Source organism: Wolbachia endosymbiont (group A) of Sturmia bella, assembly GCF_964030905.1.
In the GTDB taxonomy this organism is placed as follows: domain Bacteria; phylum Pseudomonadota; class Alphaproteobacteria; order Rickettsiales; family Anaplasmataceae; genus Wolbachia; species Wolbachia pipientis.
This window is the reverse complement of record NZ_OZ034988.1, coordinates 1,095,178-1,152,848: the sequence shown is the minus strand read 5'-3', so window position 1 is coordinate 1,152,848 and position 57,671 is coordinate 1,095,178. Positions and strand designations below refer to the sequence as shown.

At 34.4% G+C, this 57,671-nt stretch carries 49 protein-coding genes and 4 pseudogenes (2 of these 53 only partly in view); 43 read left to right on the top strand and 10 right to left on the bottom strand.

Annotated features, from left to right (window positions below):
- From ACQH3L_RS05425 to ACQH3L_RS05295, 27 genes and pseudogenes are all read left to right on the top strand, one after another.
- Positions 1 to 868 carry the 3' portion of a PDDEXK nuclease domain-containing protein gene (locus ACQH3L_RS05425; RefSeq protein ID WP_039963965.1) on the top strand. Its footprint begins 164 nt before the window's first position, so only the last 868 of its 1,032 coding nucleotides appear in the window; its start codon lies off the left edge, out of view; the stop codon is at positions 866 to 868.
- Entirely contained in the window at positions 868 to 2,289 is a 1,422-nt protein-coding gene (locus ACQH3L_RS05420; protein WP_007549005.1) for a phage portal protein, read from the top strand. The genes ACQH3L_RS05425 and ACQH3L_RS05420 overlap by 1 nt, the downstream gene beginning before the upstream one ends.
- On the top strand, positions 2,286 to 3,323 hold the full coding sequence (locus ACQH3L_RS05415; protein ID WP_141457038.1) for a S49 family peptidase: 1,038 nt from the start codon (positions 2,286 to 2,288) through the stop codon (positions 3,321 to 3,323). The genes ACQH3L_RS05420 and ACQH3L_RS05415 overlap by 4 nt, the downstream gene beginning before the upstream one ends.
- 67 nt (positions 3,324 to 3,390) lie before the next feature.
- Positions 3,391 to 3,762: a head decoration protein gene (locus ACQH3L_RS05410; RefSeq protein WP_007549003.1), complete on the top strand. Its 372-nt coding sequence runs from the start codon at positions 3,391 to 3,393 to the stop codon at positions 3,760 to 3,762.
- A gap of 25 nt (positions 3,763 to 3,787) precedes the next feature.
- Positions 3,788 to 4,792: a major capsid protein gene (locus tag ACQH3L_RS05405; protein WP_425384734.1), complete on the top strand. Its 1,005-nt coding sequence runs from the start codon at positions 3,788 to 3,790 to the stop codon at positions 4,790 to 4,792.
- Positions 4,793 to 4,875: 83 nt separating this feature from the next.
- Entirely contained in the window at positions 4,876 to 5,196 is a 321-nt protein-coding gene (locus ACQH3L_RS05400; protein ID WP_012673243.1) for a head-tail joining protein, read from the top strand.
- The gene (locus tag ACQH3L_RS05395) at positions 5,189 to 5,677 is read left to right on the top strand and encodes a phage tail protein (protein WP_341815464.1); all 489 of its coding nucleotides are present in this window, start codon (positions 5,189 to 5,191) and stop codon (positions 5,675 to 5,677) included. The genes ACQH3L_RS05400 and ACQH3L_RS05395 overlap by 8 nt, the downstream gene beginning before the upstream one ends.
- Positions 5,658 to 6,131: a hypothetical protein gene (locus ACQH3L_RS05390; RefSeq protein WP_006280893.1), complete on the top strand. Its 474-nt coding sequence runs from the start codon at positions 5,658 to 5,660 to the stop codon at positions 6,129 to 6,131. The genes ACQH3L_RS05395 and ACQH3L_RS05390 overlap by 20 nt, the downstream gene beginning before the upstream one ends.
- The gene (locus ACQH3L_RS05385; RefSeq protein WP_007548997.1) at positions 6,118 to 6,573 is read left to right on the top strand and encodes a phage baseplate assembly protein V; all 456 of its coding nucleotides are present in this window, start codon (positions 6,118 to 6,120) and stop codon (positions 6,571 to 6,573) included. The genes ACQH3L_RS05390 and ACQH3L_RS05385 overlap by 14 nt, the downstream gene beginning before the upstream one ends.
- Positions 6,574 to 6,581: 8 nt before the next feature.
- Entirely contained in the window at positions 6,582 to 6,836 is a 255-nt protein-coding gene (locus ACQH3L_RS05380; RefSeq protein ID WP_007548996.1) for a PAAR domain-containing protein, read from the top strand.
- Positions 6,837 to 6,841: 5 nt separating this feature from the next.
- On the top strand, positions 6,842 to 7,177 hold the full coding sequence (locus tag ACQH3L_RS05375) for a GPW/gp25 family protein (protein WP_015588498.1): 336 nt from the start codon (positions 6,842 to 6,844) through the stop codon (positions 7,175 to 7,177).
- Between the two features lie 9 nt (positions 7,178 to 7,186).
- A complete protein-coding gene (locus ACQH3L_RS05370; protein ID WP_425384733.1) occupies positions 7,187 to 7,984 on the top strand; it encodes a baseplate assembly protein in 798 nt (265 codons plus the stop codon).
- 6 nt (positions 7,985 to 7,990) lie between these two features.
- Positions 7,991 to 9,209: pseudogene (locus ACQH3L_RS05365) on the top strand (phage tail protein).
- A 20-nt stretch (positions 9,210 to 9,229) separates the two neighbouring features.
- Positions 9,230 to 9,916 carry a hypothetical protein gene (locus ACQH3L_RS05360; protein WP_007549309.1) on the top strand — a complete coding sequence of 229 codons (687 nt, stop codon included), beginning with the start codon at positions 9,230 to 9,232 and terminating at the stop codon, positions 9,914 to 9,916.
- A 6-nt stretch (positions 9,917 to 9,922) separates the two neighbouring features.
- Positions 9,923 to 11,850, top strand: a pseudogene (locus ACQH3L_RS05355) (DUF4815 domain-containing protein).
- 11 nt (positions 11,851 to 11,861) lie between these two features.
- Positions 11,862 to 13,043: a hypothetical protein gene (locus ACQH3L_RS05350; RefSeq protein WP_425384732.1), complete on the top strand. Its 1,182-nt coding sequence runs from the start codon at positions 11,862 to 11,864 to the stop codon at positions 13,041 to 13,043.
- 4 nt (positions 13,044 to 13,047) lie between these two features.
- A complete protein-coding gene (locus ACQH3L_RS05345; RefSeq protein WP_264376309.1) occupies positions 13,048 to 13,242 on the top strand; it encodes a hypothetical protein in 195 nt (64 codons plus the stop codon).
- Positions 13,239 to 13,859 carry a hypothetical protein gene (locus ACQH3L_RS05340; RefSeq protein WP_425384731.1) on the top strand — a complete coding sequence of 207 codons (621 nt, stop codon included), beginning with the start codon at positions 13,239 to 13,241 and terminating at the stop codon, positions 13,857 to 13,859. The genes ACQH3L_RS05345 and ACQH3L_RS05340 overlap by 4 nt, the downstream gene beginning before the upstream one ends.
- A gap of 61 nt (positions 13,860 to 13,920) precedes the next feature.
- Complete coding sequence (locus tag ACQH3L_RS05335; protein WP_425384730.1) at positions 13,921 to 14,688, top strand: hypothetical protein; 768 nt, start codon at positions 13,921 to 13,923, stop codon at positions 14,686 to 14,688.
- A gap of 14 nt (positions 14,689 to 14,702) precedes the next feature.
- On the top strand, positions 14,703 to 15,263 hold the full coding sequence (locus ACQH3L_RS05330; protein WP_012673237.1) for a hypothetical protein: 561 nt from the start codon (positions 14,703 to 14,705) through the stop codon (positions 15,261 to 15,263).
- On the top strand, positions 15,256 to 16,407 hold the full coding sequence (locus ACQH3L_RS05325) for a phage tail sheath subtilisin-like domain-containing protein (RefSeq protein ID WP_341815460.1): 1,152 nt from the start codon (positions 15,256 to 15,258) through the stop codon (positions 16,405 to 16,407). The genes ACQH3L_RS05330 and ACQH3L_RS05325 overlap by 8 nt, the downstream gene beginning before the upstream one ends.
- 21 nt (positions 16,408 to 16,428) lie before the next feature.
- A complete protein-coding gene (locus ACQH3L_RS05320) occupies positions 16,429 to 16,929 on the top strand; it encodes a phage major tail tube protein (protein ID WP_007549243.1) in 501 nt (166 codons plus the stop codon).
- A 16-nt stretch (positions 16,930 to 16,945) separates the two neighbouring features.
- Complete coding sequence (locus tag ACQH3L_RS05315) at positions 16,946 to 17,197, top strand: phage tail assembly protein (protein ID WP_425384729.1); 252 nt, start codon at positions 16,946 to 16,948, stop codon at positions 17,195 to 17,197.
- Positions 17,198 to 17,309: 112 nt separating this feature from the next.
- Positions 17,310 to 19,481 carry a phage tail tape measure protein gene (locus tag ACQH3L_RS05310; protein WP_425384728.1) on the top strand — a complete coding sequence of 724 codons (2,172 nt, stop codon included), beginning with the start codon at positions 17,310 to 17,312 and terminating at the stop codon, positions 19,479 to 19,481.
- Positions 19,482 to 19,484: 3 nt separating this feature from the next.
- The gene (locus ACQH3L_RS05305; RefSeq protein WP_425384727.1) at positions 19,485 to 19,901 is read left to right on the top strand and encodes a phage tail protein; all 417 of its coding nucleotides are present in this window, start codon (positions 19,485 to 19,487) and stop codon (positions 19,899 to 19,901) included.
- Positions 19,879 to 20,085 (top strand): tail protein X, encoded by a 207-nt coding sequence (locus ACQH3L_RS05300; protein ID WP_012673234.1) that lies wholly within the window; start codon positions 19,879 to 19,881, stop codon positions 20,083 to 20,085. The genes ACQH3L_RS05305 and ACQH3L_RS05300 overlap by 23 nt, the downstream gene beginning before the upstream one ends.
- Before the next feature lies 1 nt (position 20,086).
- Positions 20,087 to 21,067, top strand: coding sequence for a phage late control D family protein (locus ACQH3L_RS05295; protein ID WP_425384726.1), 981 nt, complete (start codon positions 20,087 to 20,089; stop codon positions 21,065 to 21,067).
- Here the strand turns inward: ACQH3L_RS05295 and ACQH3L_RS05290 are convergent.
- Positions 21,033 to 21,569, bottom strand: a complete 537-nt coding sequence (locus ACQH3L_RS05290; protein WP_007549904.1) for an ankyrin repeat domain-containing protein — start codon at positions 21,567 to 21,569, stop codon at positions 21,033 to 21,035. The genes ACQH3L_RS05295 and ACQH3L_RS05290 overlap by 35 nt on opposite strands.
- A gap of 124 nt (positions 21,570 to 21,693) precedes the next feature.
- Between ACQH3L_RS05290 and ACQH3L_RS05285 the strand changes: the two genes are divergently transcribed.
- From ACQH3L_RS05285 to ACQH3L_RS05220, 14 genes are all read left to right on the top strand, one after another.
- A complete protein-coding gene (locus ACQH3L_RS05285) occupies positions 21,694 to 21,912 on the top strand; it encodes a hypothetical protein (protein WP_012673232.1) in 219 nt (72 codons plus the stop codon).
- A gap of 9 nt (positions 21,913 to 21,921) precedes the next feature.
- Positions 21,922 to 22,842 carry a patatin-like phospholipase family protein gene (locus ACQH3L_RS05280; RefSeq protein WP_007549910.1) on the top strand — a complete coding sequence of 307 codons (921 nt, stop codon included), beginning with the start codon at positions 21,922 to 21,924 and terminating at the stop codon, positions 22,840 to 22,842.
- A gap of 874 nt (positions 22,843 to 23,716) precedes the next feature.
- The gene (locus ACQH3L_RS05275; RefSeq protein ID WP_425384725.1) at positions 23,717 to 26,317 is read left to right on the top strand and encodes an ankyrin repeat domain-containing protein; all 2,601 of its coding nucleotides are present in this window, start codon (positions 23,717 to 23,719) and stop codon (positions 26,315 to 26,317) included.
- Between the two features lie 95 nt (positions 26,318 to 26,412).
- On the top strand, positions 26,413 to 27,492 hold the full coding sequence (locus ACQH3L_RS05270; protein WP_425384724.1) for an ankyrin repeat domain-containing protein: 1,080 nt from the start codon (positions 26,413 to 26,415) through the stop codon (positions 27,490 to 27,492).
- 372 nt (positions 27,493 to 27,864) lie between these two features.
- Positions 27,865 to 35,289 (top strand): ankyrin repeat domain-containing protein, encoded by a 7,425-nt coding sequence (locus ACQH3L_RS05265; protein ID WP_425384723.1) that lies wholly within the window; start codon positions 27,865 to 27,867, stop codon positions 35,287 to 35,289.
- Positions 35,290 to 35,409: 120 nt separating this feature from the next.
- A complete protein-coding gene (locus ACQH3L_RS05260) occupies positions 35,410 to 36,159 on the top strand; it encodes an NTP transferase domain-containing protein (RefSeq protein WP_425384722.1) in 750 nt (249 codons plus the stop codon).
- 124 nt (positions 36,160 to 36,283) lie between these two features.
- The gene (locus ACQH3L_RS05255) at positions 36,284 to 37,237 is read left to right on the top strand and encodes an NAD-dependent epimerase/dehydratase family protein (RefSeq protein WP_425384721.1); all 954 of its coding nucleotides are present in this window, start codon (positions 36,284 to 36,286) and stop codon (positions 37,235 to 37,237) included.
- Positions 37,194 to 39,521: a glycosyltransferase gene (locus ACQH3L_RS05250; RefSeq protein ID WP_425384720.1), complete on the top strand. Its 2,328-nt coding sequence runs from the start codon at positions 37,194 to 37,196 to the stop codon at positions 39,519 to 39,521. The genes ACQH3L_RS05255 and ACQH3L_RS05250 overlap by 44 nt, the downstream gene beginning before the upstream one ends.
- Positions 39,482 to 41,158 carry a WG repeat-containing protein gene (locus ACQH3L_RS05245; RefSeq protein WP_425384719.1) on the top strand — a complete coding sequence of 559 codons (1,677 nt, stop codon included), beginning with the start codon at positions 39,482 to 39,484 and terminating at the stop codon, positions 41,156 to 41,158. Before ACQH3L_RS05250 ends, ACQH3L_RS05245 begins: the two co-directional genes overlap by 40 nt.
- A 4-nt stretch (positions 41,159 to 41,162) precedes the next feature.
- On the top strand, positions 41,163 to 42,152 hold the full coding sequence (locus ACQH3L_RS05240; protein WP_395461744.1) for a phytanoyl-CoA dioxygenase family protein: 990 nt from the start codon (positions 41,163 to 41,165) through the stop codon (positions 42,150 to 42,152).
- Positions 42,153 to 43,928 carry an ABC transporter ATP-binding protein gene (locus ACQH3L_RS05235; RefSeq protein WP_425384718.1) on the top strand — a complete coding sequence of 592 codons (1,776 nt, stop codon included), beginning with the start codon at positions 42,153 to 42,155 and terminating at the stop codon, positions 43,926 to 43,928.
- A 1-nt stretch (position 43,929) separates the two neighbouring features.
- Positions 43,930 to 44,979 carry a threonine aldolase family protein gene (locus ACQH3L_RS05230; protein WP_425385009.1) on the top strand — a complete coding sequence of 350 codons (1,050 nt, stop codon included), beginning with the start codon at positions 43,930 to 43,932 and terminating at the stop codon, positions 44,977 to 44,979.
- Positions 44,976 to 46,028 (top strand): threonine aldolase family protein, encoded by a 1,053-nt coding sequence (locus ACQH3L_RS05225; protein ID WP_425384717.1) that lies wholly within the window; start codon positions 44,976 to 44,978, stop codon positions 46,026 to 46,028. The genes ACQH3L_RS05230 and ACQH3L_RS05225 overlap by 4 nt, the downstream gene beginning before the upstream one ends.
- Positions 46,029 to 46,155: 127 nt before the next feature.
- Entirely contained in the window at positions 46,156 to 47,301 is a 1,146-nt protein-coding gene (locus ACQH3L_RS05220) for an MFS transporter (RefSeq protein WP_425384716.1), read from the top strand.
- Between the two features lie 17 nt (positions 47,302 to 47,318).
- Here ACQH3L_RS05220 and ACQH3L_RS05215 read toward each other — a convergent pair whose 3' ends face one another.
- Together ACQH3L_RS05215 and ACQH3L_RS05210 are read right to left on the bottom strand one after the other, a co-directional pair.
- The gene (locus ACQH3L_RS05215; protein ID WP_425384715.1) at positions 47,319 to 48,626 is read right to left on the bottom strand and encodes a UDP-glucose dehydrogenase family protein; all 1,308 of its coding nucleotides are present in this window, start codon (positions 48,624 to 48,626) and stop codon (positions 47,319 to 47,321) included.
- Between the two features lie 47 nt (positions 48,627 to 48,673).
- Positions 48,674 to 49,573 carry a DMT family transporter gene (locus tag ACQH3L_RS05210; protein ID WP_425384714.1) on the bottom strand — a complete coding sequence of 300 codons (900 nt, stop codon included), beginning with the start codon at positions 49,571 to 49,573 and terminating at the stop codon, positions 48,674 to 48,676.
- Between the two features lie 409 nt (positions 49,574 to 49,982).
- Between ACQH3L_RS05210 and ACQH3L_RS05205 the strand changes: the two genes are divergently transcribed.
- Together ACQH3L_RS05205 and ACQH3L_RS05200 are read left to right on the top strand one after the other, a co-directional pair.
- Complete coding sequence (locus ACQH3L_RS05205; protein WP_425384713.1) at positions 49,983 to 51,455, top strand: hypothetical protein; 1,473 nt, start codon at positions 49,983 to 49,985, stop codon at positions 51,453 to 51,455.
- 8 nt (positions 51,456 to 51,463) lie between these two features.
- Positions 51,464 to 53,554 carry a hypothetical protein gene (locus tag ACQH3L_RS05200; protein ID WP_141457077.1) on the top strand — a complete coding sequence of 697 codons (2,091 nt, stop codon included), beginning with the start codon at positions 51,464 to 51,466 and terminating at the stop codon, positions 53,552 to 53,554.
- A 659-nt stretch (positions 53,555 to 54,213) separates the two neighbouring features.
- On the opposite strand, the pseudogene ACQH3L_RS05195 reads toward ACQH3L_RS05200, so the two are convergent.
- The 7 genes and pseudogenes from ACQH3L_RS05195 to ACQH3L_RS05165 form a co-directional block, all read right to left on the bottom strand.
- A pseudogene (locus ACQH3L_RS05195) lies at positions 54,214 to 54,850 on the bottom strand (IS3-like element ISWpi17 family transposase); the annotation flags it as partial.
- 118 nt (positions 54,851 to 54,968) lie between these two features.
- Positions 54,969 to 55,440, bottom strand: a pseudogene (locus tag ACQH3L_RS05190) (transposase); the annotation flags it as partial.
- A 116-nt stretch (positions 55,441 to 55,556) separates the two neighbouring features.
- Positions 55,557 to 55,676 carry an ankyrin repeat domain-containing protein gene (locus tag ACQH3L_RS05185; RefSeq protein ID WP_353285524.1) on the bottom strand — a complete coding sequence of 40 codons (120 nt, stop codon included), beginning with the start codon at positions 55,674 to 55,676 and terminating at the stop codon, positions 55,557 to 55,559.
- Positions 55,677 to 55,685: 9 nt separating this feature from the next.
- Positions 55,686 to 55,817, bottom strand: coding sequence for an ankyrin repeat domain-containing protein (locus ACQH3L_RS05180; protein ID WP_007551899.1), 132 nt, complete (start codon positions 55,815 to 55,817; stop codon positions 55,686 to 55,688).
- Positions 55,818 to 56,114: 297 nt separating this feature from the next.
- Complete coding sequence (locus ACQH3L_RS05175; RefSeq protein WP_007549999.1) at positions 56,115 to 56,489, bottom strand: helix-turn-helix domain-containing protein; 375 nt, start codon at positions 56,487 to 56,489, stop codon at positions 56,115 to 56,117.
- Between the two features lie 22 nt (positions 56,490 to 56,511).
- Positions 56,512 to 56,841, bottom strand: coding sequence for a helix-turn-helix domain-containing protein (locus ACQH3L_RS05170; RefSeq protein ID WP_007549995.1), 330 nt, complete (start codon positions 56,839 to 56,841; stop codon positions 56,512 to 56,514).
- Positions 56,842 to 56,892: 51 nt separating this feature from the next.
- A protein-coding gene (locus tag ACQH3L_RS05165) for a hypothetical protein (RefSeq protein WP_012673225.1) crosses the window boundary here: on the bottom strand, positions 56,893 to 57,671 show its 3' portion. 145 nt of this gene lie beyond the right edge of the window; only the last 779 of its 924 coding nucleotides appear in the window; the start codon falls outside the window, past its right edge; its stop codon occupies positions 56,893 to 56,895.

The following is a 57,671-nucleotide window of genomic DNA, read 5'->3' as shown; positions in this document are numbered from 1 at the left end:
GGGTGCTAAAATTATTGATCAACTCAGTCGTGATTTAAGAGATGCTTTTCCTGATATGAAGGGGTTTAGCATTCAGAATCTAAAATATATGAGAAGGTTTGCGGAAGAATATAGCGAAAATGAAATTGGTCAACAAGCTGTTGACCAATTACCTTGGGGACACAATATTGTAATAATGTACGAAGTTAAAAATAAAGAAGAAAGATTTTGGTATATTAAAAAATCATGTGAACACGGCTGGTCTCGCAATATCTTGTCTATGCAAATAGAGACAAATTTGTATAAACGTGAAGGTAAAGCAATAACAAACTTTAGGAATAATCTTATATCACCTCAATCAGATTTAGCACAGCAAACGCTCAAAAATCCTTATGTATTTGATTTTTTAAGCCTTGGTAAAAAAGCGCATGAAAGGGAGATAGAAAAAGCTCTTGTAGCTCACATAGAACGTTTTCTTTTAGAGCTTGGTGAAGGGTTTGCATTTTTAGGAAGGCAGTACCATTTACGGGTTGGAGACAGAGATTTCTATTTAGATTTGGTTTTTTACCATATTAAGCTCCGTTGCTATGTTGTAATTGAGTTAAAGGCCGGTAAATTTAGGCCAGAATATACTGGGAAGATGAATTTTTACCTTTCAGCAGTTGATGATTTATTAAGACAGCCAGGTGATAATCAATCAATTGGTCTTATCCTATACCGCTCTAAAGTTGGTGTTATAGCCGAGTACGCATTACGTGACATAAATAAGCCGATAGGCCTTGCGGAATATAGGATAACCGAGAATCTACCAGAGAATATAAAGACAGCTTTACCAACGATAGAGGAATTAGAAGCTGAGTTATCTAAAGTTTCAGATCAGGAAAAGTGATGCTACTTAAGTCATTCAAACAACTATTTAACAAGCCAAAAATCAAAAGCTCAGCATGGGATGCAGCAGGCTCAGGAAGAAGATTTTTACACTTTCAACCAGAGTTAGGAAGTATAAACAATTTGCTGTCTCAAAGCCTTGAAACTTTACGTAGCCGCTCTCGTGATATGGTAAGAAAAAATCCATATGCAGCAAATATCATTGATACAATAGTAAGTAACTCTATTGGAACAGGAATAAAACCGCAATCAAAAGCAAGAGATGGAGAATTTCGAAAGAAAGTACAAGAATTATGGCTGAAATGGACAGATGAAGCAGACAGTAATGGGATAAGTGATTTTTACGGATTACAAGCTCTAGTATGCAGAAGTATGATAGAGGGAGGAGAATGTTTTGTACGTTTAAGAACGAGAAAGCTGGAGGGATATGTACCATTACAACTGCAAGTACTGGAATCAGAGCATTTAGATAGTAAAAGTAATCAAAAACTAGCCAATGGTAATGTAATAAGAAACGGCATTGAGTTCAATAGACTTGGGCAAAGAGAGGCATATTACTTATTTAGAGAACATCCAGGCGAAGGCTCATTTGGAGAATCAGTGAGAGTACCAGCAAACGATGTTTTACATATTTATAGACCACTAAGACCTGGGCAAATTAGAGGGGAGCCTTGGCTTTCTAATATACTGCTGAAGCTTTATGAGCTTGATCAATATGATGATGCAGAGCTGGTGAGAAAGAAAACTGCAGCAATGTTTGCTGGATTTATTACGAGACTCGATCCAGAAGCAAATATCATGGGAGAAAGTGAAAGTAATGAGCAAGGAGTGGCACTATCAGGTTTAGAGCCAGGAACAATGCAGCTTTTAGACCCAGGAGAAGACATAAAATTTTCAGAACCGTCAGATGTTGGAGGAAGTTATGAAGCGTTTATAAGACAGCAACTCAGGGCAATAGCGATTGGTACAGGGATAACATATGAACAGCTAACAGGAGATTTAACAGGCGTTAATTATTCATCCATTCGAGCAGGATTGATAGAGTTTCGCAGGAGGTGCACGATGTTACAGCATAACATTATGGTATTTCAGTTTTGCCGTCCTGTATGGGATAGGTGGTTAGAGTTAGCACTACTTTCTGGAGAGCTAGACATAGGTGAAGAATGGACAAAGGGAAAAGAAGGAGCAAAAAAAGAAGTAAAATGGATACCACAGGGATTTGATTGGGTCGATCCGCTAAAAGATCAGCAAGCACAGCAAATGGCAGTAAGAAATGGATTTAAGAGTCGATCGGAAGTAGTATCAGAAATGGGTTACGATGTAGAAGAAATTGACCAAGAAATAGCAGAAGATCAAAGACGTGCAAGTGAACTGGGCTTAAGTTTTGATTCTGACGTTACGGCCAATCAAGAGGTACTATGAAACAACAATGGCTAAACAGATGTGTAATGGTAGAACCAAGGAGTTTTGAATTACTGTCACTACAAGCAGGAAAGCAGCCTATCTTTAAAAATATAAAACATGCAGTAAGAAATAGTGAAAGAGGAATAATACCGATACATGGAATCTTGACAAAAAAGTCAGAAACTTTTGATGGTTTACTGGGTATGACATCATATGAAAAAATTCATGAAGAGATAGAGAGCGCTTTAGAAGATAAAAGCATAGAGACGATTCTACTTGATATAGATAGCCCAGGAGGAGAAGTAAATGGAGTGTTTGACCTTGCTGATTTTATTTATGAATCAAGAGCAAAAAAGAGAATTATTGCAATAGCAAATGACGATGCGTATTCTGCTGCGTATGCAATTGCTTCTAGTGCTGAAAAGATTTTTCTCACCCGCACTTCAGGAGTTGGGAGTATAGGGGTAATCGCAAGTCATATAGATCAAAGTGGGTTTGATGAAAAACAGGGGATAAAATATACTACAGTATTTGCTGGAAGTAGAAAAAATGATTTAAATCCACATGAGCCAATAACTTCTGAGAGTTTAGAAAATCTAAAAAGCGAAGTGAATCGTTTATATGGAATGCTGGTTGAGCTAATAGCGCGGAATAGAAGCCTCTCTGTAGAGGCAATAAAAAATACTGAAGCAGGGCTATATTTTGGCGAGAAAGCAATAGAGATGGGTCTTGCAGATGGAATGACAATTCTTTCATCTATTAATAAAAACAGGAGTATTACTATGAATGAACAAACTACAAATGACCTAGAAACTGATAATTTAACCAAGTATCGTACTGAAGTTCTTGAATTAATACGATTATGTAATATATCGAAGATGCCAGAAAAGATAGGAGAATTTATTGAGCAAAGCGTAAGTGTTGAGCAAGCAAGGGAGGTTTTAATGGAATTACTTGCAGAAAGAACGAAGAAGACAGAGATACTGAGTGCAGTACCACAGAATTCAGGAGAAGAATTGATGATGCAGGTAGCGAAAAGTCGTAGGAGTTAAAGTATTTTTATAACCGCCGTATATAGCATTGATAAAAGCGGCGGTAATCAGTTAAGGAGAGAAATTTATGAGTTGTATAAGCGAACAAAATAATCTGGGTGACTTATTAAAGTATGAGGTGTCAAGTCTATATTCAAGAGATCAGATAACAGTAGCCAAGGGACAAAATATTAAGCTTGGTGCAGTAGTTGCCAAAAAGACGGAAGATGGTCTTATTAGAGTACTTAATCCCGCTGGAACAGATGGCACACAAACAGCGATAGGTGTAATAGTAAGTGATGTAAATGCAATAGAAAATACTAAAGCGGTAATTGTTACTCGTGTTGCAATACTAGCAGATCATGCAGTGGTGTGGCCAGCAAATATCACTGAAGAGCAAAAAGCTGAAGTAATAAAGCAACTTGAAGGACGAGGGATCATTATCCGCAAGGGAGTTTAACTAAAATTAATAAGGGGAAAAAAGAATGCAAAATCCATTTACAAATACAGCATTTAGCATGACGGCACTAACAAATGCGATGAATATATTGCCGATAAATTATGGACGTGTTGAAAATTTAAACTTGTTTCCAAATAGGTCAGTAAGATTTAGACATATTACCATAGAAGAACATAACGGAGTTTTAAGTTTACTACCAACGCAAGTACCAGGGGCACCAGCAACAGTAGGAAAAAGAGGAAAAAGAAAGGTAAGAACATTTACGATTCCGCACATTCCGCATGATGATGTAGTGCTGCCAGAAGAAGTACAAGGAATAAGGGCATTTGGATCAGAGAGTGAACTTAAAGCGCTTGCAGATGTAATAACTGATCATTTGCAGCTAATGAGAAACAAACATGCAATAACATTAGAGCATTTGCGAATGGGAGCGCTAAAAGGAATAATTTTAGATGCTGATGGGTCAGAATTATTAAATCTGTACAACGAATTTGAAATAACACCAAAAGTAGTAAATTTTGCCCTGGGAACAGCAACAACTGATGTAAAACGTAAGTGTCTGGAAGTATTGCGGCATATTGAAGACAACTTAAGTGGTGAATATATGACCGGGATTCATGCACTGGTAAGCCCTGAGTTTTTTGATGCACTCACTTCTCATGCTAAAGTAAAAGAAGCATATGAAAGATGGCAAGAAGGAGCAGCGCTAAGGAATGATATGAGGTCAGGATTTACGTTCTGTGGAATCACATTTGAGGAATATAGAGGGCAAGCAACTGATCCTGAAGGAACCGTGAGAAGATTTATAGAAAGAGATACAGGTCACTGTTTTCCACTAGGAACAGCAAGTACATTTACAACATATTTTGCACCAGCAGATTTTAATGAGACAGTAAATACTCTTGGGCAGCCACTATATGCAAAACAAGGGCCAAGAAGATTTGATAGAGGGACCGATTTACATACGCAGTCAAATCCTCTGCCAATGTGCCACCGTCCAGCAACACTAATCAAGATTGTTGCAACATAGGTAGAGCAAATATAAAGCGGTGTGAGGCAGAAGAATGCTTTACCTCTTCTTAGCATATAAATGTTAGTATATAGCGGAGAAATGTGCAAGAGAATATTAAGAGATTATTTAAAGATTGTTTTGCCCATTTAGGAGAAGTGGCTTGTTATAAATCAAAGGATAAGTCATATATGGTACAGGTATTAAAGCAACAGCCAGATAAATTATACGAGATTGGTGAAGGACAATTTGTGGGAGAGATGCTTTTTCTTGAGGTAAGCATTTTTGATGTACTGAGGCCAATGGTAGGAGATATTTTTGTTATTGACGATCGTAAATATAAAGTATATTCGCCACCGCTTCGAGATAACTCAGGAGTAGTGTGGAATATAAAATGCACGGTATTTGGAGAGAAGGATGTTTAACATTGAGGTTAATGAAAATATTGAGAGAATTATTCACAACATTGATGCTAACAAAGCAAAAATAGAATTGGCAGCGGTAAGAGCGCTAAACAAAACGGCATTATGGTTAAAATCTCAGGCTGTCCGAGAAATCAGTGAAGAAAAGCAAATTAGGCTAAAAGTAATTAGAAAAAGACTAAGAATTATCAAGGCAAGGAAAAGCACTTTGAAGGTTTTAATTAGAGCATATCTGTATGATATAAATATAAAACAAGCAAAAATAAGAACAGCATTTAATGATGCATTTATGGCAACGATGCCAAGAGGCTATCGTGGTATTTTTAAACGTGAAGGAAAAACAGCACTGCCAATACAGGAAGTTAAACTACCACTTGAACCTGAGGCTTCAAGGATAATAGAAAATCTTGTTAATTATGAAGTTGAAAGGATATTTGAAAAATATTTTACACATGAGTTATTTTATGACGGCATTTTGGACTAATTTACATGAGGTAATCTGTAATACGCTAAAGGCAGAGATACCAGCAATTCAAACTTGTGAGGTTTATCCAGCAATAAGGAAAGAGTTAGCAGCTCCAGCGGTATTTATAGAATTGTCAAGTCTAGAGCAAGGAAAAGATCCAGGAACAGAGGAGCTAGCGCTGAGAGCAAAATTTGAGGCACGAATAGTGATCGATAGCACAATAGAAAATGCCCCTATTATTGTCAGATCATTAGCTGCTGAGGTTGCCAGAGTAGTAAATAAAAATACTTGGAACGTGAAAAATGTTTCACCAGGAGAATTTATATCAGGAGGAGGAGATGATTTTAGGCCAGAGCTCGATGCATATTTAGTGTGGATGGTAGACTGGGCGCACGAATTGCATGTAGGGCGATCGATTTGGGAAGTGAGTAAAATAAAACCTCATTTAATCGATGTGAATGTTGGAAAGTAATTTTGCAATTTCAGAATTGCGGAGAAAATTGGCCAACATTGTCCGTATAGGCATTGTCGAAAAAATAGATTATGAAAAAGCTAAAGTAAAAGTTAAAATAGGTGAACTTGTAACAGATTTTCTTCCATGGATAACAAATAGAGCTGAAAATTGGTTACCACCAAATATTGATGAACAGGTAATAGTATTATCACCATTGGGAGAATTGTCTTTGGGGGTAGTGTTACCGGCAATATATCAGGAAAAATACCCTCCTCCAGAGAATAAAAAGGAAGTAAATAGTATAAAATTTCAAGACGGAACAAAGTTTACATATGATAAAGGGAAACATCATTTAGAGATTGAAGTAGTAGACAAAATAACACTGAAGGTTGGGGAATCAAGCATAGAGATAGCAAAGAACGAAATAAAACTAAAAGCAAAAAGAATAAATCTAAATTAGGGAAAGGAATGAATAAATCAGTTGTACGCCTAGGAGATCACTGTGAAGAAGCGTTGCCGCATTTTTGTATAAGTGGAAGCAGAGATGTATTTATAAACGGAAGACCTGTCTGTAGGCAAGGAGATAGTTTGAGTGAAGGAAAAGTAATGACTCAAGGGTCGAAAGCAGTGTTTGCAAATAGCAAAGCGATTGCTCGTACTGGTGACCTAATTTCCTGTGGAGCAGTGGCAGAACAAGGAAGCAATGATGTCTTTGCAGGGTAAGTGATATGCGTGGTATGAATTCTGAAACTGGTAAAACAATAAGTGGTATAGAGCATTTAAAACAATCAATAGTTGATATTTTAACTACACCAATTGGTGCTCGTGTTATGCGCCGAGATTATGGATCAAGGTTATTTGAGCTGATTGATCATCCAATTGTACCTGGTTTTGCACAAGAGCTTTATGCAGCAGTTGCAGAAGCATTAGAAAAGTGGGAGCGTCGATTTAAGCTTAAACGTGTACAAATAACAGAAATAAAAGAAGGTAAAGTAACTCTCATTTTAGAAGGAATCTATCTGCCAAATGGAAAGCCGATCCGCCTTGATGGTATTATAGTATAAGGTAGTAGGATGAAAACACCAAATATTGTCGAAACATTAAAATTTGAGGAAATCTTTTCGCGAATGAAAGAAGAGTTAGTGCGTCGGAATGCAAGTTTTTCTGCACTAACTGAAAGTGATCCAGCAATAAAGATACTGGAAGTAGCAGCCTGGCGTGAACTTTTGCTCAGGCAAAGGATTAATGATGCAGCACAGGCAAATTTACTTGCTTTTGCAAGAGGTAATGACCTTGATCACTTGGCTGAATTTTATGGTGTGCTGAGAAAGGAGTCAGAGAATGATGAATTCTTAAGGAAGCGGGTAAAAGCCAAAATTGTTGGTTGGTCAACAGCAGGGAGTAAAGAGCATTATCGCTATCATGCATTATCTGCTGACACAAGAGTAAAAGATGCGCAAGTGGTATCACCTATACCAGGAAGTGTACAGATTTCAATACTTTCCACAGAAAATGATGGAGTACCTTCAGAAGAATTGCTAGAGATCGTCAGAAATCACGTTATTCGCGATGATATTCGTGTATTAACAGATACGCTTACAGTTATTGGCTGTGGTATTATTCCCATTACTATTCATGCTAAAGTGCATATTTACCCTACTGCATCAAAAGATGTTATCGAAGTTGCAAAGGAACAATTTATCAAAGGTCTTGAGTCTGCTAAAGGTTTAGGGTGGAATGTAACCAGGTCCTGGATTATTGCTCATCTTTTTACAGAAGGTATACAAAATATAGAGCTTACAGAGCCAATAGAAGACATAATTGTACAAAATAATGAATGCGTTGCTTTAAGTGATTTAAGTGTTAGGTAAAAATTGGTGATACTTCCTCCAAATGCTTCAAAGCAAGAGCAAATACTTACAGACATAATTAATTATTCTCTTGATGCAAATTCTCTACGGGGATTTAAATTTAACCCACAGACTGAAATGTTGCCGTGGCTAGTAGCGGAATACGGCTTGGGAGAAATTTTATCCTGGGGTAAGAAAGCTACTAAGAGTGCATTAAAAGAATGGGTCTTAGCTAAGCAAAACGGAATAAGATTTCAACGTTTGCGCGGTACACCACAGTCACTGAAGATGGCGCTGAAATGGGCAAACATTGATAATATTACCATTCAAGAAGAACCACCAGGAGAGCATTTTGCTGAATTTCAAATTGGCATCTCTGATGTTCCTAATGATTTTTTTGTCGATAGTGTAATTGCTCTGGCAAAACTTTCTGCACCGGCAAGATCTCGATTAATGCGAATATTCAATGACTATTACAATGCTCAGCGGTTTATGTTAGATGAAAGTATTTTTGGAGATCTTCTTTCAGACTACTCGGGTGTAAGAATAGCAAAAGAAGGGCCAGTATTATCGTTTGGAAGAAAAAACTCATTTGAGCTAAAAATAGGAAATCCAAGATTTAAATTTAGCACTTTTAGATCACATTATGATAGAAGTTACAGTAATGATTTATATAGGTTGGATGTTGCAGTATTAGGAGAGACAGAGCCTCACACCAAGAATTACAACGGTATATATGAAAGAAGTCACGAGTGGTATAACTTAAAAGCACTATATCCTCTACCACAAGGGTTTATTGCCAGAAATTAAGTTTGCTAAAGCGTTGATAGTATTATCAGATAGTTGGAATTTGGGAGATATCAATGCTTGTTTTGCACCAACTGCTTATAAAGAAATAGAGCATACATTTTACTTAAGTGAAGATAAACTCTCTGAGCAGATTTGGAATTTTCGACGTACACCAATTTTAGAGCGGTTTAGTATAACTTATTACTACGAAGCAAAGAGTTTTACTGATCAAAGAATAATAGAGTCTAATTTAAGGGAATATCATATTGATTGTCAAAATGACTCAGATTTAAAACAGAAAGATCCTATTCATGAGCTAGAAAATTACGTAGCAGTATTTTACCCAGGTATGGTCACTTGGCATGAACATCGCCACTTAAATCGCCCTTGGAAAAATTTTGAGCCCATTATTACAAAAAAATTGGACGTTTTTTCTACGAATCTTGTATATATATAATATCAATCACGCAATCAGACATGTCAATACTGACACAATCAGGCAGAGCAGCTATTGCTGCGAGCATAAAAGAGCAACCAATACATCTTGCTTGGGGATCTGGAGATTCTACCTGGGAAAGCAGCTACAAAGTTGAAAAAACTTTTACAGCAGGCGGCAAGATAAGTTTAGATCACCACACTATTAAAGATGTAAAAGTTTATACAGGGCAAACAATTTATCAGTCAAGCATAGATTATATAGTTGATGGTAGCTCAGGCGCTATTGAGCGTGTAGAAAATGGTGCAATTATAGCAGATAGCGTAATCACTATAGAGTATACTCAAGACACACCACCGGAACTAATTACTTCTGCAACATTAATTAAGGAAGTTGGACGTCGTGTTGTTGATGAGGTGCTCTTTTGCAGTGGTGATGAGAATGGAGAACTTGTGACTCCATCTGGAAGGTTTAAACCATCGAATGTACCAATCAATAATCTGTATCTTAAATTTACTTTCGATTTCACGGACGCAGCAAATCAAGTTATACGGGAATTAGGGGTTATGGTTGGTACTAAAATAAAAGAAGGATTACCTGAAGGACAGAGATATTTCGAGCCAAAAGACGTGGAAAATCCTGGAATTTTGTTAGTTTTAGAACACACCGTACCACTTATCAGAACATCTGCAACTCGGGAAACTTTTTCATTTGTTGTAACTTTTTGAAACAAAATGACCTTAAATAGTTATTATAACCGCTTTAATCCTGACAAAGAATACGAAAAAAGCTTGTTTCTAGCAGGAAGAGGTCTACAGTCAGCAGAATTAAACGAGACGCAAGAATATGCTCTCTCTAAGCTTAAAGGCATAGGCGATGCAATATTTCGTGATGGTGATGTTATAATAGGAAGCAATTGTATTATAGATAGAGAAACTGGTAAAGTTACGCTTGAATCAGGAAAAATCTATCTTCGTGGAGCGGTTAGAAAAGTCGAAAAAGAAGAGTTTGTTATTCCACTGAGTACCACAGTGCGTATAGGTGTTTATTACGTAGAATCTACCATTACAGAACTTGAGGATGAAAATCTTCGTGATCCTGCTGTTGGTACAAGAAATTATCAGGAAGTAGGAGCTGCAAGGCTTAAAGTTTCCACCATTTGGGGATACCAAGTAGAAAGTGTTACTGTTAACTCTACAAATGGCGAATTTTACCCAATTTACAATATTGAAAATGGAGTATTGATAGAACATTCACCGCCACCACAAGCAAATATAGTAACTACTGCTCTTGCTCGTTATGACAAAGAGGCAAATGGTTCCTACGTTGTAAATGGCCTTGAAGTAATGTTCCTGCAAAAGGAAGAGGGGGAAGGAGGAAAAAAATATTTGTAATTAATGAGGGAAAAGCTCATGTTGATGGCTATGAGATTGAGTTACCTCACAGTATTCGCATTTCTTTTGATGAAGATCCAGATATAAAATCAGTTGAATCAGAACCACATACTTTTCAGCCAAATAGCCAAAGAGTAATGGAACTGAAGGTGAATGATTTTCCAATAAGTGAAATTAAAAAAGTAGATATAACTGTTCAAAAAACCATTACCATTACTCATGGTTCATATTCAGGAGCTGTTGATCCAATACCTGACTCTGCAGTACTTGAAATTATTCAAATTAAACAAGGTAATGTTATTTATGAAAATAGTGTAGATTATAAACTAAACGCAGGAAATATTGATTGGTCATTACCCGGCAAAGAACCAGCTCCTGGAAGTAGTTATCAAATAACTTACCGCTGTCGTACTCATGTAAGTCCTGAAGATATAAGTGAACAGGGATGCAAAGTAAAAGGAGCAGTTGATAACAGCTTGGTTTTGATTGATTACACCTGGAAAATGCCCCGCTATGATTTAATTACTATCGATAGCAAAGGGGTGGTAAGAAGAATAAAAGGAATTTCCCACTCTTGGAGACCATCGATGCCAAAAGCGCCTAGCGGACAACTTTTGCTCTGCTACATTCATCAGACGTGGAAAAAAGGCGAAGGGGTAAAAATAGTGAATAATGCTATTCATGCTGTACCGATGAATGAGCTTGAAGCAATGAAAAAAGGAATAAATGATCTTTATGCTCTTGTTGCACAGGAACGTCTACGCAGTGATGCAAATTCAAGAGAACCTACCACCAAAAAAGGAGTATTTGTTGATTCATTCTTTGATGATGATATGCGTGATCAAGGAATTTCGCAGTTTGCAGCAATAGTAAATAGAGAGCTAGTTCTGCCAATAGATGTAGAAGTTGCAGATATTGAAAAAGGTGGGGAAAGATATCTTTTGCCATATGAACTTGAACCGGTACTGGAGCAGCTTTTACAGACTAAAGGAGAAAAGATCAATCCATATCAAGCTTTTGATCCAGTCCCGGCACAAATTACTCTAAATAAAAACATTGATCACTGGACGGAGGTAAAAACAAATTGGAAAAGTCCAGTAACCAGAGTATTTAATGCTAAAGAAACGACAGAGCTACTGTCAAGTACTTCATACGAAACTGAATTTATGAGAGAAGCAGTACAGAATTTTGAAATTGAAGGTTTTGAGCCAGATGAAAAGCTTAAGGAAATAAAATTTGATGGCATTTCTATTATACCTATGGCATAGAGGAAAAAAAAGTGGAAGCGAACAACCAGGGAAAATTAAAGGGAAAGGTGAAAGTGCCAGCAAACATTCCAGCAGGTACTAAATTAGTACAGTTTTACGGCGATAAAGGCAGTTATGGAGAAGCAACTTATACTGGTAAAAAAACAATTACCATAGAGGAAAGAAGAAGAGTGATCGCAGCAAGAAGAGTTGATCCTTTAGCGCAAACATTTACTTTAAATGAGAGCAGACACATAGGAGGTCTAGAGTTATGGTTTGTAAATAACGGCAAAAAACGTGTTGCTGTGCAGATTAGAGAAACAGCAGTGGGAATGCCCTCGCAGACTGTCATTGCTGAAAGCTATATTGAGCCAAAAGATATAAAGATAGATGGCACAGCAACACGTATAACTTGGTCACCAGTGTTTTGCCATGCAGGAGAGGAGTATGCAATAGTACTGCTTACTGATGATCCTGGTACTGCAGTAAAGATAGCAGAACTTGGCAAATATGATGCAGTAAATAGCCGTTGGGTAACAAGCCAGCCATATCAAGTAGGAGTATTACTGTCATCAAGCAATGCAAGCACCTGGACTCCACATCAAAATTTAGATTTAACGTTTCGACTACTAGCTGCAAAATTTAGTGAAGTTTCTCATGTTGTTGATCTGGGCAAAGTTACTGTAAATAATGTATCAGATTTAATTGTCTTGACGAACGTCGAAAAAGTAGCATTTGATACCAATGTGGAATTTATCTTAACAGATGAAGAAGGAAAAGAAAATTTTTTGTCTGATAATTTGCCGCTTGCACTGCGTGAAAGAATAAATGGGGAATTAACGGTAAAAGCAAGCCTAAAAGGAGGGCGAGAGAAAAGTCCAGTGCTATATCCAGGGTTACAGCTAGTTCTAGGTAATCTTTTAGAGTCTGGAGATTATGTTACAAGAAGTATTACAGCAGGAGCTAACACTAAGATTACCATAACATATGATGCGCTGATACCTGGCACTGCAGATGTTAAAGCATATGTGCAAAAAAATGTGGATTGGCAATTAGTAAATTTAACATCAGGAAAACCAATTGGAGAAAGCTGGGTGGAGAGAACTCATGTACTATCAAATTTTAGTGCTAATGAGACGAGGGTAAAATTGGTTTTAAGTGGAACGGTTGTTTATCGTCCTAAAGTCAAAAATTTGCGAGTGATTATTACTTGAATCAATGCCAAATGACCAAAGCAAACGAGGATATACACTACCACATCCAGAAAATATTGCAGTGGAAGATGTAGTACGTATTCGAAAAGCTATAGAGAAAATAGATGAGGATATGAGTAAGGGAGAAAATAAACATAATCAACTGAAAAGTAATTTTGAACGATTTAGATTTGAAACTTTTTTGAATTTTTGGGAATGAAAGAAGCAATATACCAAAGGATAAAGGATTTAGCAGTAAGTAGCACAGCTGATCAACTGGCATATCTTGCAAAATCGCTGGAATTGATAGCAGATAAAAAAGCTATTTCCAACGTTGTGCAGATGACTGAAGTAAAAGGAATAATTGATGCACTACAAAAAAGACTTAAGGATTTAGTAGCAAACAGTACACCAGATCAATTAGCATATCTTGCTAAAGCATTGGAATCAATAGTCGACAAAAGTGCGGTTTCTGAAATTGTGCAAATGACTGATGGTAAGTTAAAAGAACTTCTTGATAGTGCAAAAAAACACTTAAGTGACATAAACAGCAACAAAACAAACTCAATATCGTCCATAACTGCAGTAAAAACAGAGTCTGTTAATGAAATCAACAAGCTTAGGGATAATTCCTTAAACACTTTAAAAGCATCATCAGATTCGCATATATCGCTACTTGATACGAGAAAGAAAGCCAATATTGCAGCAATAAATAGCATTAGTAACAGTCATAAAGATGGTCTTAAAGGTTTAGTAGAAGATTTTCGTGCTGTTACCACTGGCTCATCAATTATTAGGGAAATAGAAACTCGAATTAAAAACATCCCTGATAAATGAGGTAAAAACTCGGGATGAACAGTTAAAAGCGTCTCTTATAAATGAAATAAGAAAGCGTAATATGGTTGAACCAGGGTCATTACCTTTCTTATTTGGTGTACTTGGAAGAAAAAATAATTATTTTGGCCACGGAACTTTTACGACAGAGCTTGGAAAGTGGAGTAGTGATATAACAAAAACTGACTATATGTTACAACTACTAGCAGGTAGCCATACGTACAATACAGATTACGTTAGTTTTTATCGGCCAAGACAACTAAGTTTTATAGAGGGAAGCAAGGGAACATTTATTTACGGAGAGTTATGCACAAAAAGCTTTTCGGGTAGTTATGATGAGATATACTATTACCCATATGCTGCACTTGGAGTAGTATTTGTAAAAAATACAACCAATGTGAACATAAATAAGACAATAGAATTTGTTGGATCATCATACTCTAGTACGGAGTATGGGGGTGCAGGATTATTTGTGGGAACACCAGATAATACTAATTCTAATAAATCAAGTATTTCAAAAATAGTATGGAAAAATGTTTACCAATACACGAGTTCTGATAGCAAATTAGCTGGATCTGGTAATGTGGAGATTCCAGCAGGAAAAACAGTTGCAATATTACTTTACACATCATCTTACCTATGTTCCAGAACACAAGTCAGTCAAGGTATGCTTGCATCAAATTATGTATACAACTATGGTCAATTTATCCAGTGGGGAATATATAACATACGTAGCAATTTTCTGACTACAGGACTTGAAGTAGATGTGGAAAGGACTCTCAGGGCTTGGCAATGCCCAGGATTAGATGCCACCCACAAAATCTGGAATTAAAACGGAGAAAACCAATGCCAATTTATATTAGATTTGAACATAACAAACAAGTAGAAACAACGACGCTTAAAAGCAAACCAGCTGGAAATGATTGGTATGAAGCGCCAGAAAATTTTGAATGGCAAAAGAGTTATTGTCTAACGGAAGGAGGAGAAATTGCTCAGCGTACTAAAGAAGATATACAAAAGGAGTTACTGGATAATGCGAAGCTCTGTGCATTTGACAATATTCGTACTCATTTTAATAACTTTACTAGTAGATTCTCAGGGCACTCTCATCAAAAGGCTAAGTCGTACGAGATTCAAGCAAAAACCGCGGAGAACATTTTAACAACACAAGAATCTATAGATGAGAAGGATGCAGCAATTATAGAGCCACTGGCAAGAGTGAGAGGGATTTCAGTAGTGGAGATGGCAAAAATAATAGAAGAGAAGGCAGAAAAAGCAGTAAAAGCAATAATTAAATGTGAAGAGCTTGAAGATTTAGCCAAGAGAAAGATTGAAGAAGCCAAAAGTGAAGAAGAGCTAGAGGACTTACTAAACAATTTTAAACAAAAGATGCAAAGAAATGGCTGAAGAATTTTTACATGGAGTAAATGTTATTGAGGTAACCTCAGGAGCAAAGACAGTACGTACAGCTAAATCATCAGTGATAGGTGTAATTGGTACTGCCCCTGAAGCTGATGAGCAAAAATTTCCACTCAATAGTCCAGTATTAATAGTAGGAAGCTTAAAGGAAGCAGCAAAGCTTGGGAAAAGTGGAACACTACCTTCTGCAATAAACGGAATATTTTCCCAAATTGGTGCAACAGTAGTAGTTATTCGAGTTGAAGAAAGTGAAACTATTCAAAATATAATTGGCGGTGTTGATAAAGAAACCGGAGAATATCAGGGAATCGAGGCATTTCTCAGCAGTGAAAGTATAGTTCATGTGCTACCTAGAATACTAATTGCACCTCAGTTTACTCACCAACTACCAGAAGATGGCAAAAATCCAGCGGTTGCAGCATTAGTTCCTATAGCAGAAAAGCTGAGAAGCATAATAGTAGCAGATGGACCAAATACCAATGATGAAGAAGCAATAAAATGGAGAAAAAGTGTGGGCAGCTCAAGAGTTTACGTGGTTGATCCATGGGTTAAGGTATTTATTGAAGGAAAAGAAGAAATTTTGCCTCCAAGTTCATTTGTAGCTGGTTTAATAGCGAAAGTAGATAGCGAGCAAGGATTTTGGCACTCACCTTCAAATAAAGAGATAAATGGTATTATTGGAACAAGCAGGCCTATTGATTTTACGCTCGGTAATACAAATTGTAGAGCAAACCACTTAAATGAAAATGAAGTAACAACGATAATTCATCAAAATGGCTATAGGCTTTGGGGAAATAGGACATGTTCAAACGATGCGAAATGGACTTTTCTATCAGTGAGGCGTACTGCAGATTTAATTAACGATAGTTTACTTCGAGCTCATCTATGGGCAGTTGATCGCAATATTACCAAAACCTATATAGATGATGTGATTGAGGGGGTAAATTCTTATTTGGCCAATTTAAAAGCACAAGGAGCGATTATCAGTGGAAAATGTTATGCAACTCCCGAACTCAATACACCGGCAAATATTGCAAGCGGAAAAGTGTCTTTTGATTTTGAGTTTACACCGCCATATCCAGCTGAGCAGATTACTTTTAGGTCACACCTCGTGAGTGGTACAATATTGTAAAAAGGGAAAAAAGAGGAAAAAATGTTACCGAAGATTTTAAAGAATTTTAACGTATTCGTTGATGGTAGAGGTTATGCAGGGAAAATAGATGAAATTACGCTACCAAAGCTTACCATAAAAACAGAAGAATACAGAGCTGGTGGTATGGATATTCCAATAAATATTGATATGGGAATGGAGAAACTTGAAGCAGAGCTCACTTTTGCTGAATATGACTCTGAGCTCTTTAGACTTTTCGGATTGATAAACAATAATGCAGTTTCTCTTACTTTAAGAGGAGGTTTGCAGGGAAGTAGTGATACAGAATCAGTAGTGATTAACTTAAGAGGGCTCTTTAAAGAACTTGATTTTGGTAGCTGGAAACCTGCTGAAAAAGCAATGCTAAAATGCACTGTAGCTGCCAACTATTATAAGCTTACTATTGATGGCAAAGAATTGATTGAAATTGATGCAGAAAACATGATTCGCAAGATCGATGGTGTTGATCAAATGACTTCTATGCGTACAGCCTTAGGAATTTAACTAAAAGGGTAAAACAATGCAAAAAATTAAATTAACTGAACCAATAAAAATCGATGGAATTTTAGTTTCAGAGATAACTCTACGTCGCCCAAAAGTACGAGATCGTTTAGCTGTTGAACGTATGAGTAATAACGATGCAGAGAAAGAAGTAGCACTGATTGCAAATCTTGCAAGTATTTCAAGAGAAGCAGTAGAAGAACTTGATCTTGCAGACTACAGCAAAATTCAAGAAGCGTTACAAGGTTTTTTGTCTCAGCAGAAGAATTGAGGCTGAGCATATTATCGCTTAGCTCAGTAGTTGGTGGTGGAATCAATCAGTGGCTTGATATGGATATTGAAGAGTTTTTTACGTGGTTTGAAAGTAGCAGAAAATTATACAAATGAAGGCAATTTCTATAGTAATTGGAGCAACACTACAAAGCAGTTTTAATAGTACGATAGCAGGTAGTACGAAGCAGCTTTCTCGTATTGGTAGTACGATAAAACAACTTGAATCATCAAGTAAATCAGTGTCTAAGTTTAAAGAGCTTAGCCGTGATGCTCTGCTTGCTCGGCGCTCTTGGGATGAGCTAGAAATAAAGACAAAATCTCTGGCTAAACAGATAAAAAACACAGAAGCACCAAGTAAGAAACTACAAAATGAATTTACAAGATCTAAAGCTGCAGCACTGAAAGCTAAAACAGCTTATTTACAAAAAAGAAGTGCTCTCCACTTACTACGCACGGAGTTCAGTAAAAGTGGTAGAGATATAAAATCTCTTATTGGAGATCAAGTTAAACTTGGCTCTTCTATTGAAAAGCTTAAAAATAGCTATACAGCTTTAAATTCCGTAATGCAAAAACGTAAGGGAGTTTTAGCGCAAAGAGCAAATTTTAGAGCTCAAATCATGGATACCGTGGCACTTGGCCTCACCCTTGCAGCACCACTTAAGGCTGCAATTAGTTTTGAGAGTGCCATGGCTGATGTAAAGAAAGTTGTAAAGTTTGAAGATACAGATGTAAATGGCTTAACAAAACTTGGGGAAACATTAAAGGAAATGTCGCGTACAATTCCGCTATCTGCGGCAGAACTTGCGCAAATTACTGCAAGTGGTGGTCAACTTGGTATTAAAGCTAAAGATCTTACGACTTTTACAGACACTGTGGCCAAAATGGCAACTGCATTTGATATGTCAGCAGAAGAAGCAGGAGACGCTATTGCTAAACTTTCTAATATTTATCAAATTGAAATTGGTGAAATGAAAGGTATTGGTGATGCAATAAACCATATCTCTGATAACACTGCAGCAAAAGCTAAAGACATTGTTCCTGCATTAAACAGAATCGGTGGTACAGCAAGGCAATTTGGCTTAACTGCAGTAGAAGCGGGAGCTTTAGCAAGTAGCTTCATTAGTCTTGGTAAGACCCCCGAAAAAGCAGGTACAGCAATTAATGCGATGCTCAGTAAGTTGCAAACAGCAAGTAAGCAAGGTGGCAATTTTCAAAAATCTTTTCAGCAGCTAAAAATAAATGCTAAGGAATTTGAAAAAGCAATTGGCAAGAATGCACAAGGCACATTACTTAAGTTTTTAGAAACAGTTGCAAAATTAGATAAGCAAGAACGTTCTAGCGTTCTCTTTGACCTCTTTGGTCTTGAATATCAGGATGATATAGCGCTACTTACTGGTAGTCTAGATGAATATAGAAAATCTTTGCGATTAATAAACGAAGAATATCATGGCTCAATGCAAAGAGAGTTTGAAAATAGAGCAAATACTACAGCAAATAATCTTCAGCTACTTAAGAATTCAATAGCAGAAGTAGGAATGAATCTTGGTTATGTATTATTACCACCTTTAAATTTTACTGTTAATCTTCTGAGGTCAGCAACTACACAGGTAGCACTTTATGCCAAGGAATATCCAGTATTGACTACAGTAATCATGAGTACTACTACAGCGTTGATTAGCATTAAAATAGCAGCTATATCTCTTGGCTATGCTTGGACTTTTGTAAAAGGTTCTTTATTCGCTCTTTTATCTACTTGGAGAATGTTTGGATCTGTTATTACTTTGGTAAAAATAGGTCTTTCTGCAGTTTTTCCAGCAATTATTGCTGGATTTAAAGCATTAACAATTGCTGTGATGAGCAACCCTATGGGGCTGATTATTGGTGGTATTGCTGTTGCTGCAACTTTGATAATTACCAAATGGCAAGCAGTAAAGAACTTTTTTGTTACTATCTGGGAATCAGTGAAAATTGTATGGAAGTCTTTTTCTGATTGGGTAGGAAAATTTTGGAATAATATTACTCAGCCCTTTAGAACAATCAGTAATCTGTGGAATAAAAGAAATGAGTCTAAACTAGAAGTTAAGTCTGTAAATAACGTTATAAGTGATTCTCTTAAGTACCCCATTGCGGCACACAGTAAAGCTATAGAGAATAAAACTCAAAATAATCACTTCAGTATTAATATTCATTCAACTCCTGGGCAAGATACACGTAGCATTGCTGATGAAGTAATGGAGCGAATTAGAGAGCAATTTAGTGGCGCACTTTACGATATAAATTAAATTATGTTATCTCTTGGTCCATATAGATTTTCATTAATTGAGCAAGGCTTTACACGCAGAAGTGAATATTGCTGGCCTGCACTTGAGCGTATTGGGGAAAAGCCATTGCTTCAAAGTATTGGTCCTGGAGAGGACATTGTTGAGCTTGCAGGAGTAATCTATTCAGGAGGGCTGAAGCAAATAAATAATATGCGAAATTCATCGAAACCTCTTTTACTTATTGATGGCCAAGGTAATATTTTAGGGCATTTTGTTATCGTGAAAATAGAAGAAACGCAGAAATATTTTTTTCCAAATGGTGAACCAAGAAAGATTGAGTTTCACTTAAGTTTGAAGCACTACGATAATGTGTTGTCAGACGGATCACTAAATAATCCCGTTGACAATATACAACTTGATGATGATGTACTACAAAACTAAAGAAAACGATATGTTAGATTTAATCTGCTGGAACTACTATGGATTCAGCTCAGGAGCAGTTGAGATTGTGTTAAGAGCTAATCCTGGGCTTGCAGAGTACGAACTTCTTCCTGCAGGATTAATCATTAAACTTCCTGTTATTCAAAAAGAGACACAAAAGCAAGTAGTAAAACTATGGGATTAAAATGACACCAGACTTTAGTATTTCAGTAGAGGGCATTTCCATCACTGAATTGGTGAAAAGTCGATTGGTATCAATGCATATTACTGATGAAGCAGGAGTAATAAGTGATACTGCTGTAATTCATCTTGATAACCGTGATTCATTATTTGAGATTCCTAGAACTGGGGCAAAGCTAAATATTTTACTCGGGTATAAGGAAACTGGCATTGTGCCAATGGGAGATTATATAGTAAATGAAATTACGCTACAAGGCCCGCCACAATCACTAAAGATTAAAAGTCATGCAGCGGATCTAAAAGAGTCATTAAAGGAACAAGTGTTTAATGAGTGGCATCAAATCACCTTAAATGATTTGGTAAAAAAGATTGCAGACAAACATGGCTATCAAGCTAAAATTGCTGCAGAGTTTGTAAATATCATGATATCACATATTGATCAAACTGCAGAGAGCGATATGCATTTTTTAACCAGGCTTGCTCAAATTTATGGAGCAATAGCAAAACCTGCAGGAGGATATTTACTGTTTGTTTCAAAAGGAAAAGCAAAATCAGTTACCGGAAAAACTTTAAGCACTGTTACTTTAACACCTAGAGATATTACAAATTGGAAAGTAAAATTTAATGAGCGTAATCAATATGGCTCGGTTATTGCTTACTGGTATGATTATGAAAAAGCAGAGACAATAACGGAAAAAGTAGGTGATCAAGAACCAAGCTATATTTTGCGAGATATTTATGCAAGTAGTGATTTGGCACAAAGTGCAGCATCTGCGAAGTTGAATCAGCTGATGAGTAATGCAGCAACACTCAATGTCACAATGCCAGGAAATCCTGAATTATTTGCTGAAGCAAAGATTAATCTTTCTGGATTTCGCAAAGGAGTTTATGGTGATTGGATAATAAATAGGGCTGAGCATGTAATTGATAACCTTGGCTATCGTACTATTGTTACGGGAATAATTGATAGTTGGAAAGTAAATTGATAATTTCCTCATAGATATCTTCTTTATTATTGTTTAATTCCTCTACAGCAAGATCTAAAGGAGTTTTTTTATCTTTGTTTTTAGCAGAAGGATTTGCTCCATTTTTCAGTAGAAATTTAGCAATTTCCAGATGTCCTTTTCGTGCAGCATAGTGCAGAGCTGTCCAGCTAAAAGCATCAGTAGTATTTACATCAATGCCTTCTTCAATTAGAAATTTTACGACTTCTAAACAGCCTCCGCTTGTAGCATAGTGTAATGATGTTGCACCAAAATGATGAGTAGCATTGATATCTACTACATTTTTTATTAAGGATCTTACAGTATCTAAATTACATTTTTCAGCTGCAGTAGATAATGTTTCCAGATCATTGCCACTTGCCTTACTTTTTATTGGCACATCTTTTGATAATTGGTCTGTACTAAAGTGCTGATACAGAACAATAACGCATATTATTGGTATTATTGAACTTGTTAACAATTTCCAAAAAAGGCTAGATTTCATGTTGATTATATTATTTACATCGCTTGTTTAGTGCAACTAATTAACTTTATTTTAGAAAAGATTTTTTGGACGTATTTTTGATGAATCTTGTATATGTATATATACAACTTTTCCTTTAAAAAAGATGACAAACACAGGAAAGATCCCTGTAGCAGTAATTGCTACTATGGTGATACAAACAATAGCATTGATCTGGTGGCTAGCTAAGCTCGACTTAAGAGTTCATATGCATGATAAATTTATAGAGCAAAATCAAAGGACTACAGAAATCATCTATCGTCTTGAAGAAAGGGTCAAAAACCTTGCTGAAGAAGTTAACGAGCTTGAGCAGAGACAAAAATAACTATAACAAATGACAAAGTACATTTTATCTGTAGATGGAGGAGGAATTAGAGGAATAATTCCTGCCATTATTCTAGCAGAAATTGAATCTAGGACAAAAAAGCCAATTTCCCAGATCTTTGACTTAATGGCAGGAACCTCAACCGGTGGAATTGTTGTTGCTGGACTTTGTGAAAGCAATAAACTTCAATACTCTGCCAATGATTTGGTTGAACTTTACCAAGAGTATGGAGCATATATCTTTCAAGCATCACTTTGGAGAAAATCAATCGCTTCTTGGCTGAGTGGTTCTCAGTACTCATATAAAAATATGGAATTTATTCTCAACAAATACTTCGGCGAAAGCACTATGGCCGATGTTGCGAGTAATCTACTGCTCACCAGTTATGACATTCACAATAGTTGTGAATTTTTCTTCAAAAGTTGGAAAGAAGAAAACATTAAGTTAAAAGATGCACTCAGAGCTACAACAGCTGCTCCAACGTACTTCACACCAAAACGTCTAAAAATTAGCCAAACAGAGAGAGTGTTGATAGATGGCGGAGTGTTTGCCAATAATCCAGCGGCTTGTGCATATGCAAGTGGTAAAAGGTTATTTCCAAATGATGAGATTATACTGCTATCAATAGGCACTGGTGGAACAAATAGAAGTATAAAGTATGCTAACTCAAGGAGATTTGGCAAAATAGGGTGGATCAAGCCACTACTGAATGTGATGTTTGCTTCTGGATTGGATTGCGTTGATTATCAACTAGAACAAGTAATAGATGATAAATACATAAGAATACAATCGCAATTGAAAGTAGCATCGACTGAGATGGACAATATTACACTCAAAAATATCAAATTTCTTCAGCAAGAGGCAAGTAAAATGATAGAGGATAACCAGAAAGTGATAGACAAATTCTGCAAGCAAAATCCAAAACTATAACTGAGCTAGAAAAACGAAATAAGCGAGTTTCTAGTATCTACTTTAATAAATTTACTAAAATATTTTTTTAATATTATATATTGAATACAGAAGCACAAGAATTTCATTCAGCAATGCAGATAATTAATTATGTAATCACCTTTGTTGATATTTTAATATATTGTATAGAAATCAGTAAACTAATGTTGCTTTTAATTCAGGTTAAGTTTTGGAAGCGTGATTTTCAAGTTCCTCAATAGATAAATCTGTTATTTTAGAAATAGCATCAACAGAAACGTCCAACATACGTAGATTATTTGCAACCTTTATTGACTCTGCTTTGTAAATCGGGAATGTTGCTACCAAATGTTGACATTAAACTTTATGATATGAGGTATCTTTGATGTTTTTACGCTACTAAATTCATGATATCCATCTCTTGGCGATTTAAGCCTATTTTTAGAGTATTGATAAAAAGACGATAAGACCCCTTCTACATCTAAAGCCTAAAATGCAATTCTCAGATGATCTCTGACAGACGTTTTTTTCATCAACACATTCAAAACAATAAAAAGATTGAATATTTCTTCACAATTGTGTATAATTATTAATGCTTTGGTGCACGTAACGATTATACTTTAAAAAGAATGTTGGCTACTGAGAAGAATGAAGACATCATCATCAGCGAAAAAAAAGGGCAAAAAACAGAGAAATTTGATGTAACTACTTAAGAAAGGTGTCTCTATTGCAGCTGAGACAGCTGATCACTCATGATCAAATAAAAAAGTTATAAGCACACAGATTGGATTACAGTATCTTTTTTAAGAAGAAGATTTATCTTGCTTAAAAACTTGTAGATACTATATTTTACATAAATTCTTCATGCGAGGCCTTTATGTTTACTAATAGAATATCTAATAATCTGGATCAGCTACAATTTTTTGTAGAGTTTTTAAATGAAAATTATGAAACTCAGAAACATCTTAGTCTTACACCACTACATTTAGCAGCAGGAAATGGTCAGTTGGATTTAGTCAACACTTTATTAGGAGAGGGTTTAGATATTAACTCAGAGATTAAGTACGATGGCTTTACGCCACTGTATTTTGCAATTGCAAAAAATCGCTTAGAGATGGTTAACTTTCTTATTGCTCATGGAGCAGATGTAAACCATAGGGCCATTCTAGGCTTTACACCTTTAAGTTTTGCATCCCAGCAAGGATATTTAGATATAGTCAACACCTTGATTGCAAATGGAGCAGATCTTAGTACTAAAACAGATAAACTTAATACACCTTTACACCTAGCAGCAGAGAATGGTCATCTAGATATAGTAAATGTTTTTATTGAAAAGGGATTAGATGTTAATGCTGTAAATAATGATCGAGCAAGACCTTTGCATTCTGCAGTACAAAATGGTAACCTCGAAGTAGTTAAAGCTCTTATTTCACAAGGGTCTAATATTAACGCTGGATCTTCAGGCATAGGTAATCGTAAAGTTGATGCAAACATTACACCCTTACATCTGGGAACACAAACTGGTAGGTTAGATATAGTTAAAGTTCTGCTTGAAGCGGGAGCAAACGTTAATGCAAAAACAGATGATAAGATTACACCTCTACATTTAGCGTCTCAAAATGGCTTTTTAGAGTTAGTAGACATTTTACTAAAAGCAAAATCTAATGTTAATGCTAAGGATTATGAGAATCTTACACCTCTACATTTAGCAGCAGAACGTAATCACTTTGGAGTAGTTAAGTCTCTTCTTCTCGTAAAGGGAATTGATGTTAATGCTAAAGGCCACGATAATTCCACAGCTTTACATATAGGATCTCAGAATGGTCACTTAGAAGTAGTGAAGCTACTAATAGAGAAAAAAGCCAATGTTAATGCTAAAAAAAACGAAGGTTTTACACCTTTGCATCTAGCAATTCAGCAAAGTCATTTCGAGGTGAGTGATTTTTTAATTAAAAATGGAGCAAACATTAACACCGTGGATGATCAGAATTGGACTCCTTTACATAATGCAGCATATAATGGTTTTTCTTTAAAAATAGTAGAGAGCTTAATTGCAAAAGGAGCAAATATAAATGCAAAGATGGATGATGGTAGAAGAGCTCTACATTTGGCAGCAGAACATAATCGCTTGGAAATAATGAATTTCTTGATTGAAAATGGAGCAGATATTAATGCTCTAGATAACAGAAGTTGGACTCCTCTACATTGTGCAGCATATGATGGTAATTTAGAAGTTGCTAAATCTTTGCTTGATAAAGGAGCAGACATTAATGCTAAAACAGTTAAAAGTACTACACCTCTACACTTTGCAGTAGACCATGATCATTTAGAGGTGGTTGAATTGCTCTTAGAAAAGGAAGCAGATATTAATGCTTTAGATCACACAAATTGGACTCCTTTACATTTTGCAGCAGAAAAAGGTTATGATCAGATAGCAACCGTTCTATTGAAACATGGTGCTGATGTAAATGTAAAAGAAAATCAAAATAAAGGCACAGCCCTACATCTTGCAGCTCAATATGGTCATCCTAAGGTAGTTAAAACTCTTATTATAAATGGAGCGGATGTTAATGCAAAAATGGATAAAAATGCTACGCCTTTACACTTAGGGGCACAAATTGGTAATTTAGATATAGTTAGGTCTCTACTTATGAGCGGAGCATACTTTAATGCTAGAGCTGAAGGAGGTAGATATGTTTTACCATTACACTTTGCGGAAAGAAGAGGAAACCCAGAAGTAATAAAATTACTAAAATTGGTTGAGAAGTTATTTAAGGCTATAGAAGATAATAATTATTTAGGAATTGAGAGTTCCATTAGAGATGGAGCAATCATTGATTCGAAGAACGTGGATGGAAGAACGCCATTACATTATGCTGTTAATAATGGGCACATAAAAGTTGTAAATATCTTGCTAGCAAATGGAGCTGATGCTACTCAAGTTACTAACAAGGGTAATACACCATTACACACTGCTGCTTCCAAAGGTCATAAAGAAATTATTGAAGCTTTGTTACAACGTGTAAGCCACAATAAATTGAGTGATTTTATTAATGCTAAAACAATAGTTAAAGGCACTGCATCGTTGCATGTTGCTACTGAAAATAGCTTTTTTGAAGCTGTAAAGTCTTTGTTGAAACATGGTGCAATTTATAACATCAAGAATAAGGAAGGTAAAATACCACTTGATCTTTCTCGAGACCAGAATATTACTAACCTATTGAAATTAGTAGAAGAGCTGTTTGAGAATGCAAAAAATGGTAATGTTGAAATTATCAGTAAGCTGAAAGCAATAAAACCTGATGAGCGCGTAGCTGTAACAAATGCTCGTGATGATCAAGGCAAGTCATTAGTCCAGGTTGCAGTAATCAATAAACACTCAAACCTTGCAAGTAGATTATTAGAAATATTAAAAAGTCCAGATCAGAGTTTACAAGATGTCAGCGTAGAAAATCGAGTAAAGAGTTTAAAGTTATAGCTCTCTTAAATGAAACTCTAATGAGGGTGACAAGATCTAGAAAATATACAAAAATTTTGTTACAAAATAGTGAAATTTAGGAGGATTTTAAAAATATGCTAAATAATAATATTAACAAAGAATTAGAAAAAGCAGTCTATGAACGAAACTTAGAAAAAGTTAAAGCTCTTTTGTCTGCAGGTGCTAATGCTAACCTTAGAGTAGAAAGGAATAGAGATACGTTACTTCATACTACTAGTAGTGTAGAAATTACTAAAGAGCTTTTGTTAGGTGGTGCTGAAGTCAATTCAAGAAACATGTATAGTGAAACTCCACTACATTCTGCTATAACACTGGGGAAGGAATTAGAATTAGTTAGAGAACTTCTGAAACATGGTGCTGATGTAAATGCAACAAACCGTAAAGGCAATACTGCACTGAACCATGCTGTAAAAAAAAGTGGTAAAAATCTGGAAGTAGTTAAAGAACTATTAGAATATGGAGCTGATATTAATATAAGAAATCGTGAACGACGGCTTTATGATAATTGTTCCACATCTTTAGATAACGCTGTAAGTGATCTAGCATGCGCTAAATTGTTGATTAAATTTACTTTAGTAAGGAACTTCAATAAGGATTACGGAAAAATTATTGACTTATCTCCTTATAAAGGATGCAGTAATTACAGTAAATTATCAAGTTATCTAGATGACTGTGTTTGTGAAATTCTTCAAATGAAAACAGATGAAATAAAAGATAGCCTTCCACTATATGAATTTGTTACAAATAACTTCAACATACATGTACTATATAATAATCAATTATCTGTAAGACTAGCAAAAATTGATTATTCCATACGCTATCCTATATATAATGATATCATATTAGATAAGGTAAAACCTTTTTTAGAAAGAGCAGATTTGTTAAATAAGTTAAGTAAGATACAATTTTATACTAAATTAGATGTGGCAGATCAAGATGCCAAAGAAAAGAAAATTATTCTGGATCATGATTCTACATATAATATAACTGAACATCTATCTAATGATAACTTGTTAAACTTTATAGTAGCGTTTGATGATTCCAATAAACGTACTTTTCAATCTTTAAGTTCCTTAAATAATCTCGTAGAGCCTGGTACAAGACTTTATGAAACTTCTATAAGTAATGATACCAAACGTGCAAGATTAGAATAAATACATTTTTTGTCAGTACTAGAGTTTTTTATGAACAACAATTAGTCGTATGGTTCCAGAGAGGTGATACATAAGAGATTGCTATAATGCCAAAACACTAAACTTAGTGCTTTTTTATGTAAGTTGATCATCATTTCTCTTTGTTGTTTTCAAACGGGTTATTATTAGTAGGTGTTACTAAAAATTTAAACAACCAACACATTTCCCACACCTAAAATCAAATGTTGTGAAGGCTTTTCGTCCTGAAATTGCAGGATTAGTAGATATTCTCTCAAAAATATTTTATTAACAAAAGATGCTATTTTAATTTTTGCCATATTAAGTAAACTTTGCTATTCTAATACTGGTGTAAATATATCTCAGAGAGGGTTTATGCATGTACCTAAACAACAAACCAGTTTTTATCAAGAAGATAAACAGTTTTTATCACGTTCTTACACATCAAAAGAGGAGTTTATTAGAGAATATAAAAAGCTCTACCGCAGAAAAGCAAAAGCTGAAGAACTTTATCTCCTGGTTTTAACTGAACTTGAAGAGGCAATATCAGATGGTAATGTCGACAGCTTAAAAAAATTAAGCAATTTTATTGATTACATAAGTGATGCAGAAGATCAAGTAACTTTGAGAGACTATTATGATAATGCTAACAATCCTGTTAAGAGTACTAACTTAGTTATCTTAGCTTGTAAACACAATAAGGTAAAGATTTTAGAATACCTACTTGGCAATAATAGTAAAATTCTCAGTAATTTATCTGTTGGCATCAGAGAAACTACTATATTACCAGATGATGAGGATGAAACATGCCATAATGCGTTTTATTATGCTATACGTTCAGGTAATGTTGAACTTCTTGATACACTCATTAATAAATGGCCAGGCAATTATTTTGCTGTTCATTTCAGGGAATTAGATGAAATTCTTTCACGATCTTATGAGGAATTAAAACTAAAGAACGTATTCTTGTCAGAAGAGATAGAAATTTTTGTTGAAAATAAGTTGATAAACCTCCGTTTTTTCTCTAGTGCTTCTGGACAAGATCAGAATGTGAAGAGTTATCTTAATAACATCAGAGAGCGGATTGAGTTAGTACTTCAAAATATTAGCCTGTTAAAGGCAGAGTATTCAAACACAGAAAAAGTAGATGAAAAGTTTTTATTCATAGCAAAATTTATTGCACAAAATATTCATATATTAAAGCGGCAGTTGAAATCAACCTACGATAGACTACCTTGGGAAGAAATGGAATTTTGTTTGATCAGTTTTGTTTCTTCTCACATAAAACGACAGGAAATGAATCTATTCTATAATGCCACATTGAATAAAAGTAAAATACTAGACCACTTGGAAAATTTTGCAAAGAAACTTAAAGAAGAAAAAGATATTATAGAAGGTGTGGACATTGGTAAATTTGCTGATCTCCCGAAGTTAAAACGTGAGAGGGTTGTTGCAGAGATCGTTAGCAATTATCCTCAATTTGGAGAGTTGTATAGCGATTATCAACAAATTAGGGATATTCATTCTTTAGAGAAAATAAGTGATTATATAAAGTTGGCATTATCAGCTAATCCTAAAGAAAGGGAAGGACAGTTAATTATTACAAGGGTTTTACAGGTTATTGGTGAATATTTAAAAAACACTCTAGAATCTCCCAAGTTATCTAGCACTACAAGCGAGCTTCTTCTACTATCATTACCAAAGAACACAAGAGAAGTCATTATAGATTTACGTAATTCACTGTCACATGCTTACTCGCTCTCTAAAAGAACAGAGATTGAGGAAAATACAGATGTTAACTTTTTTATTGGTGTTCAAAATGATACTAAAAGAATCGATAATGTAATTACTGATATTCTTTACAATAACAAGATTAAAATAGTCATAATGTTGCTAAAGAAAATTACCAGTAGTGAAAACTTAGACGAGATAAAAGAAGTTGCTGGAATATTTAGTAACGTTGAATTAGATGAAATGATTACAGAGAGTTTTAAAGTGATGGAACATGATAAGCTTGAAAAACTCATAAAAGAATTAAGCAATAATATAACTGAAAAGACGAATTATGAAAAGGAGCTGTTTAATAAAATTGATAACATAATCAATTTTGCAAAAACTAAATCAAAAAATATCAGAACTGATTATGTTACGGCGTTTATATCATTAAAGAGCTTAGATGTTGGTTTGAATGACAATAAGATTGACCATAATGTTATTAGAGGAATAAAATTCTTTGCTAATAAAACACTAGAGAATATTCCTTCCCAAATAGAGTCTCACAATCTTAAAGAAATAGCCGAACTATCAATGAAAATTTCTCATAGTGTTAGGTCAAGAATACAGGATGACAACCTTGATAAAGTAAATAGATTAACTTGTGAGATTTTTTACATTGCTGAACTTGGAACAGGTGACCTTAAATGGATTGAGGAATTAAGAAACAAGTTGAATGAGAAAGGTTCGTTTATTCCTATACATAAACAAAGGAAGGCTTACAACATAACAGAAGAAAAATACAATAACCAGCTTGAACTGAAGTTATCTGAACTGAAAAGTATTTTGAGGAATAACGCATTAAGTGGCAAGTTAACTGAAAAGCTTCCTTCCTACAAGAGGAATAAAAAGTTGCAAGCAGTAGTAGAAATGCTTGTTCTGGATATAATGTCAATTTTAGGTAGATCAGAGAAGCATCTAGAAAACAATCTACTTTTTTTAGATGATAACACTCCTTTATTAACTGGAAAATGTTTGCGTAATCATTTAGCACACGATAATACCTTAGTTGATGTATTGTTATCTGATCCCTCAATAGCAGTTATCTTGAACGCTAAAAAACTTATTTCAGAAAATGTAATAAAAAGTAAGAAGAAAATTGGCAAGTCGGTAAAAGATGATCCTTCCAAGCTGAAAGATAAATACGATCAAAACCTTATCACTATTACTAATCAGGAAAAAATGTTTGCTGCGTTGGAAGAAGGAAATCTTGAAGACTTAAAGAGTTATCTCAAAAAAGGAGCAGACATCAATGCTAGAAGTATTAACTCATGGACTACATTACATTTTGCTGCTAAGGGACCTAGTCTTGAAATTATAAAATTTGTTCTTAATCAAAACTTAGACGTTAATGTTAAAGATATTAATGGTCAAAGCCCACTACATATTGCTGCTGCATATGGAAGGAAAAATATTGTGGAATTTTTTATAGGAAAAACAGGTGTATATGTTGATGATCTAGATAATAGTGGCAAAACATCACTACATATTGCAGCTAAAAATGGTCACAAAGATGCTGTTGAAATTCTACTAAAAAATAATGCTAATACTAATACCAAAGATATAGCTGGTTTTTCACCTTTACACTATGCAATAAAAAACAATCATATTGATGTTGCTAAGATTATGCTGGAAAAAGAAGCGAATGTTGACATCAACGAAACTATGGGTGGCTTTACTTCACTACATATAGCTGCAGAAAGTGGTTATCTAGGGCTAGTTAATTTTTTACTGAAAAATGAGGCAAATGTTAATGCAAGAAACGATAAGGAGGGAATACCATTACATACAGCAGCACTAAATGGCCACCTAGAAGTAGTGAATGCTTTAATTCTCAAAGGAGCCGATGTTAACTCCAGAGTTATAGATGGTTGTACACCATTACACTATGCAATAGAAAACGGTCATGAAAAGATAGCTAATATTTTATTGAAGCATGGAGCTAATGTTAATGTTGTTGACAAAACCTATAATAACACACCTTTGCACTACGCAGCAAAAGATGGACATGAGAAAATTGTTAAGGCTTTACTGACAAATAAGGCAAATGCTAGTATTGCCACTGTGGAAGGTATAACCCCACTACATTTTGCAGTGCAGAGTGGCCACTTGAAGATAGTTGTTGCTCTTCTCGAGCATGGGGTTAACATTCGCGCTAAAGATAAAAATAATGCTACGCCATTACACTATGCAGCAGAGAGTGGTCATAAGGCAGTTGCTGAGCTTTTAATAAAAAATGGAGTAGAAATCAATGATAAAGCCAATAATAATCTAACACCATTACATGTAGCTGCTCTGAAAGGTCACAAAGATATTATTGAACTCCTAATAAGAAATAAAGCTGAAGTTAGAGCTCAAGACATTAAGGGTAGTACACCGTTACATGCAGCTGCGATGAATGGTAGCAAAGATATTATTGATCTTCTAATAAAAAATAAAGCTGAAGTTGATGCTAGAACTAATGATGGCATAACGCCATTGCATGTAGCTGCTCTAAGTGGACATAAAGACGCTATTGCTTTTCTAATCAAAAGTAAAGCTGAAGTCAATACTAGTGCTAATTATGGTCTTACACCTTTACATGCAGCTATTGTGGGAGGTCACAAAGATATTGTGAATCTTTTAATAAAAAATAAAGCTAAAGTTAACACAGAAGGTATTGCAGGTAGTACACCATTACATGTAGCTGTGGAAGGAGGTCATAAGGAAATCGTTGGAATTTTGGTAGCAAATAGAGCCAGTGTTAATGTTAAGAGTAACAACCTAACACCATTGCTTTCTGCTATTAAGCATAATCATAAGGAGATCGTTGAAGTTCTTGTAGAAAATGGAGCTAGTGTTAATGCAGAAGGTGGTGAACCTTTATCATTAGCAGTACTCGCTGGTTATAGGGATATTGTAGAGATTTTGCTAAAAAACAAGGCCCATATTGATATAAAAGGTCCTGAAGATGCTACACTATTACATTTGGCTGCTAAAAGAGGACATAAGGGGATAGTAAATGCTCTGATAGAAAGGGGAGCCAATGTTGATGCTATGACTATTAATAGTATAACACCATTATATCTTGCGGCACAAGAAGGCCATGAAGAAGTTGCTGAAGTTTTGATAGCAAACAAGGCTAATGTTAACTTTGTAAATGTTGAAGGTACTCCACTACATATAGCTGCAGGACACGGCCATGTTAATGTTGTTGAAGTCCTATTAAGTAATCGAGCAAAAGTTAATGTTAAGGATAATAAGAGCAGAACACCTTTAGAATTAGCAGTTGCACATGGTCATTTGCAAGTGGTTAAAATGTTACTGCAGTATAAAAAAGTAGATATGAATGCTAAAGGCAATGATGATTGGACTATACTGCACATTGCTTCACAGGAAAGTAACTTGGAAATGGTAAAATGTCTAGTAGATGAAGGGTCTAATATTAATGCTAAAAATGCCTCTGGATCAAAGCCTATACACATTGCAGCTAGAGAAGGTTATAAAGATACCGTAGAGTTTTTCCTTAGCAAGGGGTTGAGTATTAATGAGCTTGGTACAGCTAACCAGACATTACTACACTATGCTGCAATGAAAGGTCGGTTAGAAGTTGTAAAGTATTTGATAGCACAAGGTGCTGACGTTAATGCTAAAGATACTAATGGCTTAACTCCTATGCATATTGCTGCTAATTTTGGTTATAAAGACGTTATTGAAGTTTTATTAAAAAATGGTGCAGTTTATAACGCTGTTGACAAGCTTTGTAGAAGACCATTAGAAATGACTAACGATAAAGACGTTATCAATCTATTAGCATCAACTGAGAAATTATTTGAGGCTGTAAAACGTAATAGCTCTTCAGAGGTTGAGAATTACATTAAAGCAGGAGCGTTTGTTAATGCCAAAAATGCTGATAGTGTAACACCATTATATTATGCTGCATGGAAGGGCTATGATGGAGTTGTCAATATTCTATTACAAAATAAAGCTAATCCTAATGTGGTTGGTAACAAGGGGTTTACTCCTCTGCATTATGCTGCTAAGTTCTCTCACTTAAAAGTTGTAAAGGCCCTATTGTCTAATGGTGCAGTATACAATGCTGTCTCTGACAGTGGGAAAACACCATCAGATTTTACTGTGGATAAAAGTATAACTAGCTTATTTAAACTAGTCAGTGAATCATTTAAAAAGGTTAAAGAAGGTAATGCTCAAGTTATTAATGACCTAAATAAGATAAAGGATATTGATACAGTAAAAGCAGTGATGAGTGCTCGTAATAGAGAGAACAAAACGTTAGTAGTTGCTGCAGTACATAGTAACTTTTCAAAAGTCGAGCAGTTGAAGCAGATATTGCAAAGTGACGTATCTGCTCAGATTGATACAGCTTTAGTGCTCTTGAATCAAGGCAATTACCAAAAAGCCTTAAGTATTTTCAGAAGCGCATTTGAAAGAAGAAAAGAAATACTAGGACCAGACAATCCTGGTACTTTAGATATTCAGACATATATAGCCAAAGTGCTATATAAGCAAGGAATTTACCAAGAAGCTTTAAATATGCTTGAAGAGATTTTTCAGAAACAAAAAGAAATGCTGGGTTTAAACGATAAGGATACTTTAAGTACAAGAAGTACAATCGCTTTAGTGCTGCATAGACAGGGGAAAGATGAAGAAGCTTTTAATATTTATCAAGAAGTCTATCAGAGACAAAAGGAAATACTAGGGTCAAATCATTCAGATACCTTAAATACTCAGTTTCACATGGCATTAGTATTAGATAAACAGGGAAAATATGAAGAAGCGTTAAATATCAATAGGGCAGTTTTTGAAAAGAGGAAAGAAACACTAGGTACACATGATCTAGCCACTGTGAGTGCCAAAAATAATATAGCAATGGTACTAGCTAACCAAGGTAAATACGAAGAGTCCTTAAAAATCTATAAAGAGGTTTTTGAAAAGAAGAAAATAATTTTAGGTATTAATCATGCTGATACCTTGAGAACGTTACATAACATTGCTGGGGTACTCTTCAATCAAAATAAATATCATGAAGCCTTGAAAGCTTTTCAAGAGGTTTTAAATATCCAGAAAAAAGCTTTACAACAAAATCACCCAGAAACCTTGAATACTCAATACAACATAGCAAATGTACTTTTTGCTCAAGGGAAATGGATCAGCGCACTTAAAGTCTACAGAGAAAGTTTTGATCAAAGAAAAGCTGTTTTTGGACCAAGTCATCCGAGTGTTTTAGATATTTTAAAAAAGATAGAGATGATTAATTTTAGATTTAAGCTTGAGGGTAGCGAAGCATCAGAGGTTCTCCAGCATCTGCAGAAAGATATCAACATTGCTGCTAGTAAAGGTGATATACGAACTGTTCAGCGTCTGTTAAAAGATGGAGCTGATGCCAACGATAAAGATATTGATGGAAGAACACCGTTGCATTACGCTGTTAGCAATGGACACATAGATATTGTAAACATCTTACTAACAAATGGAGCTAATGTTAGTCAAGTTACTAATAAAGGTAATACACCATTACACACTGCTACTTCCAAATGTTACAAAGAAATTGTTGAGGTTCTGTTACAACATATCAGTCGTGATAAATTAAATGACTTTGTTAATGCTAAAACTACTTCTAGTGGTACTACATCACTTCATGTTGCAGCTAAAGGTGGCTCCTTGGAAGTTGTAAAATCTTTATTAAAACATGGTGCAATTTATAACATCAAGAATAAAGAAGGTAAAGCACCACTTGATCTTTCTCGAGACCAAAATATTACTAACCTATTGAAATTAGTAGAAGAGCTGTTTGAGAATGCAAAAAATGGTAATGTTGAAATTATCAGTAAGCTGAAAGCAATAAAACCCGATGAGCGCGTAGCTGTAACAAATGCTCGTGATGATCAAGGCAAGTCATTAGTCCAGGTTGCAGTAATCAATAAACACTTAAACCTTGCAAGTAGATTATTAGAAATATTAAAAAGTCCAGATCAGAGTTTACAAGATGTCAGCGTAGAAAATAGAGTAAAGAGTTTGAAGTTATAGCTCTCTTAAATGAAACTCTAATGAGGGTGCCAAGATCTAGATCATTTAGAAAATTATAGTGGGCTTTACATCTTATTAATTATAAATTAACTTACTATCTAATCAATCCCTAAGTCATGTATGAGTAACATTTTGATAATATTAGCAGCAGGAAAGAGCAGTAGAATGAATTCACAGTACTCAAAAACACTACACCTAGTAGGAAATTTTACTCTTTTAGAGCATATAATTCACAATGCAAAACCGCTGAGTTTAAAAAGTCTATCAATTGTCATTAACAAGCCTTTTCTAAAGGAGTTAGAAAGATTTAGTACCTTAAAAGATATAATTGATAAATATAATATAAAATTGATAATTCAAGAAAATATTACAGGTACTGGCACTGCAGTTAAAATTGCTCTAGAAAATCTGGAGGAGTTATCTGAACAAGACATAGTTTTAATACAGTATGGAGACACTCCTTTTATATCTAGCGATACAGTTATGAAAATGACTGATTGTTTAAAGTATAATAATTTAGTTCTTCTTGGATTCAATAGTCAAGATGAACAATATGGAAGATTAGTAATTGATAATTACGGAAATGTTCAAAAAATCCTAAAAAATGGAGATAAAATGCTTCTTGCAAACTCTGGAATAATGGCTTTATATGCTAAAGATCTCTTTACCTTAGTAAAAGAAATAAAATTCAATAATTCGACCAATGAATATTGTCTTAATGATATAGTGCCGATTGCAGCAACCAATAACTTGAGTGTAGGTTATGTAGTTTCTGATGAAAGAGAAGCAATGGGAGTAAATAATAAGGAGGATTTGATTAAAGCCGAACACTATTTTCAAGAAAGAAAGCAGCCAACTTTTATTTCATAACTACATTTTTTTATTCATTAATTTAAGTTGACATTTGTTTTATACTGGTTTTATAATACCTTTTGATTCTTACTTGTAAGATAATTGGTACGACAAATTTTCCTAGTTGTAGTAGAGGGTATACATGGGGATATTAATAACAGGTGCTGCAGGTTTGATAGGGTCGACTTTGGTGAAAAAGTTAGAAAACCAAGGCCATGAAGTAATAAGCTGTGATATTAGGTTTCGCAACAATCCACTCAGTTTTTTTTCAGAAGATATAGCACCACTACTTGCTAAGTGTACAGGAATTATTCATCTGGCTGCAATTTCTCGAGTGGTACATGGTGAACTTTATCCTGCACTGTGTCAAAAAATTAATGTTGATGGTACAATGCAGTTTTTAGGGTTATGTAAGTCACTTCCAAATAAACCATGGTTTATATATGCAAGTAGTAGGGAAGTCTATGGAGAGCAGAAGAAACTGCCGGTTACAGAATCTGCTAGTATCGATCCAATAAATAATTATGCCAAAGGCAAAGCATTTATTGAGGAACAAATAACAAGTTTAAAAGATTTTAATGTAGCAATATTACGCTTTTCAAATGTATATGGTGGTTTACTAGATCATAACAGTAGAGTAATTCCTGCACTCTGTATTAATGCATTAAGAGGTGATCCAATTAAAATAGAAGGTAAAGAATGTGTTTTTGATTTTACCTATTTGGATGATGTTATAGAGGGTATATGCTTAACTGTTCAATATTTACAAAGCGAAAAATCTTCTCTTCCTGCTATTCATCTTACTACTAATAGCCCATGTACTTTAGAAAACTTAGCAAAAACAATATTAAAAGTCACGAAAAGTGATTCTAGAATTGATTTTTATCCTCCAAGAAATTTTGACGTAACTAAGTTCCATGGTGATTTTACTAGAGCTAAAGAGCTACTTGGTTGGTCTCCAAAGTATTCATTAGAAATAGGATTAAGTAAATTTATAAAAAGTCTGCAAAACAGTACAAAAGAATATCCTAACAATATAGATATGGTAATATATGAAAATATTAAAAGTTATTCATGGTTACCCTCCTTATTATAGTGCTGGTTCAGAGGTTTATAGCCAAACTCTTGCTCATGAACTAGCAAATAACAATGAGGTACAAGTATTTACTAGGTATGAAAATAGCTTTTTACCTGATTTTTATTACACTACAGTCCTAGATCGTAGTGATTCTCGAATCTTACTGCATTTAATTAATATACCCATAGCTAAATATCGTTACAAATTTATCAATGAAGAAGTAGATATACAATTTAAAAGAGTAATAGATAACTTTCAGCCAGATCTTATACATTTTGGTCATCTTAATCATCTATCAATTACTTTACCAGAAATTGCTTTTAAAGAAAATATACCTACAATTTTTACGCTACATGACTTTTGGTTAATGTGTCCAAGAGGAAGGTTTATTCAACGCAATTCTGAAGATTTGTTACGGCTCTGTGATGGACAAAAGGATCAAAAATGTGCAACCCAATGTTACAAAGGATATTTTACAGGAGATGAAGAATTCCTGAATTCAGACCTAAATTATTGGGAACAATGGGTTGCAACTAGAATGAAGCACACAAGGAAAATAATAGACTATATAGATTACTTTATTTCCCCATCGAAATTCTTGATGGATAAATTTATTCAGGATTTTAATGTTCCGATAAACAAAATTTCTTATCTTGATTATGGTTTTGATCTCAATCGTCTTAAGAATAGAAATAGAGCACAAGAAAAAGAGTTTATTTTCGGTTATATTGGTACTCATACTCCCGAAAAAGGTGTTGATCTATTATTGAAAGCTTTTTCTCATTTATCATCTAAAGTAAAACTTAGAATTTGGGGAGCAGCAAGAGAAGAAACTAAAGCTTTAAAAGCGATTGCCAATCAGTTTTCACCTGTTGTTAAAGAAAGAATAGAGTGGATGGGAAGTTATGATAATAAGAATATAGTTACTGACGTATTTAATAAAGTTGATGCAATAGTCGTTCCTTCAATTTGGGGTGAAAATTCACCGTTAGTAATACATGAAGCACAGCAACTTAGAATACCAGTTATAACAGCCGATTATGGTGGCATGGCAGAATATGTAAGAGATGGACTGTTGTTTAAGCACAGAGATGCAAGTAGTTTATCAGAAAAAATGCAAATCCTATCTACAGATCAGGAGTTATATAGTAAACTTACCCAAAAAGGCTATCCTTACACTAAAAATGGAAATATACCTTCTATAAGTGAGCATACTGAGAAACTTAACAAGATTTACCGTAATGCTATTGAAAAGAAAGGCAAATCAGTAGCTGTGAAACCAGGTCCTTGGAGAATTACTTTTGATACTAATCCAGATTACTGCAATTTTGCTTGTATAATGTGCGAATGTTTTTCACCATACAGCAAAGTTAAAGAAGAAAAGAAAGCTAAAGGAATAAAACCTAAGATACTGTCGATAGAAACTATCAGAAAAGTAATTAAGGAAGCAGCTGGCACACCTTTAAGGGAAATCATTCCTTCTACTATGGGTGAGCCTTTAATGTATAAAAGCTTTGATGAAATAATTAATTTGTGCCATGAGTTCGGCCTGAAGCTTAACCTCACGACCAATGGTTCTTTTCCTATTAAAGGAGCTAGAAAATGGGCTGAACTACTGGTACCAATTTTATCTGATGTTAAGATTTCCTGGAATGGGGCAACTAAAGAAACTCATGAAAGAATCATGAAAGGTTCAAAATGGGAAGTAGTGACAGAAAATTTAAAAACTTTCCTTGAAGTTAGAGATAAATACTTTAGCGATACAGGTGAAAGGTGTACCGTTACTTTACAATTAACATTTTTGGAAAGTAATTTACATGAACTCTATGACATAGTTAAGATGGCCATAAAAAATGGCATAGATAGAGTTAAAGGACATCATCTTTGGGCACATTTTGAGGAAATTAAGGATCTATCTATGAGAAGAGATGAGTTAGCAATTAGTAGATGGAATACAGAGGTGAGAAGGTTATATGAGCTTAGAGATAATATGCTATTACCAAATGGTAAAAAGATAAAATTAGAAAATTTTACAATTCTTTCTCAAGAAGGTATTAAGGATTTGGCTCCAGGTGGTCAATGCCCATTTTTAGGTAAAGAAGCATGGATAAACAATGAAGGAAAGTTTAGTCCTTGCTGTGCCCCAGATGAACTCCGTAAGACATTAGGAAATTTTGGTAATGTTAATGAGGTTAAACTCGAGGAAATATGGCAGAGTAGTGAGTACCTAAGCTTACAAAAGAATTATTTAAATTACAAATTATGCAAAACATGCAACATGAGAAAACCTTTGATCAATTAATCAAAGATAATCTTAGATCTATTAAAATTTCACCGTGTGAGAGGTTTCACGAGTTGCTAGGAAATCCTTTGTATGAAAATAGGTTTATAAAGGTTGGTAAATTTCATGAGCCCGGTCTTGCACCGGTTTATGATCAGACAGGTGCTTATCATATCAATGTAAGAGGAGAAGCAGTTTATCATAATAGATTTCTAAAAACTTTTGGATTCTACTTTAATAGAGCAGCCGTAGAAGATGATACAGGGTGTTACCATATTGATTCATCTGGATGTAGAGTATACAAACAGTCTTATCAATGGATTGGAAATTATCAGGAAGATGCTTGTGTAGTTAGAAGACATGATAAATGTTTTCATATTAATTTAAATGGCAACAGGATTTATCAGGAGGAGTATGATTATGTTGGAGATTTTAAGGATGGTATCGCTGTAGTCTATAAGGATGGTAAAGCTACACATATTAATCATCATGGAAAGTTAGTACATAATAAATGGTATAAAAAACTTAATGTTTTTCATAAAGGGTATTCTATTGCAGAAGATCAACATGGTTGGTTTCATATAGATATTAATGGTGATCCTGTTTACCAGCAGAGATTTAAAATGGTAGAAGCATTCTATAATGGGATGGCAAAAGTTGAAACTTTTGAAGGTGTGTTAGGACAAATCGATATTACCGGAAATGTAAAGTTTAGTATTTTTGATTTAGGTAAAGAATCTCAAGTGCATAGGATTTCTGCAGAACTTTCAGCCTTTTGGAAAACTTACCTCGCAAATGTTGCTATTGAACTTGATTTGTTAAATATCTTACCTGCAACTATGCCAGTTTTATCTCAAAAGTTAAATATTATCGTTCCAAATCTAGAAAGGCTGTTAAGGGCGTTGTGGGAAATAGGGTTTATTGATTACGATAAGGACGAGGACTTATGGAAACTATCATCAAAAGGTAAGTGTTTTAAGGAAATACCATTTTTGCCAAAAGCAGCAACAATGTGGGCAAGAGTTGCCGCTGAAAGGAATTGGTTAAAGATTGCCGATATACTAAAACAGAAGTCAATCTCTTCATTTGAATCTTTTAAGGAAAGAGAAGCATCAGAAGATAAGAAAATAGCGTTTTACCAAGCATTGCTAGGATATTCTAGATTTGATACTAAAGAGTTTAATTCTAGGATTAATATAGATGGTGCTAAGAATATATTGCTATTTGGTGTACACTCTTTATTTCTTGCTTATTCTGATATACACAATAAAGGTTCTATAGGCCTATATAACGAACATAAAGTGCCAAGACAGTTAGTAGAAAATTTAAAAGTCAAACTTATAACTCAGGAAAAACTATCAGCTACAAATTATGAATTAGGTGTCTTTTGCCGCTTTCTACAGCATTATGATGATGATAAAGTATTGTCTTATTTAAAATTGGTCAAAGGAATATCTCGTATTTTATTGATAGAAACTATTTTAGATTACCGCTCTCCAGCTGGAGGCTCTGTAGATATTAATGTAATGGTTGAAACAGGAGGTAAACTAAGAACATTAAGCGATTGGGAAAAAATATTAAAACAAGTAAAAGGATTCAAAATTTTTGCTGTTGTGCCTTTAACAGATTACTTATCAGTCATTGATGTCAGGTATTAATCATATGGAAATACTACAAAAAAATGGTTTTTTTATTATCAAAAATCTGGTTCCTTTAAAGCTAATAACTCAGTCTTTAAGTGATATAACAAATAAGATATCAGAGCTATCCCAAGAACTAAGTGTTTCAACTTCTGACTACTTAAACTGTACCGGTAGATGGGGCACGTCATCTCGAGTAACTAGAATTATCTCTCAAGCATTAGATAAAATTATTAAAAATTACCTTGAAAAGTCACTTCAGTGTCAGATACTGCAGAAAAAATCAAATGTTATATGTAAAACTGCTGATTTAATAGATGCAGTTCCCTTCCATCAAGACATCTCCTATAGTTTCAATGATCCTTACCACTTTTCCGTTTGGTTAGCTTTGAATAATGTAAGTGAAACTTCAGGTGCACTGCAAATTATAGAAAACAGTCATAAATGGGAAATACAGCCTTTAGTTGATTTTTGGTACCCATATTTTTTTGATCAGTACTCAAATAACCGAGAAAATTATAAAATTAAGTCACTACCTATTTCAGCAGGAGATGCGATAGTTTTTGATTCACGGTTATGGCATGGTAGTGATAAGAATACAGATGCTAAAGATAGATTTGCTTATGTAACAAGGTGGATTGTAAAAGATCAAGACCTTCCCTATGTGCCAAAACCTCAGCCTTCAGTTTTTGGTATACTCAATTGTGGTGAGTTAACAGAATCTATACTGAGAGAATGCTTGTCATTATTTGGCTACCAAGAAAGTATAAAAGCAAAAAACATGAAAGAACTTATTAAGAGCTGGTTAGCCTTTATTACAGACACAACTACAAATATTTCTGAGATCGACACTACTGAGGCTAAGCGAGATTTATATAAGCTACTTATTCTGAATCAAGCATCAGCACTACATGATGCTGGAGACATCTCAGGAAAAATATACAAAAATTTATGGTTTTCACTACTTGTATTTCTCAATAAAAAAGTCAACGTAGTGGAGCTAGCATTATAAATGAACAGAAGTAGAGTTGATAGCTTCAAATGTGTATTGATGTTCATCTTGAATATAGTATCTAAATTCAAACTTAATGTACTTATAATGTCTTTAGTTGCCCTGGTGGTAGCTGTTGATTTGTCTTTTAGAAAGTATTTAGTAAAAAATATTCTAGATACAGCTGTAAAATATCAGGAAGGTAATGTAATTGAGAATCTTTTATTACCTGTAAGCGCTTATCTTGGTATGGCATTACTTATCACTACTGCTTTTAGATTCTATGGCTATTTTGTTGACATTCGAATGTTTACCTTAATGCGTCAAAAGATAGCTGATATGTCTTTTTGTAGGCTACTCCAGCAAGACCATTCCTATTATCAGAACAATTTATCTGGAAGCTTAGTACATAAGGTCAGTAACTTAATGGATAGTGTGATAGAGTTAATAAGATTGCTTATAGATTGTTTTTTCGGTTACAGCATAGCATTAGTCTTAGCTATTTATACCTTATCATTAGTAAACATAAAATTTGCAATCGCCACATTCACTTGGGTAAGCATTTTTATTTTAGTATCGATTTTCAGCTTTCGTGTACTTACTGAACTAGCTGATAATTACTCTAAACAAAACTCACAAGTAATAGCTAGTATAGCAGATAGTATTTTAAATGTTATATCAGTAAGGTTATTTTCTCAGCAAGCACATGAGAGACACAAATTTTTTCAAATATGCAAGAAAAGAACTATTGCAGAGAGAAAATTACAATGGGCATACTTTTGTCTTTGGTTTATATATGGATATTCATTCGATATACTTCAAGCAGTAAACTTGTATTTTTTAATTCATGATTATCAATTGAACAAGGTTGCAATAGGAGATATTGCTCTTGTACTTGGAATTAATATATCGATTATAGAGTTTCTTAACCATCTAACTAGGAATCTTACCCAATTTTCTACTCATTTCGGCAAAGTTTCAGATGCATTGCCAATCTTGACTACCGTACCAGAAATTCAAGATAAGGAAAATGCTAAAGAATTAAATTTATTAAGTGGAAGAATAACGTTTAATAATGTTTCTTTTTCTTATGAAGGTCAGGAGCCATTATTTCAAGATTTCTCAGTGACCATTAATCCTTGCGAAAAGGTAGGTCTAGTTGGTTATTCTGGAGGTGGTAAATCTACTTTTATAAACTTAATTCTAAGGCTATTTGATGTTAAAAAAGGTAATATACAGATTGATAATCAAATAGTATCAGAAGTTACACAGAGTTCTTTGAGGCAACAAATATCTGTAATACCTCAAGACCCATTGTTATTTCATGATACTATTTTAGCAAACATCATATATGGTAAACTTCAATCTACTATCGAAGAAATAATGAGAGCTGCAAAGCTGGCTGGTATTCACGATTTCATTATGACTCTACCAGATCAATATGGAACTATAGTCGGAGAAAAAGGTATCAAGCTATCTGGAGGAGAAAGACAAAGAATAATAATAGCAAGGGCATTTTTAAAAAACGCTCCAATATTATTTCTTGATGAACCAACTAGTCAATTAGATTCTATAACAGAAAAAACAATTCAAATGAGTTTATTTAAACTGATGCAAAATAAAACTACGATTACTATAGCACACCGTATTTCTACACTTTTACACATGGACCGAATTCTAGTATTTAACAAAGGAAAAATTGTCCAAGATGGTAAACACGCTGAACTAGTTTCTAAGCACGGTCTTTATAAAGAACTTTGGAATGCTCAAATTGGTTGTTTGAATGGCAAGAAATAAGATGGAAAAAATTATTGATCTGAGAAGTGACACTACAACTCTGCAGAGCTTCAACGTTATACATGCAATAAGTAATGCAACTGTTGGAGATTTTGCTTATGGTGAAGACAAAAGCTGTAATGACTTATCAGAATATTGCAAACAACTATTCAAAGTAGAAGAAGCATTATTTGTAACCAGCGGTATGCTTGCAAATAGATTAGCCATTGCCAGTCAAACAAGTCCTGGTGATGAACTCATAACTCATTATAATTATCACGTTAATTTTTTCGATAGCGCAGGCAATGCAAAAGTAAATAATATCGTATTTAATTGCATTAGAAATAATAGCGGAATCTTAGATGTTGATGAAGTAGAATATGCTATTAATTCTAAGCCGAGGTATAAAATTTTTGCTCAGGTGAGTCTTGTTTCTATAGAAAATAGTATAAATGGGTTTAATGGTAAAATTTATCCTTTTGAAAAACAAGTTGAGTTATATAACTTTTTAAAAGCTCACAATGTAAATCTTCATTTAGACGGTGCAAGAATATTTAATGCTCATATCGAAACGAATATTGCTTTAGCAGATTATGCTAAATACGTGGATACAATGAGCTTTTCTTTTACTAAAGGACTTGGAGCTCCTTTTGGTTCAATGCTTATGGGTAAAAGAGAGATAATTGAAAGGGCTAAAAAGCTACAGGTTTGGCTAGGTAGTGGTTATCATCAGATAGGGTATTGTGCTAATGCAGCAAAATACGTACTACAGAATAATATCTCTAGGCTTAAAGAAGATAATAAGCTCGCTAAATTACTTGCAGATAAGATTAAAGAAATTCCACACATAAAACTGGTACTACCTTATCCAGAAACTAATATAGTAAGCTTTAGTATAAAAACACTAAATGTAACTAATGAGGTTTTCTTGAGTAAGTGCCAAGCTTATGGTTTATTGCTTTTTCCTTGGCTCGAGTCTCATATAAGAGCAGTTACCCATCTTGGCACAAAGGAAACAGACATCATGAAAGCTGCTGAAATTATAAAGGAGGTTGTGTTAAATTTAATATGAGAGTAAAAATAGATTTCTTTAGCGATTCAAACACTGACCCTTCAGCTAAAATGAGGGAAGCGATGGCTAAAGCAAAAGTTGGAAACGAAGCTGCATGTGAAGATCCAACTGTGAACGAATTAGTGGCAACCGCATGTAAAATATTAGGTAAACCTGCAGGAATCTTTTTGATTTCAGGAACGATGTCCAATGTAATTGCTTATAAAGTACACATTCAAAGACCTGGTGATTACTTGCTGCTTGATGAAACTTCACATCCACTCATAGTACAATCTGGCTTGATCGCAGCCCAGGCACATGCTACTCCTTTGCCCATCAAAGGTACGAGAGGAATATTTACTGGAGAACAAATTGTTGAGTTTATTACTCGTCCTAGTTTAAGAAATATTCCGAGAGTTGGGCTTGTTTCTATCGAACAAACGACAAATTTTGGTGGTGGAGCTGTGTGGCCTTTAGAATATATTCAAGAGATCTCAAGTCTCTGCAAAGAGAATGACGTATTCACTCATTTAGATGGAGCAAGACTGTTCAACGCTTGTGCTCATACTAAAATATCTCCAAAAGAGTATGCAAGTTATTTTGATTCGGTATTCATTGATTTTAGTAAAGGATTAGGTGCTCCAATGGGCGCAATATTGCTTGGAAGTGAAGAGTTTATTGAAAAAGCTTGGTACTATAAGTTTCAAATTGGCGGAGGTATGCACCAAGCTGGCATTATTTCAGCTGCATGTTTATATGCTCTACGTAATAATGTAAATTCTTTAGAAGAAGATCATAAAAAAATGCAGCACCTTATAGAAGGCCTAGACTCCATAGATCAAGTTATAATTGATATCGACCTGTATAAAACTAATATAGCGTATTTTTCATTACGTACTAATTGTATATCTACTCAAGAATTAATAAACGTACTAATGACAAATTATGGAATTAGAATGACTAACATCAAAGGTAAAATCAGAGCTATAACACATAGAGATATAAGCTATGAAGATATTAATACTACTGTATCTGCTATAAGAAAGATACTAAGTAATTTTCTCCACTAATTGTTTGCAAACTTCTTGTCAAACAATATTATACCAATATAGTATTATGCTAGCATCTGCATAGAGCTATTTGGGAATAGGTGTGAACTTTGTCTTCTTTCAATATTTACTATTCTTCTGTGGATATATGCTGCTTTATTTATCAAGACAAAGTATACCAATTGCTCTACCACTGTTAATAGATACTGACCATGTAAAATTAAGCTATTTTTTTGCCTGCTTTTCTTTTTTTTATGGAGTATCAAAATTCGTTAATGGAATAATCATGGACTCCAAAAATAATCCATTATTTATGTTTGGGCTATGCAATATTGCAACTGGATTATTAACCATTGGTATAACTTTATCATATAATAATCTAACTTTATTACTGTTAACATTAATATTATTAGCTTGGACACAAGGGTTAGGTTGGCCAGCTATTACCAAGTTTATGGTTACAAACTCTAGCATCTCTTCAATTGCATCATCATGGGGAGTTATGAGCGCATCTCAGCAACTTGGTTCTTGTATTACTTTAATTGTATTACCAAGTATAATTAAAATATATAATGCAAAAAGTGCATTTTTGTACTCTGGTTTCTTATGCTTACTTTTTGGAATTTATACAATATTAAAAGCATATTACAAAGAAAGTGCCAACTTTACTACCTATTATAAGGTGCAGAAATCTCAAATAGGTATCAAGGTAACAAGTTCCATATGGTTTCTATGTTGTGCTACTTTTTGTGCTTATATTATAAAAATGGGAATCTTCTTTTGGTTTCCTATAATTTTAAAGAATAAATTACAAATTTCTCTTGTACAATCCTCACTAATAACAGGCGTATATGATTTAGGTGGAATCCTTGGAACTTTAATAACAGGAAGAATTAGTGATATGTACTTCTTTCAAAATAGAAGCTTGCTGGCATCACTTTATATGTTGGGTATAGCACTCACTTTTATTGCAATGAACTTTGGTCAAAACATAATTCTTATGAACCTTTGTGCAATCTTATCAGGATTCTTTATATTTGGAGTGCAAGTACTGACAGGTGTTATAGCTGTAGAAATTGCTCCACAAAATAATGTATGTGCAATTGTAAGCTTAACAGGATTATTTGGGTATATTGCAAGTTCAATATTTTCATGCGTGCTCTTAGGAGTACTTGTTAAGCACTGTGGTAACAGTATTATGTTTTCATTTTTTTCCATTTGCTCTGTTGTTGCACTCGTTTGCTTTTCCATACTATCAAGCAAAGATCTAAAAAAACTAAGTAAAGCGGTGTAAAAAAAATTTCTCAACAGTTAAACTTTGTAGATAGATTTTTTACCCAAGGAATAAACATGGTAACCATATCTTAGTAATAGCTCGCTATCTAATAAATTACGGAAATCAAAAACATTAGGTGCAGCCATAATACTCTTTAAACTTGCAAAATCTTGATTTTTAAATTCTTTCCACTCCGTTAACAATAACAAGGCTTCCGCGTCCCTTGCAGCCCCTATAGCATTGTCCGCGTATTCTATATCCTTTAGAACTTGCCTAGCATTATCTATCCCCATTGGGTCATATGCAGTAATTTTAGCCTTGTTATTCACTAACAATTGTGCAATATCTATAGCTGGGCTATTTCTTACATCATCAGTACCAGACTTAAAAGTTAGCCCCCATATTGCTATTTTTTTATTTTGGACTCCATTTAATACATATTCTACCTTTTTAGCAATGTTTGTTATATGATTATAGTTAGATTCCTTAACTGAATTTAAAATTTGTAGCTTGACATTGTGATCTTCAGCAAGCCTTATTAAAGCTGACAAATCTTTAGGAAAACATGATCCTCCAAATCCTGGACCAGCTTTGAGAAATTCCTTACCTATTCTATGGTCCATTCCCATACTGTTAGCTAAAAGGTCAATGTCTGCTCCTAATAGCTCACATAAACCTGCCATCTCATTGATAAAAGCAACCTTTGTTGCTAGAAAAGCATTAGAAGCATATTTAATCATTTCAGCAGTAACTGTATCAGTGACTATTAACGGAATATTCTTATCTATAAATGATCTATATATAACTTCTAGTTTTGCTCTAGCTAGCTTAGTTTTTACTCCTATTATTATCCTATCTGGGTATAAAAAATCTGATACTGCAGAGCCTTGCTTGAGAAACTCTGGATTAACTCCCAAATCAAAGTTATAGCCCTTATTAGATAAATAATTATGTATATTTTCTCCAGTACCAGGAGGAACAGTTGACTTTATCACTATTAAGCAATCTTGATTAACTCTCTCAGAAACTTCACTTACTGCATTATATACATTCTTTAAATTTGCATTTCCTAGAGAGTCTGATGGAGTATCTACAGTTATAAATACTACTTCTGTATTGGGATTTATTTGAAAATACGAATCGAAAAATCTTATCCTTTGTGACTTTATATTATTCTCTAAATAATCTGCTAATCCAGGTTCATATAAGGGAATTTTCCCTGATTTCAAAAGTTCAATCTTCTCAGTATTTATGTCAATGCAATCAACTTTATGGCCCTGCTCAGATAACATTGTACCAGATACTAAGCCTACATACCCTACTCCTATAATAGTTATGTGCATTTTATTATCACCTTAAAAATATAGCTTAGCATCTAAAATAAATACCATTAACAATTATAAACTTTTGTTGTTACATTATTTTTCTTAATTGCCTTACCCTCCGAATAAGCTATAAATAAGGTTGATGGTATTAATATCAAAGTACCATATAAAGCACTTTTATCAGGTAATTCATTAAATATAACGTATGTTACTATTGCAGAAATTATTAGCTCTATGTATCTATACGGTGCAAGTGCAGTAGCATCAGTAAGAGCAAAAGCTTTTAACATGGAGAACAGAATTAGGTTTGAACTTATTCCTAAAATCAGCAGTAATACTAACTCCAACAAGGAAGGCATATGCCAATAAAATAACAAAGGTGGAGTAGCAAAAATAGTTGTCGTTAGAGCTGAATAAAATAACATACTTATTACTGACTCTTTTATTACAAGTTTCTTATTAAGTATATCTAATATAGCAAAGATCAATGCAGATACAATAAAAATAAGAATTTTAGGATTAAAATCTTCACTATGAGCTTTGGTAGTAATAGCAATACCAACAAAGCCAATAACAGTTACTATCCATCTTTGCCAAATTATATTTTCGTTTAGCAAAGGGATTGCAAGAAGTATAACAAATAATGGTATAGAAAAACTTATAATCGTTGCAGTTACTATGGGGAAAACAGTCAACCCGTAAGTCCATAAGGTCATTCCACAAAACAACAACCCACCCCTGGTTATTTGAGTAGATATTTGACTTGTTTTAAAAGTTTCTATTCCATAGTAAAGCATAAAAGGTACAAGGGTAATAGTGGTAAACAGAAAGCGGAAAAAAATTACTTCAAAACTCTGAAGATGTAAACTTAGATATTTTGATATAGTATCATTAGCTACACTACTAAGTAAGCTAAGTATAAACCAGATAACCCCAAACAAATAAGCTCTCAATCTGTAATCCATAAAGCTTCTGATTTAATAGATACGATGTACTCATATAATTTTACTACAAAACTAATAATATAAAAGTTTTCTGATGTACGTCCCCAGAATGTGATCGTAAGGGTTCATTATAAATAATTCGGGAAATTTCGTCTCTTTAGACATATTAAGAGCTATGTAACGAACGTTTATATTTGTGAGTAATAGTAAGGCTCAAGGTAAGGAAAATGCTAGTGAGGTAAAGTAGAATAACGTTGATTTGATAATTTAAGCTCATTCCCTCTTGCTACATCTCTCTTTAAATATCTCCTCTTTTGCAACAGGTCTATAATTACTGCTTAAATTTAGGTGCACACTAATTTTTCGATTTATATATTATTCTAATGCTTGTATAATACCTTCATTGAATATTTGATTTTGAGGTAATTAGATGCCAAAAAGTAAAACTAAACGTGGAACGGAAGATTTGAAGGGTAATGCAGGCCCAAGCAAAAGATCTCGTCTCAGTTCTGATCCTAAAAAAAATAAAGAGATTATCTCTAGCAAAGTAATAAGTAAGCTGAAGGATGTTGTTAAAGGTGATAGAACTTCAGCTATTGAGGAATGGGTCAAGTCTCACCCTGTAACAGTAGAGGGTCTAACCGTTGAGCAATCGGACCTCTTATGTAATGCGTTTCGTGATGAATCTTGTTGGTCAGGTGCGACACTAGATGTTGCTAAATTGGTAGGAGAATTAGCTAAATCAGGTGTGTTGAATCCATTTGCTATATATAAAATAGCATGTATTGAGTGTGTAGAGAGTGAAATTAAGCAATTATTTGACAAGGCGTTAGAGTCTTTTAGATCTGACTTATCTCATAAAGGTGCATGTGAGGAAGATAGGAATTTAGCTTGCAGTGATAAGCTTGCAAGAGTTGAATTGTTAAGTTCCATGGGAAGACGTGATCCTGTTTTCAATTTCTGGATTGATCAAGAATCAGGTAACCTTAGAGAAAATATAGAAGCAGAAGATGGATTTAATAAGGCTGTAGATTTCAAGTGGAGTAAGGGAGTGGAACACTTCTATAATCGTCTGTGTTCTGAAGAAAAATTAGTGAAAGAAGAGAGAGAAAAATTGCTAGTTTCTGCTATTGCAAAATTATCTCCATTGCAATCTAGCTATAAACTTGCTTCTACCTTAAATTCCCTTCTAGGTAAAGTCATAAGCGCAAAAGTAGATCATAAGTCACTACTTGGGCTACCGAATAAGAAAGATAGGGGTGTGATCTATCGTCCTCTTAGTTACTTAGTAGAGCACGGTTTTCTTTGCACAACTAAGTATGTTATCCAGTACTTGAGCGAGGGATGTTCAAGATCTGAAGCAGAGAAAATGCTTTCACCTAGAGGATATGCACATCTTCTCTCATCGCTTTCATTTGTTGTAGTTTCTAAAGATTATGACTTGGATAACAGGAATGAAGCAAGGTCAGCTATTAGCAGTCTTTGGAAATCTAGTGTATTTAACCAAAATAAAATAAATGTTGTCGATCCTTTTAAAGATAGGATTGCTTTTGTTGCAATGGAAAATGCAATTTCAAATTTGATTGTAGATCAGGAGAACAGCAAGGATACTCAAAGTGCTGGCGATGGTGAAAAAGTTGATTTGGTCTTGAGTATTTTAAAGTTTGCTAAAGATTGTTGTTCAGACAAAAGCTTTAAATCATTAAAAGAGAGGATAGCAAATAGTTTAGATAAAACAAGGAATTCTAAGATGATAGATGCAACTAGCTCCTGCAATTTAATAGAAGAGTTGTGTAAGTCAGCGAGAAATTTGAATTTATTCTCTGCTAGCACTGAAGGTCCTCAATCTACGTTAGTGGGTACTAATGTTAGTATTTCGCCTGCTGCAGTTGTTAACAAATAGGAGTATTTATGCATGGTAATAATGAAGATCGTGAATTAGTTAGGGCTTTATTAAGTGGAGGTTGTGATGAGTTTAGTAGACAATTTGTAGGTTTTTTAAACAACTGTCCATCTTTTTTGCATTCGGCTAATAAGCCTGGCTTTTTTCCTACATTCTTTTTTGGTATGTTTTCTACTGCACATGATGCAGGTATATTAGTTGAAGATGAAAGAGTCTATTTTCGTTTTGACAATTATGGAAATCTAAAAGTTGCTGTTCTCACTAATAAAGAAAATAGAAGAATAGTCAGGTGTTATACTGTTGCTGATAATGAGAACAGCCCTGGGTCAAGGTTTAGTGCAGAAGAGAAGCAGCAGGTAGAAGAGAATCTTCCACAAGAATTACAGGAAGATGAGGATCTGGATTGGGAAGAGTATAAAATATTTCGGTTTGGAGAAGAATGTAGGTTTATTCATGAAATAGATAGATTTCCTCAACGTGATGAACCTGGAGCTCCAATTTTTCATGAAATTAACCCAATCAGAGAACAAGGTGAATTGTTAGACCTGATGAGTGAGTTGGCAAATGACGATACAGGAGAAGTGCGTACTAATGTTAAAAGAATTTTGGAATATGTTATTGATATCCATGATGAACATGAAGATAGCTTAGTGTTTCGTGCAGAGTCTGATTACCACGGTTTTCTGTGTGGGTTTTTAGTAAATTTTAGATACCGAGCTGTGGCTGATTTCTACCCAGAGCTACTTATAGGAAAAGGTTATGCAGATGTTGTTTTGCTTGTTCGTGGTGTTGATCAGACAAATGATTCGGTTCCAATTATAATTGAGTTGAAGGTTGGTGATGAGGAAGGATTAGAGCAAGCTAAAGATTATGCTAAAAGTTGTTCTGTTTCGTCTTTGCCTATTCATACCTCATCACCAAGTGCTGTTTGTGTAGCGTTAAATTTTCAATTACGTGGAGGTGCTGGTCTCCGAACTTCTGTGCAGGCCTTTTCAGAAGGTGGTCTTTCCTTAATACCGGGTTTACTACATCCTCATGGAAATGGAGTTAGGGGAAATGTAAAACGTTTTTTACAACCCATAGCATCAGAGTTCACTCAATCGCCTCATTGTAACACTTTTTCCTGTACGTCATCGTTTGTTTTTGGAAATGTTTTATCTACAAGGAGGGACTTAGAAACAAATGATGGGCGAGAGGTAAGGGTTACCAAGTATCTATTTAACCACTCTCAGGGAGAGAAAATGAAACGTACAGGTGGTAGGGGAGATGCAGCAGATATTGTAAGCCATGCGTTAACTTTAGCTCTATTTTTATCAAATATTGGTTTTTTTGTGCTTCACATTTTTCGTCGTTTAAAGTGGCAGACTTTACCAGACAAGGCATTGAACCTGTCGTTACTGCCTCAAGCCACAGATGATGCTAAGGTGCGTCAAGTACTTTGTGAAGTAGATGTCCAGGGTCATCTGGAAGTGGCTTCTGCAAAGAAATTCGAATCACTACGTGCTTACTCACGTTCTCATAGTGAAGGTTATTTCGAGGGAAGGTTTTCAGAACAAATGGGCAATGTTAGGAATTTACATCAACTTGCAGATCAGTTGATGAGTGCTGAGCCTAATTTTGGTAATGATAGTAATGTTAATGGTGAGTACAGGGCTAGGTATGAAGTTTTATTTAATGAGATTTCTCGTCTGTTGTCTCCGTTATTAAATGGAAACCGTCTACTCGTGAACAATGAAGCTAAATTTCAGGCTTTATTGCGTGGGATATTTCAAAGTTGCGATAATCCTGCCAAGGTAATTATTGAGTTCCAGCTACAGAGAGGAAGGAAAATAGACCTAGTATTATCAAAATCTGCGGAAAATGATGATACTCATCCAATTGGAATAGAGTTGAAGTATGCTAACACTGCAGAACAAGTTGAACGAAAAAGGGTGGAGGCAAATCGACAGTTAAGTGAATACGAATTTTGTGGAGGATGCAAGCGTATTACTGGGGGAGATGCGATGGTTTTGTTATACGCTATATTAAATGCTGTAGGACAAGAGCAGGATCTGATATTGATTGGTGGGTTTCGTAGAGCATCTGGGTTTTCTAGATGACTTGTAACTAATAAAAGTACCAAAGATAAGGTTGTTTATGGGTAAAATTATGCATTAAGCTAGAGTACGTTTGAGTAAGGTTGGAGAAAAAGCAAGGTCTTTGAGCAAGAAAATTTGATTTATGTTTTCTTAAGTTAAAGTTAACCTGATGAAGTTTGTATAATTTATTGTTGGAGTTTTTTTGTTCTATTTTTACTGTAAGTTCAATCTGCTCTATCTTTGGTCTTTTTTTCTTAGTTTTGCGGCAAGTCTAATATTTTTACTACTTAATGGAATAACTTGCAGAAAGTGGAGATATAATGCTAAGGCAGAGGAGCTCAGACAGTTATCTTAAACAATAAAGAAATACTAAAGGCAAAAGATACGCTTGCGTAGTTCGAAAGCTTTCTATAGGATAAGCCTCACCTGATTTACAAATAGAATTGTTATGTTAGATGTTTGCTATTTATTCTTAAGCTCATTTTAACAGCATTTTGCTTTTTTTAGTATGTAGGGGTTTTCTAGGAATTATCCTACTGAATTCTATGATATTATTTTTTGTAACATTGTTATACATTATAATGCACCCATTTGTCTAGACCATTTTTTTCAAAGTGATCCGATTTTTAAAATGAATATGTTCGTCGACAAACATTTAAAGTATTTATGAATATATTCATTTACTGTTTATGATAATAGAGATCAGCAGGAACTTTATAATGTAGAGTCTGATGTCGCCTTCTATAGTTATACCAAGCAACAAAATCGTTTATTATAAGATTCAAATCTCTGATACTATTTGGTCTATAATAATATATAGCTTCTTGCTTTAAAGTTCTCCATAAGCGCTCAACAAATATATTGTCGAAGCAACGTCCTTTATGGTCCATACTGATTTTAATATTAGCACGCTCTAATTCCATAATAAAGTTGTAGCTAGTAAACTGTACCCCTTGATCACTATTAAAAATCTCAGGTTTACCTTGTTTTAGAGCTTCTTTGAGAGTATAAAGGCAAAACTCCAGCATCGAGATATGGTGATAATGAATGAGCAATAATATAGCGACTATACAAGTCCATTATTGCCACAAAATAGACAAACTTACCTTCTACCATAATATATGTTATATCAGTAGCCCATACCTGATTAACTCTACAAATAATCAAATCTTTGAGTAAATAAGGATATATTTTATGCTTTTTTTCTTTAATACTTGTATTACATCTTTTTCTACAATACAGCCCACTAATCTTCATTTTTTTCATAATTCTTAAGATTTTTTTGTGATTGACTACTACTCCACTCGCTATGATCTCATACCAAGTCTCATTGGTAATGGAACAAATGAAAAAGAGCTCTTTTTGCCTATAATTGGGGAGTTAAGCAAATTTATAACGCGTCCCATTTGTCTTCCCAATAACGAATGTTGGTATCAGCAGTAATTTTACGATATCCATAACGGCAATCAGAAGCCAAATATACTTCTTGAATCAAATTTCACTTTCGTTATTAATTATAGGCCTATAATATAGGCTAGATCTGCAAATCCCAAGTAAATCAGCCTGTTTCCTAATTGACAGATCAGAATCTTTTTCTATAAATCTTACTCTATCTTTTTTGCTTATTTCAGTAATTTTTTTTTCAAATAACTATTTTCCACTGTCAATTCTCCTATTACTTTATGTAAACTTTCTATTTCTTGCGCTAAGATTCTTTGTTTTCTCGCACTTTCACTTTCTTCAACAAATAGGTCTTTTAACCTTGCCAATACTCTATCACGCCAATCATATAGATTTGTTGATGGTATTTTATATTCACTACATATCTCAGCTGTGCTTCTTTGATTTTTTATTGCTTCCAAAGCTATCTTTGCTTTTAACTCTGGTTCATATTTTTTTGTTGCCATACTTTTACCCCTTTACTTTCCTACTCGGATCAACCATTTTTTTTTGGTCTAGTTTATGGGGTGCATTATAGATCTGTAGTTTTAGAATTATTAATAAATGATTCTTGTTGTTGCTTTTATATTAGAAGCTTTACAATCCCTAGATATCCTTTATTGGTAGCATAATGCAAAGGAGTCCAATTGTTTTTACCTTTTGTACCAACTTCTACTCCCTTATTGAGAGAAAATTTTACAATATCGATATTTCAAAAATCAGCTGCAATATGAATAGGCTTGTTTTCGTCATTAGTTTTAGCGTTAAAACTTACACCTTTATTATTTACTAAAAATTTTGTTACTTCTAAGCTATCAAACTTAGCTGGATGGTGCACAGCCATCTTGACCAAAAAATCATCCCCCTATCGCGTTCTTATCATTATGCCTTATACCCTGTATTACACCTTCAGATATAGTCATTTCTAACCTCCAACATCCTTGCTAATAGACCCTCACTAAAACTGCCGAAAAGACTTTATAAGTTAATATTCTAAATCTCAATATTTTATGGTGCAGGTTTTTATTTTTAAAACATTATACTTTGTGTAGGGTATAACTACACGCATCAAAGTGAAAGAAAAGCAAAATGATGAAGAAAATGAAAGTTTAAGTTTTCTTCAACGACTCAAGGAGAGAACTTATGCTTTAAAGCCTGTATTAGCAAGAGCCTTAATCACTAAATGAACAATGTCACGCAGAGTTTCATCCTCAATTTTTCTATATTCCCTCACTAGCCTTGATATTTCTTCGCTGCCTACATCGCTATGGAAGGCCTTATCATGTAAGTCTTCAGAGGCTTTGGTAAAAAAATACGACATATCAACCGATAGTACTTCTGCTAATTTATATAACCTATCAACTACAAGCCTAATCTCTCCGCTTTCATATCCTTGTACATGCTGAAATGAAATTTCAAGCTTTTTTCCTAAGTCTCTTTGACTAAAACCACACATTAGCCTTCTTTTCCTTATTCTTTCACCTATTTGTTTATCGATAGGATGTTGTATAGTCATTTTACGTATCAGGTAATATTAACTATGTATTATCACTTTGAGAAAAAGATTTTACCAATATATAAACTGCACTACGTAACCTTTTGCTCTTAATTTCGTTATATCCTTTGACTAACTTTAGTATTTCTTCATCATAAGCTTCATGTGAGTCAGTGTGCATATCAGTAAAAAAGTTAGCAACATCTATCGATAGTGCTTTTGCTAAATCATATAATCTACTGGCCAAAACACAATTTGAACCATTTTCGTACTTTTGTATCTGTCTATACGAAACACCTATTCTCTTTCCCAATTCGGTCTGTGTCAAAGCACGATCTAACCTAAGTTGTTTTATTTTTTTACCTAATTGCACTTTTCACCTCTTATTCAAATTTACAACAAATTTTATGAAGTGGAAAAAAAGCTAGCAAAGTAATTGCTTTAATAATTTCTGCCTCTCGCTAATTAAATCGTTTGGCCTTACGTATTTTTTCTCAATTTCCCTCATCTCTTTTTCTCGTTCTGCAATGCTATTTCGTATTACTTCAGCCGAGTATCTGCTTTTGCCACTTGCAAACTCTGATCTTAATCTTCTAACCTTGTATTCGAGCTCAGCAAATCTTTCGTGTTGCTCAAGAAGTTCTATCATATGACTAATTTCAGAGTTTAGCTTTTTTTCCTCAACATCTCTTACAATAAAAGAAAGTAGAAGCTTATCTATTTGGTAATCAATATTTGGTTGAGCAGCAAATAGATCAATTATGGCTTTTACGTCAGTAGGATTTGTAACTAGTAAGTTAAAATTACTACATAAAAAACTATAGAACTTTATCGTCTTCTCAAGATAATTTTTCATATCTTGTGATAATTGCAATTCTTTGTGAATTCCTGACAGCAATATTTTCAATTCTTCCAAGTATTTCGTGTCAAAATTACTTACTTCTGTAGGTGAAAGGATCATTAGCAGCTTTTTTACAAGCTCAACATCATTTAACTTTACTGCATTATAAAGAGCTTTTTCTTTATCTTCTTTTAAATCATAAAGCTCTGATGAGTTATCTATGCTGAATAGATATTCAGTATTTCCTTGAGGAGAGTAGATTAAAATGTCCACTTCTCTTAGCGGGTGATCATCATTAAACTTTTCTAGTAACTGCTTATCGGTAGTTTCCTCTATTGCTACAACTGCTTTGCTTACCTCTT

What these genes read in the sequence shown, in the direction of transcription:
- ACQH3L_RS05420 (WP_007549005.1), top strand. Translation starts at nt 868, where the DNA reads ATGCTACTTAAGTCATTCAAACAACTATTTAACAAGCCAAAAATCAAA.
- ACQH3L_RS05415 (WP_141457038.1), top strand. Translation starts at nt 2,286, where the DNA reads ATGAAACAACAATGGCTAAACAGATGTGTAATGGTAGAACCAAGGAGT.
- ACQH3L_RS05410 (WP_007549003.1), top strand. Translation starts at nt 3,391, where the DNA reads ATGAGTTGTATAAGCGAACAAAATAATCTGGGTGACTTATTAAAGTAT.
- ACQH3L_RS05405 (WP_425384734.1), top strand. Translation starts at nt 3,788, where the DNA reads ATGCAAAATCCATTTACAAATACAGCATTTAGCATGACGGCACTAACA.
- ACQH3L_RS05395 (WP_341815464.1), top strand. Translation starts at nt 5,189, where the DNA reads ATGTTTAACATTGAGGTTAATGAAAATATTGAGAGAATTATTCACAAC.
- ACQH3L_RS05390 (WP_006280893.1), top strand. Translation starts at nt 5,658, where the DNA reads ATGACGGCATTTTGGACTAATTTACATGAGGTAATCTGTAATACGCTA.
- ACQH3L_RS05385 (WP_007548997.1), top strand. Translation starts at nt 6,118, where the DNA reads ATGTTGGAAAGTAATTTTGCAATTTCAGAATTGCGGAGAAAATTGGCC.
- ACQH3L_RS05380 (WP_007548996.1), top strand. Translation starts at nt 6,582, where the DNA reads ATGAATAAATCAGTTGTACGCCTAGGAGATCACTGTGAAGAAGCGTTG.
- ACQH3L_RS05375 (WP_015588498.1), top strand. Translation starts at nt 6,842, where the DNA reads ATGCGTGGTATGAATTCTGAAACTGGTAAAACAATAAGTGGTATAGAG.
- ACQH3L_RS05370 (WP_425384733.1), top strand. Translation starts at nt 7,187, where the DNA reads ATGAAAACACCAAATATTGTCGAAACATTAAAATTTGAGGAAATCTTT.
- ACQH3L_RS05360 (WP_007549309.1), top strand. Translation starts at nt 9,230, where the DNA reads ATGTCAATACTGACACAATCAGGCAGAGCAGCTATTGCTGCGAGCATA.
- ACQH3L_RS05345 (WP_264376309.1), top strand. Translation starts at nt 13,048, where the DNA reads ATGCCAAATGACCAAAGCAAACGAGGATATACACTACCACATCCAGAA.
- ACQH3L_RS05340 (WP_425384731.1), top strand. Translation starts at nt 13,239, where the DNA reads ATGAAAGAAGCAATATACCAAAGGATAAAGGATTTAGCAGTAAGTAGC.
- ACQH3L_RS05335 (WP_425384730.1), top strand. Translation starts at nt 13,921, where the DNA reads ATGGTTGAACCAGGGTCATTACCTTTCTTATTTGGTGTACTTGGAAGA.
- ACQH3L_RS05330 (WP_012673237.1), top strand. Translation starts at nt 14,703, where the DNA reads ATGCCAATTTATATTAGATTTGAACATAACAAACAAGTAGAAACAACG.
- ACQH3L_RS05325 (WP_341815460.1), top strand. Translation starts at nt 15,256, where the DNA reads ATGGCTGAAGAATTTTTACATGGAGTAAATGTTATTGAGGTAACCTCA.
- ACQH3L_RS05320 (WP_007549243.1), top strand. Translation starts at nt 16,429, where the DNA reads ATGTTACCGAAGATTTTAAAGAATTTTAACGTATTCGTTGATGGTAGA.
- ACQH3L_RS05315 (WP_425384729.1), top strand. Translation starts at nt 16,946, where the DNA reads ATGCAAAAAATTAAATTAACTGAACCAATAAAAATCGATGGAATTTTA.
- ACQH3L_RS05310 (WP_425384728.1), top strand. Translation starts at nt 17,310, where the DNA reads ATGAAGGCAATTTCTATAGTAATTGGAGCAACACTACAAAGCAGTTTT.
- ACQH3L_RS05305 (WP_425384727.1), top strand. Translation starts at nt 19,485, where the DNA reads ATGTTATCTCTTGGTCCATATAGATTTTCATTAATTGAGCAAGGCTTT.
- ACQH3L_RS05300 (WP_012673234.1), top strand. Translation starts at nt 19,879, where the DNA reads ATGATGATGTACTACAAAACTAAAGAAAACGATATGTTAGATTTAATC.
- ACQH3L_RS05295 (WP_425384726.1), top strand. Translation starts at nt 20,087, where the DNA reads ATGACACCAGACTTTAGTATTTCAGTAGAGGGCATTTCCATCACTGAA.
- ACQH3L_RS05290 (WP_007549904.1), bottom strand. Translation starts at nt 21,569, where the DNA reads ATGAAATCTAGCCTTTTTTGGAAATTGTTAACAAGTTCAATAATACCA.
- ACQH3L_RS05285 (WP_012673232.1), top strand. Translation starts at nt 21,694, where the DNA reads ATGACAAACACAGGAAAGATCCCTGTAGCAGTAATTGCTACTATGGTG.
- ACQH3L_RS05280 (WP_007549910.1), top strand. Translation starts at nt 21,922, where the DNA reads ATGACAAAGTACATTTTATCTGTAGATGGAGGAGGAATTAGAGGAATA.
- ACQH3L_RS05275 (WP_425384725.1), top strand. Translation starts at nt 23,717, where the DNA reads ATGTTTACTAATAGAATATCTAATAATCTGGATCAGCTACAATTTTTT.
- ACQH3L_RS05270 (WP_425384724.1), top strand. Translation starts at nt 26,413, where the DNA reads ATGCTAAATAATAATATTAACAAAGAATTAGAAAAAGCAGTCTATGAA.
- ACQH3L_RS05265 (WP_425384723.1), top strand. Translation starts at nt 27,865, where the DNA reads ATGCATGTACCTAAACAACAAACCAGTTTTTATCAAGAAGATAAACAG.
- ACQH3L_RS05260 (WP_425384722.1), top strand. Translation starts at nt 35,410, where the DNA reads ATGAGTAACATTTTGATAATATTAGCAGCAGGAAAGAGCAGTAGAATG.
- ACQH3L_RS05255 (WP_425384721.1), top strand. Translation starts at nt 36,284, where the DNA reads ATGGGGATATTAATAACAGGTGCTGCAGGTTTGATAGGGTCGACTTTG.
- ACQH3L_RS05250 (WP_425384720.1), top strand. Translation starts at nt 37,194, where the DNA reads ATGAAAATATTAAAAGTTATTCATGGTTACCCTCCTTATTATAGTGCT.
- ACQH3L_RS05245 (WP_425384719.1), top strand. Translation starts at nt 39,482, where the DNA reads ATGCAAAACATGCAACATGAGAAAACCTTTGATCAATTAATCAAAGAT.
- ACQH3L_RS05240 (WP_395461744.1), top strand. Translation starts at nt 41,163, where the DNA reads ATGGAAATACTACAAAAAAATGGTTTTTTTATTATCAAAAATCTGGTT.
- ACQH3L_RS05235 (WP_425384718.1), top strand. Translation starts at nt 42,153, where the DNA reads ATGAACAGAAGTAGAGTTGATAGCTTCAAATGTGTATTGATGTTCATC.
- ACQH3L_RS05230 (WP_425385009.1), top strand. Translation starts at nt 43,930, where the DNA reads ATGGAAAAAATTATTGATCTGAGAAGTGACACTACAACTCTGCAGAGC.
- ACQH3L_RS05225 (WP_425384717.1), top strand. Translation starts at nt 44,976, where the DNA reads ATGAGAGTAAAAATAGATTTCTTTAGCGATTCAAACACTGACCCTTCA.
- ACQH3L_RS05220 (WP_425384716.1), top strand. Translation starts at nt 46,156, where the DNA reads ATGCTGCTTTATTTATCAAGACAAAGTATACCAATTGCTCTACCACTG.
- ACQH3L_RS05215 (WP_425384715.1), bottom strand. Translation starts at nt 48,626, where the DNA reads ATGCACATAACTATTATAGGAGTAGGGTATGTAGGCTTAGTATCTGGT.
- ACQH3L_RS05210 (WP_425384714.1), bottom strand. Translation starts at nt 49,573, where the DNA reads ATGGATTACAGATTGAGAGCTTATTTGTTTGGGGTTATCTGGTTTATA.
- ACQH3L_RS05205 (WP_425384713.1), top strand. Translation starts at nt 49,983, where the DNA reads ATGCCAAAAAGTAAAACTAAACGTGGAACGGAAGATTTGAAGGGTAAT.
- ACQH3L_RS05200 (WP_141457077.1), top strand. Translation starts at nt 51,464, where the DNA reads ATGCATGGTAATAATGAAGATCGTGAATTAGTTAGGGCTTTATTAAGT.
- ACQH3L_RS05180 (WP_007551899.1), bottom strand. Translation starts at nt 55,817, where the DNA reads ATGGCTGTGCACCATCCAGCTAAGTTTGATAGCTTAGAAGTAACAAAA.
- ACQH3L_RS05175 (WP_007549999.1), bottom strand. Translation starts at nt 56,489, where the DNA reads ATGACTATACAACATCCTATCGATAAACAAATAGGTGAAAGAATAAGG.